This is a genomic window from Sulfitobacter sp. SK025 (assembly GCF_003352105.1).
GTDB lineage: Bacteria > Pseudomonadota > Alphaproteobacteria > Rhodobacterales > Rhodobacteraceae > Sulfitobacter > Sulfitobacter pontiacus.
On the sequence record NZ_CP025808.1, the window covers coordinates 2465775 to 2522795 of the forward strand.

The following is a 57021-nucleotide window of genomic DNA, read 5'->3' on the forward strand; positions in this document are numbered from 1 at the left end:
GGCAGCCCCAGCTCTACCGCAGCCCCCAGTTCCTGCACCGTGTACTGAAAGCCATAATCCCCGATGATCGCCATGGTCGGCAGCCCGGGGCGGCCAATGGCCCCACCAATCGCAGCAGGTGTTGCGTAGCCAAGCGTGCCGAACCCGTAGGGATGATGCCAATACCCGGGGCGGTCCATCTCCCAGACCTCGGTTGCGGCATAGGCGAATTGGGTCATGTCCGAGTAGATCATCGCGCCTTCGGGCGTCGCAGCCTTCACCGCCTCCACCACGGCAAGGATGCCCGGACGCTCCATATCCACTTCTGACCGCCAGCGTTTGCGCCAGCCTGCCACCTCGGCCGCATTCCAACCCGCTGCTGTGCGTTCGTCCGGCAAGGCAGCGTCAAGCGCGGCCATTACCTGTACCGCATCACCAAGGATGGCAAAGGGTGCCGCTTGCGGGTCCGCCAGAACCGACGGATCAATATCAACGCGCACCAGCTCGCCTGAATGGCCCAGATGATCGCGCCAGAGGTCCACCTCTGCCAGCTCGGTCCCGACGGAGATCACAAGATCCGCCTGCGCGATCACATCCACGCTGCTTTCCCGCGCGAGATAGGCCCCGAAATGCAGCGGCGCTCCGGGCGAGACGATGCCGCGTCCGGCATAGGTCGTCAGGCTCGCCGCCTGCCAGCGGGCCAGCAGGGCGTCAACGTTTTGAACGCCAACGGCACCGCCGCCAAAGATGAACAGCGGCTTTTGCGCTGCGGCCAGCTTTTCCGCCAGAAGGTCGATCTGCGCAGAAGGCACCGCCGGCAAGGTCGCGCTGACGGCAAGGGCGTGCGCGGGGGCGGCCTCCGCCTCTAGCAGGTGAATGGGAACAGAAATATGCTTGGACCGCGGGCGGCTGGTGGCAAATTCGGCCAGTGCACGGTCAATCAACTGGTAGGCCGCCGGTGCCGTCAGCGCCATTTCGGACCAATCGCACACGGTTTCCGCCGCCGCGCGCTGATCGTTCATCTGGTGCAGCTGCCCCTTCCGCGCCGCCGTTTCATCCAGACAGGAGGACAACACCAGCACCGGCACGGAATCGCTGTAGGCCTGCCCCATTGGCGTCATCACATTGCACAGCCCCGGACCGGTGATCACATAGGCGACCCCCGGCTTGCCTGTGGCCCGGGCATAGCCATCTGCCATAAAGCCCGCCCCCTGTTCGTGCCGCGCCAGCACATGGGTCAGCCCTGCTTCCTCGATCCCGCGGTACATCTCTTGGTTATGCACGCCGGGGATGCCAAAGATCACCTCTACCCCGCGAGACTTGAGCATATGAGAAATCTGTGCCCCCAAAGGACGGGTTTGTACTGCGCTCATTATGCTCTCCAGAATTTGAATGTCAGAATGACGTATACCGCCATAAGCTCCAGTCGCCCGACCAGCATCGCGGCGGTCAGGATCCATTTTGCTGTGTCGTTAAGGGTGCTGAAATTACCTGCCGGCCCGATGATCTTGCCCAAACCCGGCCCGATGTTCCCCAAGGCCGCCCCCGCCCCCGAGATCGAGGTCACGAAATCCAGCCCTGTCATGCTGAGCGCCACGGCCACCAGCCCTAGTGTCAGCGTGAAGAACATGAAAAACGACATGACCGAGATCATGACATCGCCGCTGATCGGGCGACCGTCATAGCGCGGGGTAAAGATGCCGTGGGGTGACCGGATTCGCTGCAACTGCGCACGGATGGATGCGAACAACAGCTGATAGCGGAAGATCTTGATCGAACAGGCGGTGGACCCCGCGCAGCCGCCAATCAGCCCCGTAAAGAAAAACAGCGCCACGGGAAACGGCCCCCAGGTCATATAATCGACCGAGGCAAAGCCCGTGCCCGAAATGATTGAAGTGATATTGAACAGCGCCTCGCGCAGGGATTGCTCCCAATGATGCGGAAAGACCGACTGAATAGAGATAAAGATCAGCCCCACCAGCACCGCAATCGTCAGCAAGAAACCCTTTACCTGCGGATCACGATGCAGGGCCAAAGGGTTGCCGTTCAGCAGCTGCACGTAGCGCACGAAAGGCAGCGCCGCGAGCACCATGAAGATCGACGCTGCATATTCCGCATTGCCGCTAAAGGTACCGAAAGAGGCGTCATAATTTGAAAACCCGCCCGTAGACACGGTGGTCAGCGCGTGGACCGTCGCGTCAAAGACGTTCATCCCCAAGGTCAGATAGGTCAGCGCGCAGGCGAAGGTCAGCCAGACATAAATGACCGAGATCTGGCTGGCGATCTGCCCGGCCCGCGGGAGGATTTTACCAAAGGTATCAAAGGCTTCCGACTTGAAGATCTGCATACCACCGACGCGCAGTTCGGGCAGGAACACCATCGCCACAACAATGATACCGATGCCGCCCAGCCACTGCAGGATCGCGCGCCACAACAACAGCCCCTTGGGTAGATCATCAAGCCCGGAAAACACCGTAGATCCGGTGGTGGTCATGCCCGACATGGCCTCGAACACCGCATCGACGAAACGCGCCTCTGTCGCGCCCAGCATGAACGGCAGCGCGCCGAAGAGCGGCAGCATCAGCCACACGGCCGTCGTCAACAAAAAGGTCTGCTGGATCGTCAGCCCTTCCCTGACCCCGTTGGCACAGGCCAGCGCGATCATGCTGCCCCCCAGCATGGTGATCAGCCCGGCCTCGACGAAGACGGGCCAATGGCCGCGCCCTTCGGCAATATCGACCAACATTGGCACAATCATCGCGATGCCAAGCACCGACACCAACAGGCCGATGACATATCCAACTGGGCGCAAATCCAACATCTGCGCAGCGTTGGCGCGGCGGCGCGCCGGTGTCAAGGACACGCCCTGCGGTAAAACGCAAAACGGCCCGGGCAAGACACACCCGGGCCGTCAATACTCAACCTGTAAACCGATCAGACGTAATATGTGTCGCGGAAAACATGGTGCACGATGTCATCACGCTTGATACCCATCGCGGCCAGCTCTTCGTCGGTCTTGGATTGCAGGAATGTCACCTGACGCATCCGGCCCGAATTCGCACCCGCTGCGATCAAACCGTTCCAGATGGCAGCAAAAAACCCGCCGATGACGGCGAAGGGGGCTTTGATGGTGGGGACGTTGCTTTGCGAAATTGTGCTGTTGTAAGCCATAATAAACTCTCGATTTATCTTGGCATTTCTGCCGGTTACCTTGTTCTGCCTCTTAATATAACGAAGCAATCCGCAATGAGAACCGACGTTTCTGCATAGCAGCATCCCGAAGATGCCGCATCGCAGCATGGCTTTGTGCATGTTTCAAGCAAGCACCACAAACCTCCGCGCAATAAATGCGCAGAATGAAAACATGTCAGAGTAACTGCCCTAAAACCGTGCGAACATCAGCCGACGTGAAACAGCGTGCTGAACAGTCTGGGATCGATGCTTTGAGCCGCAAAGGTATCGCCCTGCGTCAGAACAGAGATCGCATCATGACTGTGCAGGCTTTCTTGGTGGCTGGCCACAACGCGAAAATCACCCACCCGCGGTTCGGCTTGCAACTGCTCGCAGAACAACCGCGCCGCGTCTTCGACAAAGATCGGGTTAGCGGCGTTCAGCTCGGCAAACGCCTGTTCGTCCTCGCGTTTGACCATCACCTGCGTCTCTGTTGGCACCGCACGGCGCGCCGCGTCGATCAGGTCTTCGAACCACAGGCAGCTTTCCTCGCAGTTCACCTCGACCGAGATCCGCGCGACAGAGCGTTGCGAATGCGGCGTGGCGAGCTGCCCCCGTGTCGCACGGGCATGTTCGGACAGCTCCAGCGAACAGGGACAGGTAGAGGAATAGACGTAATCAAGGTGGATGATCTTCTTGCGCGCGCCTGCGGCCTCGACCAGCTCAAGCGCGATGTCGTAATACTGGTAGCCCGACAGGCCCGACCGCAGGCTATCGATCCGTACCGGAAAGGAAAACCGCATCTGGATGCGGGCATCATAGCTTTCGAGGTCGGACTTATAATCATCCAGCGCAGCTTCCATCACCTCGAAGCTGAACACCTCATCCGCATGTTTATAGAAACTGCGCATGATGCGGGACATGTTGATGCCCTTTTTATCCGCCTCAAGGCTGACCGATCCGGTGACCGATGTCTCGAGCGTCAGATCGCTGCCCTCGCGGGTGTGAAACCGCATGGGCAACCGAAAGTTCGATATCCCCACATGCTGGATCTGCTGTTTCGCACCACGGATCAGGCTCGACGGGCCGTTTTGCAGATCGGGCAGCGTGGCCTTGTAGTTATCTCCCACAGCAAAATCACTGGGGTAATCGCGGCTGAACTGCGGGTAGCTTTCGGCGCTTTGCAGCAGACGGGCCAGCGACGGGTCCAGCGTCTCCATCTCGGCGGCGCTGGCCTTGCGCGCCCAGGCCCGCAACGTATCAAGTGCCGCAACCGCGTCATCACGGTCTGGTATCACTGTCGCGGCGATATTCATAGCAAGGCCCTTTCGCAAGTTGCCCCCTATATAGGCGATATCGGGGGCTTTACCAATGCTCCGTCCAGCCAAGCAGGCAAAGCCCCCAAGTGATCACTTCAATGTGTCCAGCGCCTGACGGATGTCGGCAATCAGATCATCCACGTCTTCAAGCCCCGCAGACAAGCGCACAAGGCCGGGGCTGATCCCCAGCGTGGCTTTCTGGTCATCCGGCAAACGCTGGTGCGTGGTGGTCGCCGGATGGGTCGCGATGGATTTCGCATCGGCAAAGTTGTTCGAGATGGTGATAATCTCGAGCGCATTAAGGAATGCAAAACACGCGTCCTTGCCGCCCTTGACCTCTACCGCCAAGACAGTCCCCGCCGACGGCGCATGAGACGTGGCGAGCGCGTGCTGCGGATGGCTGGTGTGTGTGGGATAGCGCACAGCGCTCAGCTTGGGGTGCCCGTTCAGCGCATCTGCGATCTTATAGGCGGCATCCGCTTGGGCACGGACACGCAGGTCGATGGTTTCAAGCGCCTTGAGGTGGGTCCAGGCGGTAAACGGGTTCATCGCGCCGCCGGTGTGTTTCATATAGGCTTCGACGGGTCCGCGGATCAGCTCTTTGGGGCCGCAAATCGCGCCCCCCAGCATACGCCCCTGCCCGTCCACATGTTTCGTGGTCGAGATAATGGCGATATCCGCACCACATTCCTTGGCATAGGAAAATACCGGCGTCGCCATCGCGTCATCCGCTAGCACCAGCGCGCCGACGGCATGGGCCGCTTTCACCACATGGCGCATGTCAACGACTTCCAGGGTGGGGTTCGAAATGCTCTCGAAGAAGACCATGGTCGTGTCAGGGCGAATGGCAGCATCCCAGGCCGCGTTATCCGTGCCGTCGATCAAGGTCACCTCGACCCCGAAACGCGCCAGGATATCCTCCAGCACATACAGGCACGACCCGAAAAGCGCGCGCGCGGCGACCACATGATCGCCTGCTTTCAGCAGCGATGTCAGCGCGCCGCTGACCGCCGCCATACCAGAGGTACAGGCGAAACAATCCTCATACCCCAAAAGCCCCGAGATCCGGTCCTCGAACATGCGCACCGTGGGGTTGCCGTAGCGGGCATAGATAAACTCGTCATCCCCCAGCGACTGGAACCGCGCCTCGGCCTGTTCGGCGCTGTCATAGACAAAACCCTGTGTCAGGAACACGGCCTCGGACACTTCGTTATACTGGCTGCGGCGGGTGCCACTGTGAACAGCCTTGGTCCGCGGTTTCCAATCAACGCTCATTCTCTCATCCTTCCTGTCCCGCCGTGCAGCGGGCGTAAAAAAACCCCAGACGCGGTCAAGCGAAAGGGGGCTTTCATCCTGACCTTTTAGCGGAATTTGGCAGGTTTCTCTGCCCGTGGCCCGCAATCCGGTATCAAATCGCCACGTGTCATCTGCTACGCCCCTCGCCCGCTCGCGTCAACTATAACAGCAAGCCGCCTTCCAAATGGCCGTAAATCCCGGGGGTGCTGCCCCATACGGGGCAGCGGGGGCTGGCCCCCGTCCTAGCTTTCGTCTTTTTCCAAACCATAGGTCTGGAACAGCCGCCCTTGCGTCATGAAAAACACAAACACCGCCGCCGTCAGCCCGAATGTCTTGAAATACACCCAAGTCTCGGTGCTGGCAAAGCGCCAGATCAGCTCGTTCGCGAGCGCCAGACCGAAAAAGCACAGCATCAGCCGTTTGGTCAGGATCATCCAGCCGGCGTCATTCAGAGGCATCATCTCTTCCATCACGAACTTGAGATAGGATTGCCCCCGCGCCAGACCGATCGCCAGCAGCACTGCAAACAAAAGGTAGATGGCGGTCGGCTTCATTTTAAAGAACCTCTCGTCATTCAGCCAAACCGACAGGCCCCCGAACAGCGTTACCAGAATGACTGTGGCAACCTGCATGCGGCTGATCTTGCCCGTCAGCGCCCACAGCGCGCCCGTCGACAGGATCAACAGCGGCACAAAGGCCGCCGTCACCACGATAAAGCCGCTGTAGTCAGTGCCCCACAGGGTGAAGGTCTCGTCCTTGAAGCGCAGATAGGCGACAAAGAATATCAGCACCGGCCCGTATTCCAGCGCCGATTTGACGAAAGGGTTTATCTCGCGTGTCGTGCTCATCTTGCTCTCCAGTTATCCGCCCATTTCGACGATCACCGCGCCAAGCGCGATCAGCGCCATCAGGGCAATACGGCGCGGGCCTACGGTTTCTTTCAGCACCAACCATCCGATCAGCGCCGCAAACACGGTCGAGGTTTCACGCAGCACGGCGGCCTCGCCCACTTTGTCCAGTCGGGTCGCCAGCATGATCGAGCCAAAGCTGAAAAAGGCGACAAAACCACCCGCCACGCCGCGGGTCATCAACGGGCCAAGGTCGGGGCGATCCTCCATCCGCAGCCAGCGGCGCGCGGCAATCACGGGCATGACCAGCCCGTCGATCATGAAAAACCACGCCAGAAAGGTAAACGGGTTCTCCGTCGCGCGGATCCCATAGGCGTCGAACGTGGTATAAAGCGCCACGAAAAGCCCCGTCAGCACCGCCAGCCCGAGGGCCGCGTTCAGCGTATCGCGTTCGGACACGAGGTAGACAAAGTTATACAGCGCCAGCCCGAAGATGCCGGCCACCAGCACCGCAACGCCCAACCATTGCACGCCCGAAAAGCTCTCTCCAAAAATGAGGTAGGCACCGATCACGGTGAACAAGGGCCCCGTGCCGCGCACCACAGGGTAGACGACCGTATAGGCCCCCTTGGTGTAGGCCCAGGCCTGTAACAGCTTGTACACAATATGGATCGCCCAAGCCCCGGCAAAAATGACCCACATATGGGGCTCGGGCCACGGCACGACAAACAGTGCAAAGGGGGCTGCCATCAGGCAATAGGAAAAGTCGATCGCCCCGCGGGTCAACCACGGATCATGGCGCCCTTTCTGAAGCGCGCCAAAAACGGCGTGCAGAAAAGCCGCGGCCAGCGCAAGCCAAAGCGCCGCTTGGTGCCCCGCTGCGGTGCCTTCAATCTGGCTGATCCATTCGGTCATGTCGCCGAACCTTTATGCTGCGTCACTGCGGGTCCAGCCCCATCAAGGCATCCGCAAACTCCTGCGGGTCAAAGGGCTGCAGATCGTCGATCTGCTCGCCCACGCCGATGGCATGGATCGGCAGCCCGAACTTATCCGCAAGCGCCACCAGCACACCGCCCTTGGCCGTGCCATCCAGCTTGGTCATGACCAGACCGGAAACATCTGAAATTTCCTGAAAAACCTTCACTTGGTTGAGCGCATTCTGCCCTGTCGTCGCATCCAGCACCAACAGTGTGTTATGCGGCGCGCTTGGGTCTTTCTTGCGAATGACCCGCACGATCTTGGCCAGTTCTTCCATCAGGTCGCCGCGGTTCTGCAACCGTCCGGCCGTGTCAATCAGCAGCAGGTCAGCGCCGTCACGCTCCGCCTGTGTCATCGCGTCAAACGCAAGGCTCGCCGGGTCCGACCCCTGCCCTGCGGTCAATACCGGCACGTCGGCACGGTCGCCCCAGACCTGCAATTGTTCGACGGCGGCGGCGCGAAATGTGTCACCGGCGGCGATCACGACGTTCTTACCCGCGGCTTTAAACTGGCTGGCCAGCTTGCCGATTGTGGTCGTCTTGCCCGACCCGTTTACCCCCACCACAAGCACCACCTGCGGTGTCTTGGCATAGATCGGCAAGGGCTTGGCAATCGGGTCCATGATCCGCGCGACCTCTGTCGCCATGAGGCGCTTGATCTCGTCCACAGACAGACGCTTGCCAAAGCGCCCCTCGGCCATATTCGCGGTGACGCGCAGGGCCGTATCCACGCCCATATCGGTCGAGATCAGCAGCTCTTCGAGCTGTTCGAGCATCTCGTCATCCAGCACGCGCCGCACAACAGGTGCCGCGGCGCTGCGTCCCATCAAGCGGCCCATCAGACCGGGTTTGGCAGGTGCAGGCTCAGGGGTTGCGGGTGCCAGATCGGGAGCCACGGGGGTCATCGTCTCGCGCAGCGGCACGGGCGCGGGCGTATCCTCTTCATCCGCTGGCATCGGTGCGGGTTCATCATCCACCGCTTCGGGCAATGCTTGGGCCGCGGCCTGCGGCGCATCCATCACCTGATCGACAGGAACCTCATCCACCGTTTCAGGGGTATCCGTCGCCCCGCCATCTTCGACAATCGCCTCAAGCCCCTCGTCGATCTTGGACGAGGATTTGAACATTTTGGATTTCAGCTTTTGAAAAAAGGCCAAGCGCGCTCTCCGAATTGTCAGGCGTTTTCTATGATCTATAGGCTCGACCGGCGGGATGGAAGGGCGACAAGAGCAATTGACAGCAAGGGGCCCGTCGCGCACCAAGTCTGCATGCGGTTTTTATGGGTGCTCTGGGTGATACTGATGGCAGGGGCGGCGCAGGCCGAGCCGGACCGGCGCTACTGTTCCAGCACCAAATGGGGCCATGCCCACTGCATCCGCCCTGCGCATTTCGTGTATGACACGTGCAACGCGATCAAGGTCTTTTCCGAGCGGCACGGGCTGGATAGCGGGTTTTTCGCGCGGCTCATCTGGCAAGAAAGCCGGTTTGACCAAAACGCCTTGAGCCATGCCAATGCGCGCGGCATTGCGCAGTTTATCCCCTCCACTGCAGCGCTGCGCGGGCTGAAAGACCCGTATAATCCTGCTGACGCACTGGAACACTCTGCCCAGTATCTGGCTGAAATGACGCAGAAATACGGGAACGAAGGACTGGCTGCGATCGGCTACAATGGCGGCGAACGACGTGCAGAGGGGTTTCTGATCGGCAAAGGGCTCGCCCCCGAGACGGTCGCCTATGTCCCCATCATCACAGGTCTGGACGCCGAACAATGGCGCGATGCCCCGCCCAAGACGCCCGATTTCCGGCTATCAAAAACGCAAGCTTTCCTGCCCGCCTGCTACGAGATGGCGCGCAATCGCCGGGTGACCGCCCTAAAGGTGACACCCCCTGCCCCGGTGATCAAACCCTGGGGGGTTCAGGTATCCTTCGGGACCAGCAAGGACCGCGCGCGGGATAAAGCCAATGCCCAGACAGCAAGCTGTCGCAGCGCGGTAAAAGGGCGGCGTCTGGATTTCCTGTTCAAGAAAAACCGCGTGTCGCGCCGCAAGGGATTCTACTTTGGGCAATACGGCAGCAACACCCGCACCGACGCCCAGCGCCTGTGCGACAGGATGCGCGCGACCGGGTGCACCTGCTTGGTCGTGCAGAACTAATTCCCACTTTGAAGAGACGTCTATCCCGTTCTAAACCTCGTCCGCGAAGTGTTTGATCACCAGGCGGATCGGGTTCGGCGCTGCCTGCCCCAACCCGCAGATAGAGGCATCGACCATAGCGGTCGATAGTTCTTCCAGCAGTGGTTTATCCCAGCGGTCCGCCTGCATCAGCTTGACGGCTTTTTCGCAGCCCACGCGACAGGGGGTGCATTGCCCGCAGCTTTCATCCTCAAAAAAACGCAGCATATTCAACGCTGCGGCCTTGGCGCTGTCTTGGTCCGACAGCACCACCACAGCTGCAGAGCCGATGAAAGACCCGTGCGGCTGCAATGTATCAAAGTCCAGCGGTATATCATCCATCGCGGCGGGCAGCAGCCCCGAGGATGGCCCACCCGGTTGATAGGCTTTGAACCGGTGCCCGTTGGCCATGCCACCCGCAGCCTCGATGACATCGGTGATCGTGGATCCCGCAGGCAGTTCATACATCCCGGGTTTGGCAACGCGCCCTGATACCGAATAGCTGCGCAGGCCCTTACGCCCGTTCTTTTCCGTGCTGTTCAGCACCTCGGGCCCTTCGCGGCAGATGCGCGCCACCCAATGCAGGGTTTCAACGTTATGCACCAAGGTGGGCCGACCAAAGATACCCACCTGCGCCACATAGGGGGGACGGTGCCGTGGCAACCCACGCTTACCCTCGATGCTTTCAATCATCGCGGATTCTTCACCGCAGATATAAGCCCCCGCACCGCGCCGCAGATCAATGTATCCTGCGGGAACAATGCCTGCAGCCTCGAGCGCCGCAATCTCTGTCCGAAGGAGCGCGAGCACCTGCGGGTATTCGTCCCGCATGTAGAGGAACACTTTCTCTGCCTCTACGGCCCATGCGGCGATCAGCATCCCCTCCAGGAAAAGATGTGGTACGCGTTCCAGGTACCAGCGATCCTTGAAGGTGCCGGGCTCCCCCTCATCGCCGTTGACCGCCATATAGCGCGGGCCCGCATTATCCCGCACGAACCCCCATTTCTTGCCCGACGGGAAACCAGCGCCGCCAAGACCGCGCAAACCAGCGTCGAGCAGGTTTTGCTGCACGTCCTCCCAATCGCCGTCACGGCGCAGTTTCTTGAGCGCCTCATACCCCCCGCCAGCGACATAGGCGTCGAACGCTTCATAGTCGGGCATATGCACATGGGTATCGCCTGCCGCGATGACCTGCTTCACCTGTTCCAAGGTTGCGTGGTCGACAAAGTTATGCCCGATCTCAAGCGCCGGTGCCGTATCACAACGCCCCATACAAGGCGCACGCACGACACGCACCTCTGACGCGTCCAACCCATCTTCCAGTGCGGTTTTCAACGCCTGCGCACCGGCCAATTCGCAGGACAGAGAATCGCAAATCCGTATGGTCAGCGCGGGCGGTGGTGTTTCCCCCTCTTTCACCACGTTAAAATGGGCATAGAACGTTGCGACTTCGTAAACTTCGGCCATGCTCATGCGCATTTCTTCAGCCAAAGCGCGCAGGTGCGCCGCAGAAAGATGCCCGAATTTATCTTGAATAAGATGCAAATGCTCAATCAGCAGATCGGCGCGTCGCGGTTTATCCGCCAATAGGGCGCGCACGTCATCCCACGCGTCCTCTTGCAGCTGGCGACCCTTGGTATGGCTGCGCCCCTTACCCTTGCCGGATTTCCACACACCTTTGCGCGGTGCGTTTGCATCTGGGGTATCATGATTATCCAACGCCATCGGGCTGCCCTCTCTTATCGCTTGTGCATCACGCTATCAAAGCCGCATCAGCTTGCGCAGAGTAAAAGCGACCAATCCGAAGCAGTTTACGCGGTAGCTGCGGCGACCTAGGCCCTTTTTCGCGCGCCATTTCGCGTATAAGAAACACGCATCCCCAGCGGAGCCGCCCTATGTTCTGGTACAGCATCGCCAGCCTGACCCCAGCGATATTTCTGTTTCTCGCCTGTCTGCGCGGCGGCCCCTGGCCCGTGATCGCGCTGCTGTCGATCACTGTGGTCGTGTTTTTCCTTGATAGGCTATCTCGCCGGCTGCCAGTGCGAAACACTTCGGGTCGCGTTCTAAGCCTGACGCTAGCCGTTGTGCATTTCGCGCTTTTACCCCTTGGGGTCTGGGCGCTAGGCGCAAGCGACACGTTGAACGTGACCGACAAGCTGTTGATTTATATCGGGCTTGGTTTGTTTCTTGGCCAGATCTCGAATTCCAACGCGCATGAGCTGATCCATGCCGCATTGAAATGGCCCCGACGGATCGGCACCGCGATTTATTGCAGCCTTTTGCACGGGCATCACGTGTCGGCTCACCTGCGCGTGCATCACATCTACGTCGCAACGGAGCATGATCCGAATTCGGCCAGATTGGGCGAAGGCTTCTATACCTATGCCCTACGCGCCCTAAAAGGCGAGTTTATGGCCGGGCTGCGCGCTGATACGCGGCAGCGGCGTGGGAAACGGCACCTCTTGTCGCACCCATATATCACCTATGTCACCGGTGCGTTGATCAGCCTCGCCGCCAGCTTTGCAGTGGCCGGAGCGCGCGGGGTCGTTGCGATGCTGGCGCTGGCGGCCTATGCGCAAATACAGCTGTTGCTGTCCGACTATGTGCAACACTATGGCCTGCGCCGCAAAACATCCGAAAATGGCAAGCCCGAGCCCGTGGGCCCGCAGCATAGTTGGAATGCGCCTGCGTGGTATTCCTCGGCGATGATGCTGAATGCGCCGCGCCATTCGGACCATCACATGCACCCCTCGCGCGCCTTTCCGGCGCTGGAGCTGACACCGGGCACCATGCCGATGCTGCCGCGGTCCCTGCCGGTGATGGCAGTGCTGGCGCTGGTCCCACCACTGTGGCACCGGGTGATGGACCGCCGTGTTGCGCGTTGGCAGCCGGTTCGCGATCAAGACTAGATCACGCCTCGGGTTTCTGGCACGCTGCGGCTATGAAACAGCTTGCCCTGATCCTCGCCCTGACACAGGCCTCCCCTCTGGCCGCGCAATCCATGATGTCCGCGGCAGAATTTGACGCCTATACACGGGGCAAAACCCTATTCTACGCCCAAAACGGAGAGACCTACGGTGCGGAGCGGTATCTGAGCGACCGGCGCGTCGAATGGTCCTTTCTGGACGGTGAATGCAAGTCAGGCAGCTGGTACGAAGATGCGGGCAAGATTTGCTTTACCTATGACGAGAACCCGACACCCCAGTGTTGGCGCTTTCGTGAAGGGGCGGCCGGGTTGATCGCGCAGTTCGAAAACGACCCGACGACCACCGAGCTTTACGAGGCGCAAAACAGCGGTCAGGATTTCACCTGCCTCGGCCCGAAGGTAGGGGTCTAAGACCTAGAAGAGACTGCCTTGTTCGGGCGCTTTCTTAGGGGTCTTTTTAGGGGCCGCCCCGCCGCTGATCTTCATCTTGCCGTCGATAAATTCAATCTCGAGCGCCGAGGCATCCAGCGCCGCCTGCTTGGTTGTCACCACGCCCCCGTCGCCGCGCACCACGGCGTAGCCCCGTGCCAGCGTCGATTTATAGCTCAGCATCTCATGCAGACGATCAAGACCTGCAATCTGTTTGTGCCAGCCTTGGGTCTGCCGTTGCCCGGCATCTGAAAGGCGCCGCGCAAGCGATTGAAAGGCTTCCTCTTTCCGCTTGCGGTCCTGCACTAACGCGTCGGGGCGGAAGCGATCGGCCAAGGCGGCCAGCCTGCGTTGCTCTGCCTGAAGGCTGCGGCGCAGGGTGGCAGGGCGCAACGCGCCAGAGATGTCAGAGAGATGCACCTTGCGTTTTTGCACACCCGCGGTCAGCGCCGGACCCAGACGGGCGCCGCGCATATCAAGCCGCTGGCGCGGACCATCAAGCAGGCTGTCGGGCCGAGGCAAAGCGCGCGCCATGTCGCGCAACCGCTGGTCACGGCGCGCAAGGCCCTGGCTGAGCGCTTGGGTCATCCGTGCCTCCTGCCCATCAAGCAGGGCTACGAGTTCATGGCGCACAGGCACCGCAAGCTCGGCTGCCGCCGTCGGCGTGGGCGCGCGCTTGTCAGAGACATAGTCGATCAGCGTGGTATCGGTTTCATGCCCCACCGCCGAAATCAGCGGAATCTCGGATGCTGCGGCTGCCCGAGCGACGATCTCTTCGTTGAACCCCCATAGATCCTCGACCGAACCGCCGCCCCGCGCCACAATCAACAGATCAGGCCGCGGCAAGGCCCCGCCGGGGGTCAGCGCGTTGAAGCCCGCAATGGCGCGCGCGACTTCTGGTGCGCATTTCGCCCCCTGCACGGCGACGGGCCAGATCAGCACCTTGCGCGGAAACCGGTCGCGCAGACGATGCAGGATATCGCGGATCACCGCCCCCGAGGGCGAAGTCACGACGCCGATCACCTCTGGCAGGTAGGGCAGCGGGCGTTTGCGTTCAGGGGCGAACAGCCCCTCGGCCGCCAGCACTGCCTTGCGTTTTTCCAGCAACGCCATCAGCGCGCCCATGCCCGCGGGTTTGATATCCTCGATCACGATCTGGTATTTCGATTGCCCGCCAAAGGTGGTGATGCGCCCGGTGGCAATCACCTCCATCCCCTCTTCGGGTTGGGTTTCAAGCCGTGCTGACACCCCTTTCCAGATCACACCGGAAATAACCGAACTGTCGTCCTTGAGGTCCAGATAGATATGCCCCGACCGTGGCCGGCTGACACGCCCCACCTCGCCGCGAATCCGCACATGGCCGAATTCGCCCTCGATCACCCGTTTGATCGCGCCCGAAAGCTCGGTCACGGTGAATTCGGGGCTGTTCTGCCCCTCGCGCGGGTCGTCGATCAGATCCATCAGCGGTGTCTTTTCCTGTTTATCTTGTGTCGGGCTCAGTCCCAGCTTAGAACGCGCAGCAACCAAGGCCAAGGGAGTGCAACCATGAACATCCTCATTCTGGGCAGCGGCGGGCGTGAACACAGCCTGGCCTGGGCCGTATTGCAAAATCCTAAATGCGACAAGCTGATCGTGGCACCGGGCAATGCCGGAATCGCCGCCATCGCGGATTGCGCTAGTTTCGACATCAACGACGGGGCGGCGGTGGTCGGTTTTGTCGACGAAAACAACATCGATTTCGTCATCATCGGGCCAGAAGCCCCCCTTGCCGCAGGCGTTGGCGATGATTTGCGCGCTGCCGGCGTATTGGTGTTTGGCCCGTCAAAAGCGGCCGCGGCGCTGGAAGCCTCCAAAGCCTTTACGAAAGAGATCTGCGACGCCGCAAACGCCCCCACTGCCGCCTATGGGCATTTCACCGACGCAGAGGCTGCGCGGGCCTATCTGGCCGACCACCCTGCCCCGATCGTGATCAAGGCCGACGGCCTTGCAGCGGGCAAAGGCGTGATCATCGCCGAAACCGATACCCAGGCGCTGGCCGCCGTCGATACGATGTTCGACGGCACCTTCGGCGACGCGGGCGCAGAGGTGGTAATCGAGGAGTTTATGGACGGCGAAGAAGCGTCCTTCTTTGTTTTGTGTGACGGCGACACCGTGCTGCCGATCGGCACAGCCCAAGACCACAAACGCGTCGGCGACGGCGATACCGGCCCCAACACCGGCGGCATGGGGGCCTATTCGCCCGCGCCGGTGCTGACCGACGAGATCGCCGAACGTGCGTTGGCAGAAATCATCCGCCCGACGATGGCCGAAATGGCCAAGCGCGGCACGCCTTACCAAGGGGTGCTTTATGCCGGTTTGATGATCAAGGACGGTGCCCCCCGTTTGGTCGAATACAACGCCCGCTTTGGCGACCCTGAGTGTCAGGTCCTGATGATGCGTCTTGGCGCGCAGGCTTTTGACCTGATGCATGCCGCCGCCGAAGGGCGCCTGAACGAGGCCCGCGTGAACTGGGCCGACGATCACGCTGTCACCATCGTTATGGCCGCGCAAGGCTACCCCGGAAGCTATGACAAGGGCAGCGTTATCAAAGGGTTGAATGCCCTCCCCGAAGACAGCCGCAACATGGTGTTCCATGCGGGCACCGCCAAGAAAGACGGGGCGATAACGGCCATCGGCGGGCGGGTTCTGAACGTCACGGCGCGCGGCGACACCCTGGCCGAGGCACAGGCACGCGCCTATGAGATGGTCGAGGCGATTGACTGGCCGGGCGGGTTCTACCGCCGCGATATCGGCTGGCGTGCGCTGTCCTGAGGGCGCGGCCTGCTGGTCTGACGCGATGAACCGGGGGCTCGCCCCCGGACCCCCAGGATTTTAACCATTTGGAAGCAGGTCTGTGCTTAGTTTGGACTGAGCGTACACGCTTGGGCGGCGGCGGTATTGCTGGCGGTGAAGGGCACGTCGAAGCTTCGCGGGCTTAGTGTTTTACCGTCAAGCTGAAGGGCCACCATTTGCGATGGCGCACTGCGCTGCCACGGCATCTGCGCAAGGATCAATTTCGGGGTGTGGGCCGCATGTGCGGATACCCCCCGCGATTTCCGGATCACCGATGCGGTGATTGGTGAACCCCTCTGCCGTAGCAATGACGGTGAGGCCGCTGTTATCGTAAGCGAGCAGCTGCACCGAACCGGACAGATGCGGGGTGACGACGATCGCGATCTCGAGCCGCCCATTGCCGGTGAAGTCCGCAGCACCAATCGGGGCAAGCCAGCGGTTTTTCCGCCCGATAAATGGCGTCTGCGCGATGCGCCCGGACGCGCCATAGACCGCAAGCCGCGCACCTTTGGACTGATGGCTTTCAACCGCGATCACTTCGGGTCGGCCATCACCATCCAGATCCGCAATCCGAGGCGATGTGTCTTCGAATACAAGGGCTTGGGGCAAGATTATGCGGCGGCTGGTGCCGTCAGCCAACCCCAGCGTCAGGCTGCCCCATTCGACCGCATCGCCCAATACGCCGTGATCATAGCGTGTGGTCGGATCACCAAAGCTGGCGCGGGCGATGCCTTGGGCAGAAGCGGGCAGCGCATTGATCACGCATGCCGCAACGATCGGCAAAAGGCGCGACGACATATGTCGCGCTAGCCGTCGCATCAGATTTGCTTTTCGGGCATTTTCACGCGCAGGCCGTCCAGCGCATCTGTGACCTTGATCTGGCAGGTCAGACGGGACGTGGCGGGATCGGGCTCGAACGCGAAGTCGAGCATATCTTCTTCCATGTCGTCCTTGGCGGGCACTTTTTCGACCCAGTCGGGATCCACATAGACGTGGCAGGTGGAGCAGGCGCAGGCACCGCCGCAGTCGGCCTCGATCCCGGGGATGTTATTGTCACGGGCCCCTTCCATGACGGTCAGGCCATTGGCCACATCGACGACATGTTCGGTGCCATTGTGTTCTACATAAGTGATCTTGGCCATCTGAATGCCCCTTCGAATTTAGAATTTCGACATATGTAAACAGCAGCCCGCGGCTTCGCCAGCCCCTTTTCACGGCTCATGCAAGGCGATGGCATTATTCACATCCCTATGGGCCTATCATCTAGGCATTGCTGCGAAAAGCCGCTAGCCTGCGACGGACCCTTTGACCCGCAAGGCCCGGCTGTGCAGTATTTCTCCCGATCACATTTAGTTCAATTTGCCTGCGTATTCACGGTTCTCGTCTCGCTAGGAGCGTGTAACGCCCCCTCCCAAGACGCAGAGGTACCCGAGCCTGGCGTTCGCGAGGCGACAACCAAGGGCCCGGCAGGGGCTGCACCGGGCAGCTGTTGGGGCCGGACCGTATCACCTGCAGTGATCGAAACGGTGACGGAGCAGGTACAGGTGCAGCCGGCGCAGATTAGCTCTACCGGCGAGATCCAGTCGCTGCCGATCTACCGCACGGAAACACGGCAAAAGATCGTCTCTCCCCGTGTGGACAACTGGTTCGAGACGCCCTGCACCAGCGCACTTACGCCCGACGTGATCGCAACGCTGCAACGTGCGTTAGAGGCGCGAGGGTTCTATGGCGGGGCCATTAATTCGGAGCTCGACGACGCGACACGGCGGGCAATGCGGGCGTATCAGATCAGCACTGGCGGGCCCGACAGCCCCGTTCTTGCACTGGCCACGGCGCGATCATTGGGTGTCATCGCCGTGGACATCCCCGGCGTTTCTCAAGACAGCAGCGGTTAAGAAACGACCTCAAGCGGTTGAAAAACAAACCCTTTGTCGGTGACTTTACTGAACGCAGTAATGCCAAAGACGGCTTTGACAATCTCTGTCGTCAGCGCCACCTGTGGCACGTCGTCTGCGACAACTGCTCCGTTGTGCAACACGATCAACCGTGTGCAATGCCGCGCTGCCAATCCCAGATCATGAAGCGAGACGAGCACCCCACGCCCTTGGCCCGCTGCTTTGGAAAAGCTTTCCATCGCGGCGATTTGATGGGCGGGGTCTAGCCCGGCGGTGGGCTCGTCTGCGATCAGCAAGGGTGCCTCTTGCGCGAGGCTACGGGCGATCAGCACGCGCGCCTGCTCCCCCCCCGATAGCTGCGTGGCGGGACGATTGCGGAAGGTGTCCAAACCCATCTGCGCAATGGCACGATCTACGGCAGCCTGATCTTCTGCCTGTATTTTCTGCCCGCCCCGTAGATGGGGTGTGCGGCCCAGTCGAATGATCGTTTCAACCGTGACCGGCCATGCAATCTCGCGCGATTGGGGCATCCACGCGGCGGCACGCCCGCGCATGCGCGGGGCAAGTGCGGCGATTGAACTTTGGCCATCAGCGGGGATCAGACCCAGGGCCGCGCGCATCAAGGTGGTCTTGCCGGCACCATTCGGCCCGACCAGGCCTACGACCTCTCCTTCACGTAAGGTCAGGTTGATGTCGGATAAAACGGTTTTCCGCCCCCGATGAACTGAGAGGTTTTGCAGTGATAGCAGGGTCATAGCCCTTCCCTCCGCGTGCGATAGATCAGGTGGAGAAACAGCGGCGCGCCGACCAATGCCGTCACAACCCCAAGCTTGAGATCACGGTTGGGCACCACAAGGCGCACAAGGATATCCGACGCGAGGATCATCGCCGCGCCGCCAAGTGTCGCGGCCCATAGCAGCGCCCCCGGTCGCGCGCCAACAAAGCCACGTAGCAGGTGCGGCATGACCAGCCCCACAAACCCGATCGCCCCCGCCACGGCGGTAGAGGCACCAACGACCGCCGCCGTACCGATAATGACCGTGAGGCGAATCCGGAATAGGTTGATCCCCATCGCCTCTGCCGCGTCTTCGCCCAAGGTCAGCGCGTCAAGCCCGCGCCCGAGGGTCGCCAACAGGACACCGCCCCCAAGCAGAAAGGGCATCGCGATCCAGACATGGGTCATGGACCTGTCCGCCAGAGAGCCCATCATCCAGAATACGATCTCATTCGCCGCATAGGGGTTCGGCGACAGGTTCAGCACCAGCGAGGTCAATGCCGCAGCGAAGGCCGATATTGCGATACCAGCGAGGATCAGCGCTAGTGACGTGCCTCGAGGGCCTGCCAATAGCAGCACTAGCAGCACCCCTAGCAGGGCACCGCCAAGCGCCATGGCGGGGAGCGCGAGCGCTGCAAGCGCGGCCAATCCGGTCTGTATCGCCAGCACAGCCCCCAACGCCGCAGAGCCCGATACCCCGATCAGCCCCGGATCCGCCAACGGGTTGCGCAGATAGCCCTGCATCGCAGCCCCGGAAAGCCCCAAAGCACCGCCGATCATCACGCCCAATAGCGCACGCGGGAGCCGTATCTCGCGCATGACGGTGGCCAGCGGGCCGCCCTGCCCGGTGACCAACGCGTTCAAACTGTCGCCCACGGATGCGCTGGACGGGCCAATCAACAGCGACCCTATAAATAGCACGCACACAAGGCTGCCGAGACCAAGCGCCAGGACCGCTGACCGCCCCATCAGCAAGCGCCCCGGGCACTTAGGCACTTCATTTGCCCCGCTGCATAGGGCGCAACACTTAACATTGGGTGAATGGATATGCTCATCGTTCCGCTCATAATTTCTTCGCGACCCTCCTAGTTTCATCACAGTTGCGCGCAACCTTCGAGGGGCGTTTGGTCACTGCCGCAATATAAGCACACACACCCGTGAACTTTTCCACGCGCTAAGGCGTTGAGGTTTAAATCCTTCAACTGCTGGAGCCATATTTGGAACATCTGCCCTCAATCCGGCGCTCACTTCAGTTGCTGGTCCTGATTTCCCTTTTCGTCACCGCGTATTTCGCCAAGGACTTGATATTGCCCATTGTTCTGGGCTTTTTGCTTGCCCTGACCCTGTCGCCCGTGGGCCGTGCGCTTTATCGCATCGGCGTGCCGCATCCTGTGTCGGCCTTTTTGCTGGTGACCGCGACGAGCTTGGTGATTGCTGCCGTGGTTTTACTGTCCGCGGGCACGGTGGCGATCTGGAGCGACGAGATCCCGGAAATGGGCCGCGAGATCCAGATAAAGCTGAGCGGCGTGAGCAATGCGGTCGAAACGATGCGATCTGCCTCGGAAGAGGTAGAGAAACTGGGCACCGAAACCGGTGGCAAACCGCAAGAGGTTGTCGTGCGCCAACCTGGCTTGCTCGACACCGCCATGGATACGGTGAGCAAAACAGGGGCGTCGCTGGCGGTGATCCTGATTTTGGCGCTGTTCCTACTTGGCTCTGGCGAGCTATTTTACTTAAAACTTGTGCAATCCATGCCGACGTTAACGGAAAAGAAACGTGCGTTGCATACGGTCTATGACGTGGAGAAGCGGGTGTCGCGCTACCTGCTGACGATTGCCACGATCAATGCCGTGCTCGGCATATTAGTCGGGACCTATCTGACAGTGCTGGGCTTGCCGTCGGCCTATATCTGGGGGATCGCGGCGTTCATGCTGAACTTCCTGCCTTATATCGGCGGGTTTGCGGGGGTGCTTTTGGTCGCGGGATTCTCTCTCGTGACGTTTGATACCATCGGCTATGCGATGCTGGCCCCGACCGGTTACCTAACGCTGACCCTCTTAGAGGGGCAGATTATTACCCCGTGGCTGGTCGGCCGCCGGTTAGAGATGAATACCGTCGCGGTATTTCTAACGGTGGTGTTTTGGGGGTGGCTATGGGGCATCCCCGGCGCATTGGTCGCGGTGCCCTTTCTTGTGGTGTTCAAAGTCGTTTGCGAGAACTTTGAACCGCTTCATACCATCGGGAATTTCCTGTCCGCAGAGCAGGTTAAACCCGATGATATGAAGGATCAGGAAGTCATGTCAGCCAGCGAGTGAGGGCAGCCACAACACGATGGACGGGAAGGCCACCAACAGCGCGATTGTCACGGCATCCGCGATAAAGAACGGTGTCACGCCCTTGAACACGTCCTGAACGCTCAGGTCAGGGCGTACCCCTGCAACCACAAAGCAGTTGAGGCCAATGGGAGGCGTGATCAGACAGAACTCTGCCATCTTCACCACCAAGATACCGAACCAGATCGCACACATCGGCCCCGACATGCCAAAGGCGCTATCCGCGGCAGAGACGAACTCGCCCCCGTTCAGCGCCATGACGGCAGGATAGACCACCGGAAGTGTCAGAAGCAGCATGCCAATCGCATCCATGAACATCCCCAGAACCGCATAGGCCAGCAGGATGCACACGAGGATCAGGATTGGCGAGGCCTCAAGCCCCGAAATCCAGTCGGCGAACGCGCCCGGCAGATCGGCAAAGCCCAGGAACCGAACATAAATCAGCACGCCCCAGATGATGGTAAAGATCATCACCGTCAGCTTCGCGGTTTCAAGCAGCGCGTCCTTAAGTTCGGCCCACCGCATGCCGCGATAAAGCGCCATCAGGAAAACGATAAACGCGCCCACGGCCCCGCCCTCTGTTGGGGTGCCCCATGCGTCGCCGAAGGGATTGTAAACAAAGAAAATAATGATGATCACAACCGCAAAAATCGGCATGGCGGCAGGGAGAGACGCGAACCGTTGCTTCCAGGTAAAGCCGCTTACAGGGGGGCCGACGCTTTTCCATATGGTCGCAATGCCCACGATCAGGACGGCGTAGACGATGGCCGAAAACGCACCGGGGACAAAGCCCGCCAGAAGCAGCTTGCCCACGTCTTGTTCAACGATGATCGCATAGATGACGAGGATCGCCGAAGGCGGGATCAACGAGGCCAAAGTGCCCCCGGCCGCCACGACGCCCGCCGCGAACTTCTTGTTGTAGCCAATCGCCAGCATCTCGGGGATAGCGATGCGGGCAAACACCGCTGCCGTCGCGACCGAAGCACCGGAAACCGCCGCAAAGCCCGCGGTTGCAAAGACAGTCGACACAGCAAGACCACCGGGCAGCCAAGCAATCCAGCGTTTTGCGGCCTCGAACAAGGCGCGGGTCAGACCGGCGTAATAGGCAAGAAAGCCGATCAGAATGAAGGTGGGAATCAAGCTTAGCGTTTGGCTCGACACTTTGGAGTGTGGCACCTGCCCCGCGGTCTTGATCGCGACCGTCAGCGCCCAGTCCAGCTCGGACCACTGCATGCCTTTCTTGGACCAAAAGATCCAGATCAGGCCAACCAGACCCGCCATGGCCGCGGCGAAAGCCACGCGCATACCGAGCACCACCATAAGCAGCAGCCCGCCCGAGACCCATAGGCCAATTTCAATAGGATCCATAATCAGTCCCGCCCGTCTAGATGTTCAGCTTCCGCCATCGCCTGTTCGGCTGCGGATTGTACCAAGGGTACGGCAACGGGGTTTTCCAACCCCAATACAAAGGCCCGCCCATAGCCCCAGATCTGCAGCAGCAACCGCAGAGCCAGCACCGTAAAGGCCATTGGCACGATCAGTTTCGCGGGCCAGATCGGCAGACCGATATCGATGGAGCTGTCACGGCTCCACATCGGTGCGGCGAAGTCAAAGCTGCGCTGGAAATGCGCCCAAGAGCCCCAGATCAGCGCCAGCATAAGGATAAAGATCAGCACGACCGAGAAAGTCTCGGCGGCCCATAGCGCGCGGCCTTTGAGCTGGCCGATCAGGATGTCCATGCGCACATGGCCGCCGTTCCGCTGAGTATAGGAAATCCCCATGATCGCGATCAACGGCATGGCGAATTCAATCCAGTCCACATACCCCGCCAGCGGCGTGCCAAAGAACTTGCGGCCGCCAACGGACCAAACGGCAAGCACCATCAGCATGAAAACGGCAATACCAGAGACCAGAGCAAACACGGTTTCAAGGCGTAAAAGCCCTTTGTCGATACGGCTAAGCAGACTGCCGTCTTCGAGCACGGCGGAGGAACCGGCCATGATGCTTTCCTTTCAAATGAGTGGGAGGGAGATCGTACAAACAAAGGGGGCCTGCATCGGCAAGCCCCCTCCTCGCGCCAATTAGTTGGACGCGCGTTTTTCTTCAAGCGTTTTGACGACCAGGTCATAAAGCTCTTGGCCAGGGATGCCTTGGGCTTCCATGTCCTTGATCCAGGCTTCACGCGCAGGGTCAGCTGCCTTGGATTTGAACTCGGCCAGAACCTCGGGCGTGAACATCACTTTTTCAACGCCTTTTTCTTCCAGCACGGCGTCCCAGCGGTTCAGCAGCTCGCCATAGTTCGCCAGATAGTGATCCAGCGCCTCATCGACAGAACCGTCCAGCGCTTCTTTTTCCGCGTCCGACAGGGCCTCATAGGCATCGATGTTCACCACAACAGGGCAGTTCACCGTGCCGGGGTTGAGGTTCGCGGTCCACCAATCGGCCTTGTTGATCGTACCAAAGCTCAAGTGTGCGTGCTGTGCGAACGCCACGGTATCCACAACACCGGATTCCATTGCGTTATATGCCTCGGAGGAGGTCACGGAGGTCGGCACAGCGCCCACGGTTTCAAAGGCTTTGCCCAGACCACCTGTCGCGCGCACGCGCATGCCGTCAAAGGATTCCAGCGTATCGCGAGGCTCGCCCGTGCCAACAAGATTGTACTGCGGCATTGGCGAGGTCATCAGCATCTTGGCGTTCCACTGTGCCATCTCTTTGGCCACGGCGGGGTGTGCGTAAACAGCGCGGGATACGGCGACTTCTTCTTCAAGGTTCTGAACCCCGAGGAAGGGCAGTTCTAGCACGGTGATCGCGCGGTTCTTGTCGGCGTGGTAACCAGCACAGAATTGCGCCATCTCGAAGGCACCGATTGAAATACCATCGAGGTTGTCAGAGTTCTTGGACAGACCGCCATAGCTGACATTGATGGTGAATTCGCCATTGGTCTTTTCGGACACAAGCTCGGCAATCTTTTCGACATGCTCGGTGAAGGCACGACGTTTACCCCAGACAGAGGCATTCCATTCCGTCGCGGCCGCTTGCGAGGCAAAAGCGAAAGTCAAAGCGCAGACAGCTGCGCCGTTCAGTAGATTGTTCATTGATATCTCCCTTATGCGGGCTGTTTGGGGCCCGCTTGGGCGAAATACTATCCTTAGGGCAACTTGCTGCCAACCCCCGAACATATCTCTTGATTGCCCCTGTGGGAGCCTTCGGCGAGGATTTTTCACCATTTGGAACCATGCCCCGCGCGCGATCGGCCCCCTTAACAGGCAATCGGTGCTGTTTCCTAGGGTTTTGGCAGGGTTGTCAGCGAAATTTACTAGTCCGCGCAGCAGACGGAAAAATATTTACAGACAAACCGCGTGTTTCCATATGCTTATTTCCTTCTTTTCACTTCCCGTTATGATCTGCCAAGGGAGAGCCGCCACGCCCATGCGTCCGAGCGGCAGAAAACGAACAGAGTTCTGAGGGAGGAACCATGTCCAACGTCGCCACACAGACCTATCCGCCATCCGACGACATGGCGGCCAATGCCCATGTGAACGCCGCGAAATACGACGCGATGTATCATGCCTCTATCGCGGACCCCGAGGGGTTCTGGCTGGAGCAGGCGCAGCGCATCGACTGGATGAAGCCGTTTACCAAGGTCAAAGACGTCGACTTCACTTTCGGTCAGGTCAAGATCAACTGGTTTGCCGACGGTGCGCTGAACGTCAGCGCCAATTGCATCGACCGTCATCTTGAAACGCGCGGCGACCAGACCGCGATCATCTGGGAGCCGGACAGCCCGGACGAAGAGGCGCAGCACATCAGCTATCGTGCCCTGCATGCCCAGACTTGTAAAATGGCCAATATCCTGCGCGATATCGGCGTCGGCAAAGGCGACCGGGTTATCATCTACATGCCGATGATCCCTGAAGCCGCCTATGCCATGCTGGCCTGCGCACGCATCGGTGCGATCCATTCGATCGTCTTCGCCGGGTTCTCTCCGGATGCGCTGGCGGCACGGGTACAGGGGTCTGACGCCAAGGTTGTAATCACCGCAGATTATGCGCCCCGCGGAGGCAAAGCGACACCGTTGAAGGCCAACGCGGACAAGGCTTTGGCAGGCTGCGATCCATCGGTCAAATGTCTGGTGGTGCGGCGCACTGGCGGTGATATGGCATGGAATGATGCGCGCGACGTGGATTATACCGCGCTTGAAAAAGAGGCTTCTGACACTTGCGCGCCGGAAGAGATGAACGCCGAAGATCCGCTGTTCATCCTTTATACTTCTGGCTCGACCGGTCAGCCCAAAGGGGTCGTGCATACGACGGGTGGCTATCTGGTCTATGCCGCGCTGACCCACGAGGTCACGTTTGATTACCACGATGGCGATGTCTATTGGTGCACGGCCGATGTGGGCTGGGTGACCGGCCACAGCTATATCGTCTACGGTCCGCTTGCCAACGGGGCCACAACGCTCATGTTCGAAGGCGTGCCCACCTACCCCGACGCCAGCCGCTTTTGGCAGATCTGTGAAAAACACAAGGTAAATCAGTTCTACACCGCCCCGACCGCCATTCGCGCGCTGATGGGCAAGGGGCGCGCCTTTGTTGACGGTTGCGATCTGAGCAGCCTGAAACTGCTTGGCACCGTGGGCGAGCCGATCAACCCCGAAGCCTGGAATTGGTACAATGACGTTGTGGGCAAAGGGAACTGCCCCATCGTTGACACATGGTGGCAGACGGAAACCGGCGGTCACCTGATGACGCCGCTGCCCGGTGCCCACGCCACCAAACCCGGCGCCGCGATGAAGCCCTTCTTTGGGATCAAACCGGTCGTACTTGAACCCACCACCGGTGCCGAGATCGAGGGCAATGACGTCGAGGGGGTTCTGTGTATCGCTGACAGCTGGCCAGGCCAGATGCGCACGGTCTGGGGCGATCACGAGCGGTTCGAGCAGACCTATTTCAGCGACTACAAGGGCTATTACTTCACCGGGGACGGGTGCCGCCGGGACGCGGATGGCGATTACTGGATCACGGGCCGCGTGGATGACGTGATCAACGTCTCCGGTCACCGGATGGGCACGGCCGAAGTCGAAAGCGCATTGGTCGCGCACCCTAAGGTGGCAGAGGCCGCGGTCGTCGGGTTCCCCCATGACATCAAGGGACAGGGCATCTATTGCTATGTCTCTCTGATGAGCGGCGAAAGCCCGAGCGAGGACCTTCGGGCCGAGCTGCGCAACTGGGTCCGCTCGGAGATTGGCCCGATCGCCTCGCCCGATATGATCCAATGGGCCCCCGGCTTGCCCAAAACCCGTTCAGGCAAGATCATGCGCCGCATCCTGCGCAAGATCGCAGAGAATGACTATGGCACGCTTGGCGATACATCTACCCTGGCAGAGCCCGAGGTTGTCGACGATCTGATCGCGAACCGGATGAACCGCTAGGACCATATAACGCGAAAGGGGCACCAAATGGTGCCCCTTCTGCATATCGACCTATTGGCCTGAATTAGCCTTCAACGCGTTGCAGTGTAATTTCACCCACGCCGATGGCAAAGTTTACGCCGTTCTGCGTGTTGACGCTCACCGGTTGCAGCGCCAGCGTGTCTTCGGAACCGCCGACCATGACATTGGCCCCAAGGCCCACACCAACAGTGGCTTCAGCAGAAACACCCTGATAGTCGCCGTTCAAGCCGCCTTCGTAGTATTCAGCTTCCGTCGGTGCCAACACCAACCAAGACATCTGACCATTCTGGGTCTTGCCGATATCAATGCCGTAGCGCTTGATGTCGCCGATATATGTCTCGTCAGCCAGACCCTCTTGCACGGGATTGAAGGTGCAGGTCAGTTCACGCGTAGACCCGAAGATAAAGCCTGTGCCATCACCAACGTCACAGCTCAGCGAGCCGACCTCGGTGTGGTCCACAGTCTCGCCGTCGTCGGCCAGTGCAGGCGTGGACAAAGCAGCACCGGTGACAAGGGCTGCGACAGTCAGCTTGATGGGGGCAAAACGATTCAGTGTCATAGTTAATCCTTCCGGCGGGAAACCCGCCAATAACAGTCGTGAGCGTCGGCATTCGGGTGCCTGTTGGCGGTAGCTGGAACCTCATATCCCAACACCCCTTCTCCGACAGGCAGTCCGAAATTTCGCGGTCATGCCTCTCAGTGGGGGAACAACACGGCAGGCGCTATTCGGTTCCACACAGCATTATTTAGCGACCACCATCGCCACCCGCAGAGGGCGTGCCGCAACGGGCCGGGGTTTGCTGTCTGGACAAATCCGGCTCCCCGTGGCACCGCTGCGGCATGGCTGATCCTTTGCACCACTTCATCCCCCTGCCCGATGCCACAGTCGAGCTTCGCCGCGCCTTTGGTCGTTTTGGCACAGGGGTCACGATTGTGACGGTGCAGACCGCGAATGGCCCATTGGGGATGACCGCGAACTCCTTTTCCTCGGTTTCGCTGGACCCGCCCTTGGTGCAGTGGTCCCCCGCGCTCAGCTCCAAACGTCATGACGCATTTACCAACGCGGCGCAGTTCGCTGTGCATATTCTTGGTAGCGGTCAGCGGGCGCTGGCAGATGCCTTTGCTGTCTCTGGCGACGCGTTTGACCAATTCGACTGGACGATTGGCCCCAATGGCACGCCGACACTGGCAGGCTGCCTCGCCAGTTTCCACTGTGACACCTACGGCGTGCATCCGGCGGGTGACCATTCCATTGTCCTCGGGCAGGTCACGCACGCCGCTTATGACCCAGATGACAGCGTCGCGGGCCTGATGTATGACCAAGGCCGCTATGGCCGCTTTACACCGCTGTCGGAATAACGCGTAAGCCTTTCCAGATGGTTAAAATCCCGGGGGAGTCCCGGCATCGCCGGGACGGGGGCTGGCCCCCATCCTAGCTGACCCGCAGAACAAAGCGTTTAATGGCGGATCAATAATCTTTCTCAAAGAAGATACCAATCCCGGTGTTCCCATCGGACCCGACCGTCCCCTTCGCCGTCAGGTTCTTGGTCAGATCAAGGTTGATAGACACATCCGCTGTCCCGTCAGAGGCGGCGGTCACATCGGTGTAGACATTCTCGGAAATGTATTTACCCGCGCGGACAGCCGTGGCACCGCTGTCGGTGGTGGTCACATCCAGATCGTCCAGCCCGAACCCCGTGCGCAGGTTAGAGATCACCCCCGCGCCACCGCGTCCGGCAAGTGTCGCCACCGCGCTGGCAAGTTGCAGCGCCTGAAACGCCGAGATTTCAGAGATGTTTCGCCCAAACAGAAGCTGCGCCAGCACCTCGTCTTGCGGTGCATCGGGTGTCGATTCAAAGGAAACCTCGGGCGATGTGGCTTTGCCCTCGATCACGATACGAACCTCGCCTGTGTTGGTGGTCGTCGAGGTTACAAACCTCAGATAGGGCACCAGATCGCCTTGGAAGCGCACGGCGCCTTCGTCCAGCTCGAACCGTTTGCCAAGAATATCCAGACGACCACGGATCAGGTCGAAGCGACCGGCAGAGATGATGCGATTGGTCGATCCCGTCAGCAAAAGGCTACCGCCCAGTTCCGCATCCAGACCACGGCCGCGCACGAAAATCCGCCGTGGCGCATTGATGCGGACGTTTAGGCCAAACCCCGGCCCGCTGTCGCTACTTGCCGCGGGATCCGTGCCCGCGTCGGCACCGGTCAAACCGGCCTTGCGACGGGTCGCAACTACGTCTGCTGGCGCGCCGATGAAATCGATCTGTGGAATATCACCGATGCTGGTCATACCGGTTGACGGCACGCTCACCTCGGTCTCGCCCACGTCGATCTGACCGCTGATATTCGCCCCCCCCGAAAGCGGTCCCGCAAGACGCAGGTTGCCATCAAGCGATGTGCGATACAGCGATGGATCGATCAGCACGAGGTTGTTCAATCCGATCTGGATATCGGCGGGCAGTGATCCGGTCAGGGTCACCGCCCCGCCCGCCTTGATCTGCCCGCCATCAGCGCTGCGCGCAGAAAGGTCGATTTGCGCGCGATTATTGGCCAGCCGGATATCCGCTGCGATGTCCTGAAGTGTCACCCGAAGGTTGGGGGCGGACAGCGACGCGTTGGAGGTTTGAATGCTCCCGTTGACCGACCCAAGTGCCGGCGGGCCGTTCACCGTCAAATCGAACCTTGCCTGACCTTGCAAGCTCCGCGGCGCAATGAACGGGGCGGACAGCCCCAATGGCGCGTTCCCGTTAACGTCAAGGTTCAGATTGCCATCGCTGCCAACAAGCCCCGCGATCGTGGCACGGGTGCCCGCTGGACCGGTGGCGTTCGTATTGACCCGCCAGCCAGCGCTTTCCTGCTGTGCGGTACCGGATACATTCAGCGGGCCGGACAGTTTTGGCACCACGGCCCCCAGATTGGGGATCGTGACATCATAATTCAGCGCGGGCGCATCCCCCGTGACAACCCCCTGCACAGACGCCCGGGCCGCATAGGGGCCCGTCGCGTTTGTATCTACGGCGATGCCGGCGGGCGTTTGCCGCACCGATCCTTTTGCCGCCAGCGGGCCGGACACGCCCGGCACCAGCGGCTGCACATTTGGTACCGACACGTCAAACGTCAGCGACATATCGGGGCCTGTGGCCAAGCCTTCCACCATCGCGCGCGCGCCATATGGGCCCGTCGCGTTGGTATCGACGAAGAACCCCTTTTCCGTCTGACGCACGGTCCCTGTCGCCGCAAGTGGCCCGTTCACCTGTGGCGCCACCGCCTGAAGATTCGGGACCGATGCGTCAAAAGAGATATCGACCATAGGTGTTAACATCCCCTGAACGGCAACCTGTGCGGCGTAGGGGCCACTGGCTTTCGCGTCGATCTGGAACCCTTCTTCCAATTGCTTGAGGTTGCCCGACGCCTCTACCGCGCCAGTCACCTGCGGTGCAAAAGCCTCTACCCGCGGGATCGAGGCGCTAAAGTCCAGATCCAGCGGCGTCAGCAGCCCCTGGACCGAGGCAGTAACATTTTCGGGGGCGGAGGCTTTGGTGTCGACCCGCCACCCGTCCGGCGTCTGGCGGAGCACACCATCCAACGCGATAGGGCCCTCGACAGGCGCGTCGGGCACAAAGTCACGCAGTTCGGGCACATCGGCCGTGAAGTTGAGCACCGCATTCTCGCCCGTTGCCAGCCCTTTGGCGGTCAGCGCGGCTCCGTAGGGGCCGTCCGTCACGGCATCAACAGTCCAGCCACGGGTGTCCTGATCGGCCTCGGCCTTGATCGTGATGGGACCGGAATATTGCGGCAGCACGGTCGCGATATCATTCAGTTTTGCATCAAATCGCGCTTGCGAATTATTGCTGCGCAGCTCGACGCCACCGCTAGCGGTCAATGCGTCGTTTTCCAGCAGCAGGTCACGCACGAAGGTCCCCGTCTCGTCACGCGATGCGCCAAGGCTTAGCGTCGTGTCGCCAGCCAGCAATGCGTCCGCCTGCTCGATCCCCACTTTCAAATCCTGCGTCAGGCCAGAGATATTCAGGTCGAACGTCCCGTCCAGTGGCGTGATCTGCCCCGCGATCTCAACATTCGCGGCCCCGTCCATCTCGCGTCCGGCAAGAGCGGAAAAGCGGCTGATGTCAGTGGCTTCAAGGCGGGCTTTCAACTGGGTAAGAAAGCTATCGGCTGGCCCGCTAATCGTGACATCACCGGTCAGACCATAATCCGCGCCAGAAAGATCAAGCCCCGTGATCTGAACCGGTGTGCCTTCGGTATAGGCGATGGTTGTACGCCCCTTGATGGACTGGCCGACCGCTTCGGAAACCGCGGCGTTGGTCAGCGTCAGCCCGTCAGCCGAGAATGCCAGATCGCCCATGAATTCGCCGACGGTCCCTGCCGCACCTTGCAACGTCCCGTTCAACTTCAGTTGCGTCGCGTCAATCGCCAGCGCGTCTGTGGCCAGTTCGGTCACGTCGAAGGTGGCATCAATCGCGTCGCCGTCTTGCGCGTTATAATTCACATCAAGCCCGACGCGCCGCACGTAGGTATCGCCCCCAGCCACTGGCAGCAAAACGCGACTGCCATCGGCGCTGGCGACAGTGCCCGTGATGTCGATCAGGCTGGGCCAGTTGTCGCTGTTCACCGTGACCTTGCCCTGTAGTTCCGCGGATTGCGCCTTGAGGCCGAAATCGCTGACCTCGACACCGCCTCCAGCCTGCACCAAAGCATCCACGGTCAGTGCGACATCCGGGCCAAAAAATTCGCGGTATTGCGACAGGATCAGCGCGGTCACGTCGCCGTTCAGGTCGGCCTGAATACGGCGGTCGGGTGCGGCGCTATCGCCTTGGGCGGCAACGATAACCTGACCGGCAAGCCGTTGTTCGCCGTCGGTCGAAAGGTTGATATCTGTCGCAAAATCCGAAAGCGGCCCCTGCCCCGCAATCACCAGATCGACAGAGGGCTCATCAGGCAGTTTCAACGTACGCGAGATGATGCCTTTGGCTTCCTCGGAAAGGGTCACGGCCATGTCCAGCAGGCTGTCATTGCGATCCAGATCAGCGGTGATTTTGAACTCGCCCTTCTTGCCATCGGTGCGCGCGGCCAGAATATCGACCGTCGCCGTGTCGTCATTCAACAGCGCCGTGGCTTGAACGGTCAGTGTGGCCGCTTCGCCCAGAATTGGCGCACCCAGATTGATCTCGTCGACCGAAAAGTCAGCCACATCAATGGCGACGGGCAGATCGGGGATCGCCGGAAAGGTAAACGGTTCCGCCTCCGGATCGGGGAGCGTTTCTTGCTGCGCCACGGGCAATCGCGGCACGCTCAGGCGTTTTGCGGTCAGGGCCTGCACCTCCAGCCGACCGCGCAACAGTGCGGATCGGTTCCAGTCCAACTCCACCTCTTCCAGCGTCAGCCAGACCCCTTGGTCGTCGGCGATGGTCATCCGGTCGAACCGCGCGCGCGAGCTGAGCGCACCCGCGAAACCGTCAATACTGACCGTGCGGCCCGCGCCGCTGAGGGCGTCTTGGATCGTGCGGGTCAGGAAGCCTTTGTCATCCTCTTGGGCCGAAACGACAGAGCCGACAAAGATCAGGGCGAAAACCAGAAAGCTGCGCATGAAGTGGATCAAAACGATTGTCCAATACCGATATAAACTTGAAAATTCTCACCTGTTTCGGGGCCCGACACAGGCACCGCGAGGTCCACGCGGATGGGGCCGATGCCCGTGGCATAGCGCAGACCAAGACCCGCGCCTGACTGCCAAGTGCCTGACCCGTCGTAAAATTCCTCGGCACCGATGTAGCCCGCGTCGGCAAAGGCCACGACGCCGATCTTGTCGCGTACCTGCCAACGTGCCTCTGCGGACAGGCCAGCAAAGCTGCGACCGCCCACCGTATCGCCACTGGCCAGATCAACGCCAAGCGATTGGTAGGGTTGCCCGCGCACGGTGCCGCCGCCGCCGGAATAGAACAGATAGTCCGCGGGCGATTCAGCCAGCGTCGGGCCATAGACCGACCCAAGCTGTCCCCGCAGGGCAAAGGTGACGGGCCGCGTGGTGCCAAAGGTTTTATAGCCGCGCACGTCGATATAGGTGCGCACGCCGTTATCCGACCCCGACAGCGCCACAAAAGGCGTCACGCTGGCCTTGGCATAATAGCCGTCTTTCGCATCAAGCCGATTGTCGCGGTAATCATGTTCCGCGCTTAGGGGCAGCGTCAGCAAGGTATATTTGTTCTCGCCAAAAGCGTCGCGGGTTTCAGCCGTCCGCAAACCGACACCAAGCGTATAGGTCCGTTCCTCACTGGCGATGCGTTCGATCCCGGCCTCAAGGTCGAGCTGACGCGAGAAATAGTTCACCTCGTCAAGCTGTTCGATCTCGGCCAGCGCGTAGAAATTCGTGTCGGCGTTAAAGGTCGCAGGGCGCTCAAAACGTGTGCCAAGACGATAATCCGTGCCGCCGGAATTGCCGCCGATCCCCGACACCTCGCCCTCGATACGTAGGCTTTCGGCCCCGCCCAGCAGGTTACGGTGCAGCCAGTAGGTGCTGACGCTGAGCCCTTCAAGCGACGACAGTTCCCCGCCGAAACCAAAGCGTCGCTTGGGCGCGTCAGTGATCTGCGCTGTAATTGGCAGAACATCGGGCGCGGTGATCTGTTCGGCCTCGATCATCGCGACAGAGCTGAACGCGCCCGTGCGCCGCAACCGTGTGGCGGCCAGATCAAGTTGCTCTTGTGAATAGACCTCTCCGGTGGGCAGTCCGGCGATTTTGACGATCCGGCGCAGGCGCACATCGCTTTTTCCCTTTACCGTCAACTCTCCGAAACGCAGGCGCGGTCCTGGACGCAGACGCAGGGTTGCTGCCAGCGTGGCATCGGGCACACGGGCGGTCAGCTGCTGGTCGGCCAGCTCGGCTTTGGCGTGGCCCTGATCGCGCCAGCCTTCGATACCGGCGGCGACGGTCTCTTTCATGACGCCGAGACTTGCGGTTTCACCTGCGGCGAATTGTTCGGGCAGCTTGGTTTCGGGGGCGACTGGGGCGATTTCGGCCTTGTTAAAGCTGAACTTGCGACCGGTTTCGATGTTGATCACAGCGCGGTTGATCTGGCGCGGCGGGGCGACCGGCGCGATGGCAGAGGCGTCTACACCGTCGATGGTAATCTTGATGACCGCAGCAAAATACCCTTCGTCATAGAGCACGGCCAGAAGGCGGGCATAATCGGCCTGCGCGGCGGCCAAAAGCTCTTGCGTGGTGGGGTCTGCATCTTCGTCCGTTTGCTCGCGCAGAAGCGATCCGCCGAGCACCGTCTCGTATAGATCGGAGTCCTTATCGATGCCGGTGATGTCGAGCGTCGCCGCAAAACCCGCCGTGCATCCTCCCCAGACCAAAGCTGCCGCGGCCGTAGACGCCCGCAAGAACTTTGCAAAACTGTCTGATTGAAAATGCCCCATGCGGTGCTCCCTGTACTCATAGAACGACGTGCCGTTGGGTGAGACATAGAGCGCGCGACCGCAACGTCAGCAAACTTGTTTATTATTCCCTTGTGCATAGCGGAAACCGCCTGCCATCGGCAAACAGTCTGTTGGCCAAAATCGCGATTGTGAACCGCAAAACACATCCGGTTATGTCATTTTACGCAAGCAAGCGGAAGTTTGCCGTGAAAATGGGGGCGCGTATGCAAAACGCCCGCCAGGGGGAACCTGACGGGCGTTCTTTTCAAGGCCGTGCGAAACGGCCAGTGGCCGGTGGTTAGGCCGATTTCGCGAGGTTGCGCAGCACGTAGTGCAGAACGCCACCGTGTTCGATGTATTCAATCTCGATCGCGGTATCGATCCGGCATTTGATCATGATCTCTTTGACCGAGCCGTCTGCCATTGTGATCGTGCAGGGCACTTCTTGCAGCGGCTTGATGGTGTCCAGACCGCTGATCGAAACGGTTTCGTCACCGGTCAGGCCCAGGCTCTTGCGGGTGTCGCCATTGGTGAATTCGAACGGGATAACACCCATGCCAACCAGGTTGGAGCGGTGGATACGTTCAAAGTTCTCGGCGATGACCGCCTTGACGCCCAGCAACGCCGTGCCTTTGGCCGCCCAGTCACGGGACGAACCCGCGCCGTATTGTTCACCACCGAAGATGACCAGCGGCGTGCCGTTTTCCTGATGCGCCATAGCCGCGTCAAAGATCGAGGTCTGTTCGCCATCGGGGCCTTTGGTATAGCCGCCCTCAACACCGTCCAGCATTTCGTTCTTGATACGGATGTTGGCGAAAGTGCCGCGCATCATGACTTCGTGGTTACCACGACGGCTACCGTACGAGTTGAATTCACGCACAGGCACCTGACGTTCCACCAGATACTGACCCGCTGGCGTGGTTTCCTTGAAGGAACCGGCAGGCGAGATGTGGTCGGTTGTGATCATGTCACCCAGAACGGCAAGCACTTTGGCGTTCTCGATGTTGGTGATCACACCCGGCTCTGGCGACATGCCCTGGAAGTAGGGCGGGTTCTGCACATAGGTCGAGGTTGGTGGCCAGTCATAGGTCTTGGCGTCGGTGGTTTCGACGGACTGCCACTTTTCATCGCCCTTGAAGACGTCGGCATATTTTTCCTGGAAGGCTTCGCGGGTCACGGTCTGCTCGACCAGATCAGCGACTTCCTTGGATGTTGGCCAGATGTCTTTCAGATAGACGTCGTTGCCGTCCTTGTCCTGACCCAGCGGGCTGTTGGCCAGATCGACGTTCATGTCACCGACCAGCGCGTATGCCACGACCAGGGGAGGCGACGCCAGATAGTTGGCGCGCACATCAGGCGAAATCCGCCCTTCAAAGTTCCGGTTACCCGAGAGGATTGATGTCCCGATCAGGTCGTAGTCGTTGATCGCCTTGCTGATCGGTGCTTCGAGCGGGCCGGAGTTACCGATACAGGTGGTGCAGCCATAACCGACGAGGTTGAAGCCGATGGCGTCCAGATCCTCTTGCAGGTTTGCGGCCTCAAGATAGGCGGACACAACCTGGCTACCGGGCGCGAGCGACGTCTTGACCCAAGGCTTGCGTGTCAAGCCCAAGGCACGGGCTTTACGCGCCACAAGCCCCGCACCGATCATCACGTAGGGGTTGGATGTGTTGGTGCACGATGTGATCGACGCAATGACAATGGACCCGTCATGCAGCTGGTAATTGCCATCTTCGGTCTGGACGTAGCCACGCTTGTGGTTGCCCTCGTCGCCGGGGATGTCTTGAGGCTCGGGCTGGCCGCCCTCACCTTCCCAACGGACTTCGGCGTTGGCTGTGGTGTCTTTACCTTCGCGCACGCCTTTGACGTATTCAGCAAATGCAGTGTGTGCCGAGGTCAGTGCGATGTAGTCTTGTGGACGCTTCGGACCCGAGATCGCAGGTACGATGGTGCCCATGTCGAGCGACAGCGTGTCGGTGTAAACCGGCGCATAATCATCGCCGCGCCACATGCCGTTTTCCTTGGCATAGGCCTCGACCAGCGCGATGCGGTCTTCATCACGGCCGGTGGTGCGCATGTAACGCAGGGTTTCGGCGTCGATCGGGAAGAAGCCACAGGTCGCACCGTATTCGGGGGCCATGTTGGCGATTGTCGCGCGGTCCGCCAGAGGCAGGCTATCAAGGCCGGCACCGTAGAATTCAACGAATTTGCCAACCACGCCCTTCTCGCGCAGCATTTCGACCACTTTCAGAACCAGATCGGTCCCGGTGGTGCCTTCCATCATGGCACCGGTCAGTTCAAAGCCGATCACCTCGGGGATCAACATCGAAATCGGCTGACCCAGCATCGCGGCTTCGGCCTCGATCCCGCCAACGCCCCAGCCCAGAACGGCCATGCCGTTTACCATTGTAGTGTGGCTGTCGGTCCCGACGAGCGTGTCAGGATATGCGACTTCGACGCCGTCCTGATCCTTGTCGGTCCAGACGGTCTGCGCCAGATATTCAAGGTTCACCTGGTGGCAGATGCCGGTGCCGGGGGGCACAACGCGGAAGTTGTTAAACGCCTTCTGGCCCCATTTCAGGAAGGTGTAGCGTTCGATGTTGCGCTCGTATTCGCGGTCAACGTTCATCTGGAACGCGCGCGGGTTGCCAAATTCGTCGATCATGACAGAGTGGTCGATGACAAGATCAACAGGGTTCAGCGGGTTAATCTTGTCGGCATCGCCACCCAAGGCAACCAGCCCGTCGCGCATCGCCGCAAGGTCGACAACTGCGGGAACGCCGGTGAAATCCTGCATCAACACGCGTGCGGGACGGTAAGCGATCTCGCGCGGGTTCTGGCCGCCCTTGGCACCCCATTCGGCGAAGGCCTTGATGTCATCGACGGTGACAGTTTTGCCATCTTCGAAACGCAGCATGTTCTCGAGCACCACCTTAAGCGCGGCTGGCAAGTTGGAGAAATCACCCAGACCGGCTTCCTGCGCTGCAGGAATCGAATAATAAGCGATGGATTGGCTGCCCGAAGATAGAGTTTTGCGGGTTTTGGCGGTGTCCTGGCCAACGAAGATGGTCATGGATGGCTCCCTTTATGGGTTAAAAAAGGTCGGTGACTTGGGGCCTAAATGCCTTATTGCGCGGGTCGTTTCAACTGCAAACACGCGCTTCCGGCGCTTTTGTATACCGTTGTGTACTGGATTGAGGCATTTCATACGCAATCCCGTGACGTTACAGCGCCTCAACAAAGGTTGAGTGGTAATTACAACGGGTGCAGTCTACGAATTGTGCATCCAAACCGAAAGTACCCTGCGATGCCCCGCCTGTTTACGTCCCTGATCGCCGCTGGCCTGCTGTCCATAGCGCCCGCCTTTGCTCAGGATCGCCCCGTTGTCGTCGAACTCTATACCTCGCAAGGGTGCTCTTCCTGCCCTCCGGCTGACGAGATGTTTGCCGAGCTGTCCAAACGGGACGACGTGATCGCGCTGGCGCTGCATGTGGATTATTGGGACTATATCGGCTGGCAAGACCCCTTTGGTGCGCCTGCGCACGCCAAACGCCAGCGCGCCTATGCGCTGACTGGTGGGCGGACGTCGATTTACACGCCCGAGATGATCGTCAACGGCCAGTCCGATGTGGTCGGTGCCAAACCCATGAAGCTGATGGAGGCGATCAACAAGCACAAAGAAGACGCCCCGCAGGTCGACCTATCTATCGCGCGCGACGGGGAGACCCTGCGCATCAACGCGCATACCGTATCGGGTGCCGCCGGACCGTTTGACGTGCACATGTTGCGCTATCATCCGATGGCGGTCACGCAGGTCAAACGCGGAGAAAACGCGGGCCACACGTTCGAAAATTATAACATCGTCGAAGGCTGGCAGACGGTTGACCAGTGGGACGGGCAAGCGCCGCTATCGCTCTCTGCCGCCATCACCGGCGATATGCCGGTGGTTGTGCTGGTGCAGCGCAGCAACGCGGGGCCGATCGTGGCAGCGGCGCGGATCAAGTAGTCGCTCAAAACACCTAGATGTTTAGGCATTAATTGTCGTGGATACGCCAGCGACGATGGACCCAGAACCATTGCTCGGGATCCGTTTTGACCCGTGCGGTAAGACTGTCATTCAACGCCTGCGTCATCGTGACAGCATCGCTGTGTGGCACAGGTGCCTCCAGCACCGTGTCGAATGACACCCCATCAGCTTGTCGAATGCCGTAGAACGGGATCAACAGCGCGTCATAGCGCAATGCCAGCTCGGCGGCAGAAAGCGCTGTATTGGCAGGTTGCCCCAAGAAATCGAGCGCCGGCGCGCCAAAGACGTGTTGATCAAACAGCAATACCAGCTGCCCGCCCTCTTTTAGATGCCGTACGAAACCCGCCGTGCCGCGTCGGCCTTGCGGGAAGACAGGGCCGCCGAAAGCCTCCATCGTTTGGACATAATGCGCGTTGAAATAGGGGTTCTTCATGTTGCGGTAGAGCCCGCCAATGTCATAGCCCCGCGCCACAAGGCAGGCACGCATCGCTTCGTAGTTGCCATAGTGGCCCGTCACCAGAATGACCGGCTTGCCTTGTTCTGCCGCTTTTTCCAGCGCCGCGACGCCTGCGCCGGTCGGCGTATTCTTTGCCATACGCTTGGGGAAGTCGCGCGCCGAATAGTTTTCTATAAAGCTGCGCCCCACGTTGTTAAGGCACTTTGAAGCAATTTCTGCGCGCCGTTCTTGCGGCATCTGCGGCCAGATCATCGCGAGATTTTCAAGCGCCCGCGCCCGATATCCCGCGACCGGACCGATCACATGTTGAACAACCCAGCCGACGAAGGCTATGCGCGCTTTATACGGCAGCAACAAAGCCAGCCGAATAAGGCCAACGATAAAGGCATTGGTCAGGTAGTGCCCTGCACGTCGGCTAAATCGAACGTTCTTGGGATATTTGGGACTGGCCATGCGCATCTGCCTGCAAGGAAAAGCGCCCCTAAGGGGCGGGGCCTGCCGTTCATACCGCGCAGGGCCCCGCGCAACAAGCGTGTTTCACCCAGGCGGCAATACGCCACCGAATGGTTAATAGCTAAACGTCTGACCGGTTGCGATCGCTGTCCGCAAGGAGGTTTCGGCCCATGTCCCTGCCCCGCCATGCGCACGAATGGCACGAAGTTCGGCCAAAGCTTCGGGGATGTCGCCCTGTTCTACCAGAGCTTGCCCGCGATAGGACCGCGCGAGAACATTCGCAGGGTTGGCTGCCAGCGCACGCGCATAGAACGCCATTCCGCCAGCTTGGTCGCCCATTTTGCGCGTCGTGAACCCCATGTAGGTCAAGCGACGATCGTCGTGCTCAGGCATAGCGGCAAGTACGATCTGCGCAGCCGAATATTCCCCAGCATAGGCCAGTTCACGAACAGCTTGATAAAGGTCATCCGGTGTTAGCCGGCTATCCTTTGCATCGATACAGGTCTTTGACTTCTTGTCATACACCTGCCCGCCTTCGCATTTCACAACGGGCTTCGGTGGGGACGTATCATTGGAGCCAGCGGCAAAGGCCGCGAAAGGCATAGCCAATGACAGGATGGACGCAAACACAACACGCATACTCAAACACTCCTGAACTAAATACACGGCTGATGTTAGACGATCCGCGCCATAGATAAAGCATTAGGTTCCAGCCTAACGTCACGATATGGCGCGAGATAGGGCATTAATACGCAGCTTTTGAATCAAAAAGGCTGCACCGCCGTCAAGCGATGCAGCCCTGAATGCCTGCGCGTGTATCAGTCCTTGAAGACGCGCTTAAAGATCGTATCAACATGTTTGGTATGGTAACCTAGATCGAATTTTTCTTCGATCTCTTCTGCACTTAGTGCGGCCAGAACCTCTTCGTCAGCCAGCAGCTCGGTCTTGAAATCCTTGCCGTCTTCCCAGACCTTCATGGCGTTGCGCTGAACCAGCTTGTAGCTGTCTTCGCGGCTCACGCCGGCCTGCGTGAGCGCGAGCAAAACACGTTGCGACATCACAAGACCGCTAAACTTGTTCATATTTGCCAGCATGTTGTCAGGATAAATTAGCATATTGTCGATGACGCCGGTCAAACGGTGCAGCGCGAAGTCAAGGGTGATGGTGGTGTCGGGGCCGATCGCACGCTCCACGCTCGAGTGGGAGATATCGCGTTCATGCCACATGGTGACGTTTTCCATCGCTGGAATCACAGCCATGCGAATTGTACGGGCCAGCCCGGTCAGGTTCTCGGTCAGCACAGGGTTTTTTTTGTGCGGCATCGCCGAAGACCCCTTCTGACCCGCCGAGAAAAACTCAGCCCCTTCCAAGACTTCGGTCCGTTGCATGTGCCGCACTTCGGTCGCAACGTTCTCGATAGAGCTGGCGATCACACCAAGCGCTGCGAAGAATGCAGCATGACGGTCACGGGGGATGATCTGCGTGCTCACGGGTTCGGGCGACAGGCCCAGCTTTTCGCAGACATGTTCCTCGACCCGCGGATCGATATTCGCAAATGTCCCCACAGCGCCGGAAATCGCACCCGTAGCAATCTCGGAGCGTGCTGTTTTCAGCCGCGTCAGGTTGCGGTCCATCTCTGCATAAAAGCGCGCAAAGGTAAGGCCCATCGTTGTGGGTTCAGCGTGGATCCCGTGGCTGCGCCCGACGCGTACAGTATTTTTATGTTCCATGGCACGGCGTTTCAGCGCGGCCAGCAGCAAACCCATGTCTTCGATCAGAATATCAGCTGCGCGGGTTAATTGCACGTTAAAGCAGGTGTCCAATACGTCAGAAGAGGTCATCCCCTGGTGCACAAAGCGCGCCTCGTCGCTGCCCACATGTTCGGCCAAATGGGTCAAAAAAGCGATAACGTCATGTTTTGTAACGGCTTCAATCTCGTCAATTCGCGCGACATCGAACTCGACATCTTTGGCCTTCCAAACCGCCTCCGCATTCTCGCGCGGGATCACCCCAAGGTCGGCCATGGCGTCACAGGCATGCGCCTCGATCTCGTACCAGATGCGGAACTTGGTTTCGGGGGACCAGATCGCAACCATCTCGGGGCGGGAATAACGGGGAATCATGTGGTGATACCTTTGTTTTGGGGTGTTTTGATGTACGCGCGGGATAGACCGCGGGGGGGTAAAGAACAAGTCTGAACCCTTGTGCCACCAAGGCAGGGATGTTTGCTGCCTCGCCCATAGGCGCCTCCGGCGGGAGTTTATGGGGCAAAATGAAGGAGAGCTGGGTTTGTCCCATTCTGGTCTGGCAGTTTACCTTCGGACAGGCAAAGGTGCCGCAAACTGAATATATTACGCCATTAGGGAATCGCTAAGAAATGTCTGATACGTCTCGCTTAAGCCCCGCTACGATTGCTGCCCAAGCAGCGGGAGCGGTTGATGCGCAAACCGGCGGGGTGGTCCCGGCTCTGCCTATGGCCACGACCTATCTGCGGGATGAAGCATACCAACCGCTGCGTGCAGACAACATCTATGTGCGCGATCAGAGCGATATTGTACGTGTTGCAGAAAAAGTGCTCTCTCAACTGGAGGGGGCGAAAGAATCGCTGCTGTTCCCGTCAGGCATGGCAGCGCTTGCCGCCGTCTTCCGTACCGTCCCAAATGGCGGGCGCGTGCTGGTGCAAAGCCAGATTTACTGGGGCACCACCAAGTGGATCCGGGATTTCTGCACCCGGCGTGACATTGAGCTGCGAGAGGTCGAAGCCTCTGACAAGGCGGCGTTTGCCGCCGCCTGCGAGAGCTTTAGACCAACCTTGGCGCTCATCGAAACGCCATCAAACCCGTGGCTTCGCGTGGCCGATATCCAAGCTGCGGCTGATGCGGTGCATAGCGCGGGTGGGTTGCTCGTGGTGGATAGCACGGCCGCGACGCCGATTCTGCAACAGCCGCTTAAACACGGTGCCGACGTTGTAATGCATTCTGCCACAAAGGGCATTAATGGACATTCGGACGTATTGGCGGGCGTTCTGGCGACCAATGACGTCACGGGCCGCGTGTGGGAAGATATCAAAGCGGACCGGCATGATGCAGGCGCGGTTGTCGGCCCGTTTGAAGCATGGTTGCTGGTCCGCGGGATGCGCACCCTGCCCCTGCGCGCCAAGCAAATGTCGTGCAACGCCATGGAATTGGCAGAGTTTTTGCAAAATCACCCGAAAATCGAAGAGGTTCTCTATCCGGGCCTTGCCTCACATACAGGCCACCAATTGGCGACGCGGCAAATGTCAGGAGGATTTGGATCGCTTTTGTCGTGCATTGTAAAGGGTGGCGGCGCAGCGGCGCTGGAGGTTGTCGGCAAGCTGGAAGTTTTTCATCGCGCAACGTCTTTGGGCGGGGTCGAAAGCCTTGTCGAACACCGCCACACTATCGAACCCCACACCGGGATTCCCGAAGGGTTGCTGCGTTTATCGGTGGGGATTGAAGATATCGAAGATCTAAAACGCGACTTGAGCCAAGCGCTTGATGCATAAAGATACTTCGGGGCGCTCGCGCCCCGGGACCCCATGTCTTTCGAAGATGATTTGAAGGATACAACCAGTGGTGCGGTCGGAGAGACTCGAACTCTCACGGGTGTTACCCCACAGCGACCTCAACGCTGCGCGTCTACCATTCCGCCACGACCGCACGCCATGGTTGGTGAGGGTCGTTTAGACAAACTCTTTCACAAAGTGAAGAGCAAAATTGCGCCAGATTAAGTCCTTGTTCAGATTCGTGTGATTTATCATTCAATCGGGCGGGGTGGCTTGAAAAACAGTGCGAAGACGTAAACTTAAAGGAGGATATGAATCGAGGAACAATATGACCCAAGCGCCCATAGATCCCCCTGCCCTGCAGATCGACATCGTTTCTGACGTAATGTGCCCATGGTGTATTGTCGGGTACCGCCAGCTAGAGCAGGCGTTAGCCGCCTTGAACATCGGCGCGTTCATCCGATGGCACCCTTTCGAGCTTAACCCCCAAATGGGCCCCGAAGGACAGAACCTGACCGAACATATTGCCGAAAAATATGGTGCATCGCCTGAGCAATCGGCGCAAAACCGTGCGCATCTTGTGCAGCTTGGCACCGAACTTGGAATCGACTTCAATTTCAACGCCGAAAGCCGCATCGTCAACAGCTTTGCTGCGCACCAACTGCTAGATTGGGCTCAGGATCAGAACCTGCAGCACCCTCTTAAGCTTGCTTTGTTTGAGGCACATTTTACGAAGGGATTGGATGTTTCAGACCAAAGTGTTCTTGTTGATGTCGCTGCAGATGTCGGATTGGATCGTAGTTCTGCGCAGGACGTTCTCGACAGCGGCAGCCATGTAGAACGTGTTCGCGAACGCCAGTCGGTTTGGACATCGCAGGGAATTTCTGGCGTGCCTTCAATGATCTTTGCGGGAAAATACCTTGTGACCGGTGCGCAGGGTGTCGATAATTATGTGCAAATTATCCAAAAAGTAATTCAAGAGGTAAGCGCCGCGGAATGATCGTCTTGTTATCCTCGGCTCAATGGTGCGCACAGAATGGTTGAATGGATCACCTCCAAGGGCCTTGTCGATTACCGGGAAGCCGAAGCATGGATGGAGGAACGCGCGTCCCTTATCGCCGCGGGGAATGCCGATGAATGCGTCTGGCTTGTAGAGCATGCTCCGCTATATTCTGCCGGCACCTCAGCAAAATCGGAAGATTTGACTGACCCCAAGCGGTTTCCGGTATATGAAACGCGCCGCGGCGGACAATACACATACCATGGGCCGGGGCAGCGGGTTGTTTATGTGATGCTGGACGTCGGTAAACGGGGCCGGGACGTCAGACGTTTTGTTCAAGACCTTGAACATTGGGTGATCGGGACCCTTGCAAGCTTTACCATCAAAGGCGAGATCAAGGAGGGGCGCGTCGGCGTCTGGGTGGAACGTCCCGAGAAACCGCTCGCGGCAGATGGCGGTATTCGCGAAGATAAAATCGCGGCGATCGGTATCCGGCTTCGAAAATGGGTCAGCTTTCACGGAATCAGCATAAATGTTGATCCAAATCTTGAGCATTTTTCCGGGATCGTCCCCTGTGGGATCCAAGAACATGGCGTTACGTCTTTAGTAGACCTTGGCCTGCCAGTTACGATGGAAGACGTTGATATCGCCCTGAAAGCGCAGTTCGACACGGTTTTCCCTCCGCTGTCTTAGTACGCGCCCAAAGACGGATAATGTACCTCGCCGCTCAAACGTTTCACTGCGCTCGTGCTATTTCCGCCGCGGCTTTACGGTTTCTTCATCGCTAGAGGCGTATGTCATCCAGCATGATGAGCACTTCTGACACCTCCTACCCCCGTCACTACAAGGCTGTGCGCCTCCGACACAGTTTGATAAATGATCTGTCTTTTTTCGTGCCCTGCGTCAAAGGCGGCCATTGCCCATATTGGCAAGCCGCACTAGAACGAACCTTAATTCAATGCGCGCCCCCTGTCGGGGTGTGAGTTGACAACCCAATCTCAGGAGGCACCGCATGGCAGACGCAGCCATTCACGGGCAAGACCATCACGACGAGCGCGGATTTTTCACGCGCTGGTTCATGTCCACAAACCACAAAGACATCGGGCTATTGTACCTGATTGTTTCGGCCCTCGTTGGCTTCATCTCTGTATGTTTCACCATATATATGCGTTTGGAGCTTATGCACCCAGGCGTGCAATATATGTGTATGGAAGGCGCGCGGTTTATCGCTGATAGCGCAGCGACCTGTACGCCAAACGGCCACCTTTGGAACGTTCTGATCACCGCGCACGGCATCTTGATGATGTTCTTCGTGGTTATTCCCGCTTTGTTCGGTGGTTTCGGTAACTATTTGATGCCATTGCAAATTGGCGCGCCTGACATGGCGTTCCCGCGGATGAACAACCTCTCTTTCTGGCTATATGTCGGCGGCACAACGCTTGCAGTCTGCTCCGTGCTGACACCCGGCGGCAGCGGCCAGCTTGGGTCAGGTGTGGGCTGGGTTCTCTATCCGCCGCTCTCTGTTCGTGAAGGCGGCATGTCGATGGATTTCGCGATTTTCGCTGTGCACGTATCCGGCGCGTCGTCGATCCTGGGTGCGATCAACATGATCACAACATTCCTCAACATGCGCGCCCCTGGCATGACGTTGTTCAAAGTGCCGCTGTTCAGCTGGTCCATCTTTGTTACAAGCTGGTTGATCCTTCTGTCCCTGCCCGTTTTGGCCGGTGCCATCACCATGCTTTTGATGGATCGCAACTTCGGATTCGCATTCTTTGACCCAGCAGGCGGTGGTGATCCGGTTCTGTATCAGCACATTCTGTGGTTTTTTGGTCACCCCGAAGTGTATATCATTATTCTTCCAGGCTTCGGCATCATCAGCCACGTCATCGCGACCTTCAGCCGCAAACCTATCTTCGGGTATCTTCCGATGGTTTGGGCGATCATCGCGATTGGCGCATTGGGCTTCGTCGTTTGGGCGCACCACATGTACACCGTTGGTATGTCTCTGAACCAACAAGCTTACTTCATGTTGGCCACCATGGTTATCGCGGTGCCGACGGGCGTTAAGGTATTCAGCTGGATTGCGACCATGTGGGGTGGTTCGGTTGAATTCAAAACACCTATGCTGTGGGCCTTCGGCTTCCTGTTTCTTTTCACCGTTGGCGGTGTGACAGGTATCGTTCTCTCGCAGGCAGCTGTGGACCGCTACTACCACGACACATACTATGTGGTTGCGCACTTCCACTATGTGATGAGCCTTGGTGCCGTCTTCGCGATCTTCGCCGGTATCTATTTCTACCTGCCGAAGTTCACGGGCCGCATGTATCCTGAATGGGCTGGCAAGCTGCACTTCTGGGCGATGTTCATTGGCGCGAACCTGACGTTCTTCCCACAGCACTTCCTGGGCCGTCAGGGCATGCCACGTCGCTATATCGATTACCCTGATGCTTTTGCATATTGGAACCTGTGGTCGTCGATCGGCGCGTTCCTCAGCTTTGCTTCCTTTATCTTCTTCTTCGGTGTTATGTTCTACACGTTGACACGTGGAGCCCGCAGCCCAGCTGCGAACCCTTGGAACGAATATGCGGACACTCTGGAATGGACGCTGGCAAGCCCCCCACCAGAGCATACGTTCGAAATTCTTCCCAAGCAGGAAGAATGGGACAAACAGCCTAGCCACTAAGCTAGCACAACATTGAAATGAGAGGCTCCAACGGCGGTTGGGGCCTTTTTTCGTTCTACACCGACACTCGGTACAGTTTCATAAAGACGAATGTTTATCGGCGGTTAGCCGAAATTTTACCAAGTCCCCCAGTAAAATAAGGGCTTCCCAAAATTGTCTGAAATTAATTTCGAAAAATGTTATTTTTCCTCTTGCGGCTCACCGCTGCTATGGGTATTCCACGCCCTACCAGAGGATGCGGGCGTAGCTCAGGGGTAGAGCATAACCTTGCCAAGGTTAGGGTCGGGCGTTCGAATCGCCTCGCCCGCTCCAACTGGTTCTCTGCTTACCCAGCAGGACAGCAAGGCCACCTTCGGGTGGCCTTTTGCTGTTCTGGGCCCCTAAAACTTTGAAGCTGATCACAGGCCTACAAAGAGCCAGCACACTTACCAGTTCGGACAACGGTCCGTTCATTGATGCCCAGTCTAGCACTATGATCAGGGATGAAGCAGGCACGGCTACGGCGCATAATATACTGTCGCCACAATGATACGCCCAAGCGGCACGTGACAATGCTTTGAATCGCCCCGAGTTTGTCGGAGACCATCAACTTAAGTAAGGATGATGGTTATGATAAAAAGCAAAATGGCAAATCGCTACTCGCCAGAAGTCCGCGCGCGTGCGGTCCGGATGGTCTTCGAGCATCAAGGCTCATACGAAACGCAGGCGGGCGCGATTGCGGCCATTGCATCCCGTTGACCGGCAGTGGTTTGCCCGCAAACCACGAGAGGGGAAGATCGGCTGTATTCCCCAGACCTTGAGCGGATGGGTCAAGCAGGCCGAGAAGGACAGCGGCATGCGTGATGGCGTGACAACCGAGGAACGCGACCGGATCAAGACTCTCGAACGAGAGAACAAGGAATTGCGTCAGGCCAACGAGATACTGCGTAAGGCGTCAGCTTATTTTGCGCCCCCCCCCTCGCGCATGTTTACATGCGCTGCCGGGCAGCGGGACGGAACTCGACCGCCCACTGAAGCGATGATCGCCTTCATTGAGGATCAGCGCATTGTTTACGGCGTCGAGTCGATCTGCAGGGTGCTGCCGATCGCACCGTCCATTGCCCGGCAGGCGATTGCAAAGCAATCTGCCGAGAGGGAACTTACTATCACCAACTTGCGTGCCGAGCGGACCCTTCCAAAGCTTCTGCACGGCATCAGCGTGACACAGAGCTATGCCCCGAGATCAAACGGGTCTGGGACGAAAACTATCAGGTCTACGGAGTTCGCAAGGCGCGGCACCAGCTGAAGCGCGAGGGCTTTTCGCTGGCGCGCTGCACGGTGGAGCGTCTGATGAAGCAGATCGGCATACGTGGGGCCGTGCGTGGAAAGGCAATGAAGACAACGATTCCTGACACATCAGCACCCTGTCCGCGTGACAAGGTGAACCGCACCTTTCGGGCACCAGCGCCGAACCTGCTGTGGGTCAGCGATTTTACCTACGTGTCGACCACTGCCCGGCAGTGCATTGCGGAGCAATGTCACGAGAGGGGTGGCAGGGCTTTGTCTATGTGGCCTTCGTCATCGATACGTTCGCTGATCGCATCGTGGGCCCCCTCTCGGCAGATTTGGCGATGCCAAATCGCCTGCCGGTCAACGGGACGGGTCTCGCGGTCCGCCAAAACGGACTTTGTTCTCCCCTATCGTGCATTGCTGCGCAATACCCTGCCGGGCAATGGATGCCTTGGAGCAAGCCCTGCACGATCGACGGCCCGTCCAGAAAAGTGGACTGGTTCACCATTCGGATCGCCCCTCTCGGGAAATTGTTGCACAATGCCCTGCCGGGCAGTGGGCGGTCAATATTTGTCCATTCGTTACACCGAGCGTTTGGCTGAGGCTGGCATCGAACCGTCGGTCGGCAGTGTCGGGGATTCCTATGATAACGCCCTCGCTGAGACAATTAACGGTCTCTACAAAACCGAACTGGTCCATCGCCAAGGACCGTGGCGCAACATGCAGGACCTGGAAATGGCGACACTCGGCTGGGTCGATTGGTTTAATCACCGGCGCTTGCTCGGCCCTATCGGAAACATACCGCCAGCAGAGGCTGAACAGAACTTCTATGCACAGCGCGACGTGCTCGATATGGTCGCGTAAAATGAAGCTACAGGTCTCCGGTAAAACCGGGGCGATTCACCTGTCACCGCTGAATGCCCTCACTCTGTGGCGTACAAGGGTTCCCTAGGCCTCTCTCTGAGGGCGGCAGCACAACAGGCCCGATACCCCTCCCCCGTTGCTACGAGAGCACCTGAGGCGTCTCAGGCCAGTACCAACGAAGCTGGGACAAGTGGATATTCGCGAGGCGCTACGCGCTCTGCCTGTCCTTGTGGATCATCGCTGAGGAGTTGGATCATACGCCCCAGGCGCGTGCCTCAGAGCCAAACACAGAGCATGTTTCAATATGGCACCCAATGCGTGATTACCGACGCCTGGCGTCAGTCAAATACTGCCGGGATCAAAAGAAAAAAGCGGGCGCTGAAAGCACCCGCCTGCCTCGGCATATACCCGTTCGAATGATGGCACTATGAACACGGCCCTCATACGGCAAACGCCGGTGACGCAATTATTGTCTGCTTAGAGAAGAGATATCGTCGATCGTGCTGATAGTGTTTCACGTTCCATCTGTTCGATGGCGCGAATGTGCCACTCCAAACCGGTTTGACCTTGATCGGCTGCTTCGGCCAAGTTGTTCTGCGCCAGCTTCGCCTGGTCGGCCGACAGAACCAACGCCTCGGCGACCTCTGCGCGGCTGGTGCGTATATCGGCAAGCTGCGCGTCATAAGCATGCTCCGAAATCGCCCCTGAGGCCTTGAGCTGATTCAACGTCGCCACATCTTCTTGCTGCTGTGCGAGCATCTGGGGAAGATGTGTCGTGATATCATCCAGCTGGTCATTGGACTTGCGGATACTGCGCACAAGATTGTTGGCGGAAACCAGCTCCATCCGTTGGGCGACTTCTCGTTTTCCAGCGAGATTCCCGCTCACCGCACCAACAACGCCACCGGCCGCAGCGGCTCGCAGGCAGCCCGAGGCATCGGATGCGGCAAGCACCGAGATACCGCAGCCCACCGCGGCACCAACCGCGGCATGCTTGATTGTGGAGTTGCGGACAATATCGCGCATCAACGCGTCAAGCGCGGCGGTTTGCTCCACCATACCGGCGTCGTTCTCACGGTTTTCCTTGAAGCTTAGCGTGCCGGACGAAGGGCCGAATTGCGCAGCGCGATCGGCAGTGGGCGCAGCACATCCTGAAACAAGAACGGCAGCGGCGAGGGAAATCGTTAGAACAGTGGTTTTCATTACATGGATCCGTTGAGCTAGGCGTATTCGCGACTAATAGACGCAAATTATGCCGATTTTACGGCATCTGCGCCATGAAGTTTTCCGACGTTAACGTTTATCTATTCACCTTCGTGCCACAAATGCCCATAGTTCCCGCACAGGGTGAATTTTTTAAAAAGTCATATTGTTGCCGGTTTTGTTCACTATCGTTTAGGGAGTTCGACATAGGTTGCCTCGGAGCCCCGAAGCAAATCTTGGAAGGAGACCACATTGAAAATTCTAGCAGTCGACGATGATCCATTCATTCTAGAACTCCTTCCCGCGATGTTTGAACAGGCAGACCTGAACGATCTGCACACGGCCCCTTCGGGTCCGGCTGCTCTCGACATGATCAAAGCTCAGAAGGTGCCATTCGATTGCTTGCTGCTGGACGTCGATATGCCGGAAATGGACGGGATCGAGCTTTGCCGAAGAATTCGCACTGTCCCCGGGTATGAGGACAAACCGGTTTTGATGCTGACGGCGAAGACAGATTCGATCTCTATCGAGAAAGCGTTTGCCGCCGGTGCGAATGACTACATCGCCAAGCCATTTAACCTGAAGGACATCTACAACCGCATTCGCGTGGCCGAACGTCTTTTGGTGTCATCCAAGACCATCAAACGCATCGACGCGAGCGACCTGTCCAAAGAAGGCACACAGGTAGCTGAAGATATCACACTGGCCGACAAGGTCTTTTTGGCGAATGTCGGCAGGCTGATCCTGTCATTCTCCCTTGGGAACTACATTACGCAGCTCGATCGGAGCGAACTGGACAACTATCAGGTTTTCGGCGTGTCGATTGATGATGCGGAACGTATTTTCGAGGAAACGTCACAACAGGGGTTCCTTCATATCCTCACCAGCGTGGCAGAAACCCTGACCGACCTTATCACCTGCCCCCATCTTCTTATGTCCTACGAAGGCAACGGTGCCTTCCTGTGTATTACGCGCGACCCGAACCTGCCCGAATGGGACCGGATGGAGGCTGGGCTACAGGCCAAGCTGGATGCGCTGAACTTGCTAAGCGATGATCTGAAGCAAGAGAGCATCAGCCTGTCAGTCGGCACGCCCATAGCACCGAATGCGAACCGGACCCAACGGGTGAAAAAGACCTTCGAACGGGCGCTATCGCGCGCTGAAATGCGCTATGCGAGCAAATGCGCCGCCGCCTGATCCTAGTTGATCGGGAATTGCACCAGACACTGCGCCGCATGTTTGCGGTAATCCTCTAGCGTCTGATCGATCGAGCGGCGGTCGCGCATTTTGCCCATGGCCGATTTTTTTTGCGCCCGCGTGCCACTCACATGGCGTTCTAGGATCAGGACCGTCACGCCCAGCATGATGGTCTTTTCATCCTCACCGATCATGTCCGCACGCGCCAAGGTCACCGCCGTATAGGCGATCATATTGGCGCAGCGCAGCGCCGCGGCCTCTTCCCCTTCATAGGTTAGCGCATGCGCTGGCCCCCAAAGAACTGATCCGCAAAGAAGCGCAGAAAGCAGGAGCCTCAAAACGCTTTGAACGTCATCGTTGTAAGCGAACGTTCAATCCCTTCGATGTCCAGAAGGTTATCGTTGATGTAAACGCCAATATCTTTTCCCGAAGGAATATAAAGCTTCATCAAAAGATCGTAATCACCAGAGGTTGAATACAACTCGGAGTGTATTTCCCGCAGCGCGACCTCTTCGGCAACGCGATACGTACTGCCGGGCCGGCACCGGATCTGGATAAAAACGCAGGTAGACATGGACAGGCCTTAGGCTGGTTACAACACGTCCAAGCTGACATAAGGGGGCAACAGCCGCAATCGCTGATTGGGACCGATTGGCATCGAAACGCTTTGTCTTGGCGCGACGGCCTGCCCTGCTATAAGAGCCCGAAAGACGGAGATATTCACATGCGCCAGACCACCATCAATCGCTCGACCGCAGAGACCGAGATCAGCGTCGAAATCAACCTCGACGGGACAGGGTCCTACGCCAACCACACGGGTATCGGGTTCTTCGATCACATGCTGGATCAACTGGCGCGTCATTCGCTGATCGATATGAAAATCAGCGCAAACGGCGATCTTCACATTGATGACCACCACACTGTCGAGGACGTAGGCATCACACTTGGCCAAGCGCTAAGCACGGCATTGGGCGACAAACGCGGCATTCGCCGCTACGGCGCGTGCCTGCTCCCAATGGACGATGCCTTGGTGCGTACCGCGCTTGATCTGTCGGCGCGGCCCTTCTTGATCTGGAATGTGGACCTGCCGACCGCAAAAATCGGGAACTTCGATTGCGAATTGGTACGGGAGTTTTTCCAGGCGCTTAGCACGCATGGCGGGATCACCTTGCACATTGATATGCTGCATGGCCTGAACAGCCACCACATCGCCGAGGCCGTCTTTAAATCTGTCGCCCGCGCCCTGCGCGAAGCTGTAGAAACCGACCCTCGGAAATCTTCTGATATCCCCTCGACCAAGGGTGCGCTGTAACGATGTTAACTGCGATTATCGATTACGAATCGGGCAACCTTCATTCGGCGCATAAGGCGTTCGAACGGATGGCGCGTGAGTGTAATGCTGGTGAAGTAGTGGTCACCGCTGACGCCGATGTCGTGGCGCGCGCCGACCGCCTTGTCCTGCCCGGCGACGGCGCATTCCCCTCCTGCATGGCCGCGCTGAAAGGCCAAAGCGGCATCTATGCCGCAATGGTTGAATCCGCCGTCGACAAGGGCCGCCCCTTCCTCGGGATCTGTGTGGGCATGCAGTTGATGGCATCCATGGGGCGCGAGTATGAATACACAGCAGGCCTGGGCTGGATCAGTGGCGAAGTGACCAAGATCACGCCACGCGACCCATCCCTAAAAGTACCGCATATGGGATGGAACGACCTTGTCATAGACCACCCTCACCCCGTTTTCGACGGAATCGAAACCGGGGATCACACGTATTTTGTCCATAGTTACCATATGGATGTACAGGACGATGCCGAGCGGTTGGCGCATGTCGATTATGCTGGTGACGTCACCGCTGTTATCGGCCGTGACACCATGATCGGCATGCAATTCCACCCGGAAAAAAGCCAGACAACCGGCCTTCGTATGATTGCGAACTTTCTGAACTGGCGCCCCTGAACCGGGCACCGCCTTCTACCGAAGGCGGGTCCAGATCATTTCGTCGCAAGCATTTCCTGTGCAGGTCTGTAACCGCATCGCATTGCCGTCGACCAACATCTTCGCCTTATGTTTTTTTGACGCAGAAGGCTCCAGCAACGTGCCGACATAGCTCCCGTCAGGTTGCGGCTTCATATCCCAGAAGACCCGTTTGCCAACCGCTGTAGAGCGCTTGTCATATCCACGCCGATCCTTGGCACGCTCGACGGTGCCGCATAGCGCAGGCCCGCAGGGTTTCGCGCGTACGTGAACAACCAATCCGTTAACATCCGGCGCAGATTTCCAGATACCTTCAACTACATCAGCAAATACAGTCGTCGAAGAAGCTGCAAAAATAGCAGCATAGAAAATATATTTTGTTAAAAACATCGTATCACTCCCCCAAGCGACACATGCCTTACAGCTTTTTAGCAACGCACCAAAAAACCAAGGCGCGGGCATAGTCTACACCCGCGTCCCGATTCGCGCAAATCCCACTCATTTGGGATGGAAATGAAGGTTACTGGACCCGCTGCCAGTCCTGCTTTGAACACAGCAACCCGCCCGCGACACAGCCCGACAGTTTCAGGCTGTTACCGGCGACGCTCATCTTGCCGATGTAGATTTTGTTGTTTGAAGGTCGCCAAACCTTACCTGCATATTTTCCGCTCCCGTCAGGTTTCATGTCGATGACCAACTGCTTTCCGATATTTTCGGACTTATATTCGCCCGACGCGTTGAACGTCCGCTGAATCGTACCGCAGATCGCCCCACCACAGGGGGTCATTTTGACATGCGCATAAGCCCCGTCATCCGGTTGCGTTTTCCAAACGCCAACCGCCGGGTCAGCAGCCATAGCTGTTCCTGCAAAACCAATGCCAACGATGGCCGCAATAATCGTTCTTTTCATGATATATCCTCCCGATATGCCCTCAAATTGAAGCCAATACGACGATTCAGGCAAGCTTGACGTAGGGGACACCTCTGCCGCGTTGCAAAAACCCGCCCGCCGTGGCAATTGAAACCAACTCCCCCAATGCCAAGGGCAACACTATGATCCTCTACCCCGCTATTGACCTTAAAGACGGCCAAGCCGTTCGTCTTGTGCACGGCGACATGGAAAAATCCACTGTTTTCAACGATGACCCCGCGGCGCAGGCCCGTGAGTTTGTGGATGCGGGCTGCACTTGGCTTCATTTGGTGGACTTGAACGGTGCCTTCGCAGGGACGCCGGTCAATGCCGCCCCGGTGGAAGCGATTTTGAAGTCTTGCGACGTCCCCGCCCAGTTGGGAGGCGGCATTCGCGATATGGCGACGATCGAAGCTTGGCTGGACAAGGGTCTGGCACGCGTCATTCTGGGCACTGTCGCGGTCGAAAATCCCGCTTTGGTGCGTGAAGCAGCGCGTGCTTTTCCTGGCAAGGTCGCGGTCGGCATTGACGCCAGAAATGGTCGCGTGGCAACCAAGGGATGGGCTGAGGAAACCGACGTAATGGTTACAGATCTCGCTAAATCTTTCGAAGATGCAGGTGTCGCGGCGCTGATCTACACCGATATCATGCGAGATGGGGCCATGGGCGGTCCAAACATTGAAGCCACCGCCGCTTTGGCGCGTGCCGTGAATATTCCTGTCATCGCCTCCGGGGGCGTCAGCTCCCTTGCTGACCTTGAGGCGCTGAAAAAAACTGGCGTGATATCCGGTGCCATTTCCGGCCGGGCGCTTTATGATGGCGCGATCGACCTGAGCGAAGCTTTGAAGGCCCTCGCCTGAGTTTCCAAATGGTTTCAAATCCTCGGGTGGTTTGGAGGGCAGACAGCCCTCCAACGGTTTTTTCCGCTGCCCCGTCGCGAGAAAGAAGACATGCTTAAGACCCGTATTATTCCTTGCCTCGATGTCGCCGATGGTCGCGTTGTCAAAGGCGTTAATTTTGTTGGCTTGCGCGATGCCGGTGACCCGGTTGACGCAGCGATCGCATATGACGCTGCAGGGGCGGACGAGCTTTGTTTTCTTGATATCCACGCCACACACGAAAACCGTGGTACCATGTTCGACCTGGTCACACGCACAGCCGAACACTGCTATATCCCGCTTACTGTTGGTGGCGGTGTACGCACTGTTGCAGATGTTCGCGCCCTGCTTTTGGCTGGCGCCGACAAGGTCAGCTTTAACTCTGCCGCGGTAGCTAATCCGGACATTATTGCGCAGGCAGCAGACCAATTCGGCAGCCAGTGCATCGTCTGTGCCATCGATGCGAAAACCGTCGCCCCCGGAAGGTGGGAGATTTTTACCCATGGTGGCCGCAAACCTACGGGCATTGATGCAGTCGAATTCGCAAAGACGGTCACAGAGAAAGGCGCAGGAGAGATTCTGCTTACCTCCATGGATCGTGACGGTACCAAACAAGGGTTTAACATTCCGCTAACGCGCGCGATTTCCGACGCGGTTTCTGTGCCTGTCATCGCCTCTGGCGGTGTCGGAACGCTGGATCATCTTGTCGATGGCGTCGTTCAGGGCGGCGCTTCAGCGGTGCTCGCAGCCTCGATCTTTCACTTCGGCGAATTTACGGTCGCTCAGGCGAAACAACACATGGCTGATGCCGGTATCCCAATGAGGCTCTCATGACGCTCGACGATCTATTTGTAACAATCCAATCAAGAAAAACTGCCGATCCATCAAGCAGTTGGACGGCGCAGCTTTTGGCAAAAGGCCCCGAGAAATGCGCCGAAAAATTCGGTGAAGAAGCGGTCGAAGCGATCATCGAGGCCGTGAAGGACGATAAAGCTGGTCTGACATCGGAAGCCGCAGATGTGCTGTACCACCTGCTTGTCATGCTCGCGTCCCGCGACGTCGCGCTGTCAGATGTACTGGATGAACTGAGCCGCCGACAGGCGCAAAGCGGCCTCGCTGAAAAAGCCGCCCGCTAACACGGGGCACGTTTACCACAATATTTTTTGTAACGCGTAGAAAACTGGGGTCAAAGCTTGCTGGAGATTATTCCCGTTGCAAAGCCTCCCATGCGCAATTCGCCGAAAAGGCGCTGATATTCAATCTTCGGGCATCTGTTTTGAATAACGGTCAAGCCCTTTGCTTCCGCTTTTGCGGCAGCTTCAGGATGCTGCACCCCGATTTGCATCCAGATCGTCGCCAGATCAGGAAACACCTGTAGTGCCTCGTCAACGATTTCTGGCACAGTCTCTGACCGTCTAAAAATATCGACCATGTCAACGCCACCTTCGATGTCTGACAGCTGCGAAACCACCGTTACCCCCAATAGTGTCTTCCCCGCATGCGCCGGATTTACCGGAACAATATCGTACCCCTTGGCCTTCAAATATCGCGCGACATAATAGCTTGGCCGAACCGGGTTCAACGAAGCCCCCACGACCGCGATACGCTTCGTCTGCGTCAGAATATTTTTCAATTGGGTATCGGTGTAGGTCATGCTTCTTACTAAACCTCTAACGGTTTAAAAAAAAGCGCCCTCGACGATAAACGTGAGGGCGCAAAGGTATGGAACGAGGGACAGTTAGGTGATCGGCGAGAGTTCCAAACTCGCCGTCATACACTGAAGGTAGGAACGATTTGCTCCATTCAAAGAGCATGTGACAAATCCGTGAAGAAACGATGAATGCGCCAGCCATTTTCCGCCGAATCTCGCTTTTGGCAGCGTAAACTAGTCAAATATATCGTCGATCACATCCGCGACTTCACGCGCGATCTTCGTCATCCAGGTTTTCTTTTTCTTCACTTTTCGATGCTTAGGCTTGCGAATAGCAGCTGCCGCTTGGGCATGTGGAAATTTCCGCAGCCCCGCCGCAGGCTTGCCGCCGGTATTGGGCTTTTCAGAATCGCGAGGGAGCGGAATTTGTTTCAGATCATGCAATGGTGCGCCGCATTGTGCGCAAGCCAGCTCGTGCCGCCCTGCCCCCAATGTCAGCGCTGCCTTGCTGCCGCAAAAACAGCATGTCGCGATTTTTGTCGGGTAACTCATGCAATTATGCTCAGCTGTGATCCCGCGACGCATATAGCGCGATTGCCGCTGCATTTGACACGTTTAGCGAACCGAACCCGCCGCCTGCGTCGATTCGGACCAGCGCATCGACGGTTTCTTTGGTTTTTTCACGCAGACCTGGCCCTTCGGCCCCCAGCACAAGCGCCACCGGACGGTCGCGCTTCCCCTCCAGCGCAGATTCGACGGTCATATCGGCTTCGCCGTCCAGACCAAGAACAAGATACCCCATCGATTGAAGCTCCTTGATCGCATCGGCTAGGTTCCGGACACGCAAATACGGCTGCCGCTCCAGCGCGCCACTCGCTGTTTTCGCAAGCGCCCCGGTCTCGGGCGCAGCGTGATGACGCATGCCCACAACCGCCGATGCACCTAAAACCTCTGCGGACCGCAGAATTGCACCAACGTTATGCGGGTCTGTCACCCGATCCAGCAGCAACACGCGCGGTGCTTCAGCCCCGATGCAGACATCCTTGAGCGTCCCCCAGCTCAGCGGTTTGACCTCTA

General features: G+C 58.7%; 51 protein-coding genes, 2 tRNA genes, 1 pseudogene and 1 other annotated feature (2 of these 55 running past the window's edge). Of the genes and pseudogenes, 21 read left to right on the forward strand and 33 right to left on the reverse strand.

Going from position 1 to position 57021, the window contains the following annotated elements:
• The 8 genes from C1J04_RS11935 to ftsY all read right to left on the reverse strand — a co-directional run.
• A protein-coding gene (locus C1J04_RS11935) for a 5-guanidino-2-oxopentanoate decarboxylase (protein WP_009824966.1) crosses the window boundary here: on the reverse strand, window positions 1-1307 show its 5' portion. Its footprint begins 241 nt before the window's first position; the window shows 1307 of its 1548 coding nt (coding positions 1-1307); it begins with the start codon at window positions 1305-1307; its stop codon lies off the left edge, out of view.
• A 44-nt stretch (window positions 1308-1351) separates the two neighbouring features.
• Window positions 1352-2800, reverse strand: a complete 1449-nt coding sequence (locus C1J04_RS11940; RefSeq protein WP_037945061.1) for a TrkH family potassium uptake protein — start codon at window positions 2798-2800, stop codon at window positions 1352-1354.
• Window positions 2801-2913: 113 nt separating this feature from the next.
• Window positions 2914-3150: a hypothetical protein gene (locus C1J04_RS11945; RefSeq protein WP_005854202.1), complete on the reverse strand. Its 237-nt coding sequence runs from the start codon at window positions 3148-3150 to the stop codon at window positions 2914-2916.
• Between the two features lie 227 nt (window positions 3151-3377).
• Window positions 3378-4466, reverse strand: coding sequence for a GTP cyclohydrolase FolE2 (folE2, locus tag C1J04_RS11950; RefSeq protein WP_009824968.1), 1089 nt, complete (start codon window positions 4464-4466; stop codon window positions 3378-3380).
• 93 nt (window positions 4467-4559) lie between these two features.
• Window positions 4560-5744, reverse strand: coding sequence for an aminotransferase class V-fold PLP-dependent enzyme (locus C1J04_RS11955; RefSeq protein WP_009824969.1), 1185 nt, complete (start codon window positions 5742-5744; stop codon window positions 4560-4562).
• Window positions 5745-6007: 263 nt separating this feature from the next.
• Window positions 6008-6613, reverse strand: coding sequence for an inner membrane-spanning protein YciB (locus C1J04_RS11960; RefSeq protein WP_005854205.1), 606 nt, complete (start codon window positions 6611-6613; stop codon window positions 6008-6010).
• Window positions 6614-6625: 12 nt separating this feature from the next.
• The gene (locus C1J04_RS11965; protein ID WP_009824970.1) at window positions 6626-7528 is read right to left on the reverse strand and encodes a DMT family transporter; all 903 of its coding nucleotides are present in this window, start codon (window positions 7526-7528) and stop codon (window positions 6626-6628) included.
• Window positions 7529-7550: 22 nt separating this feature from the next.
• Entirely contained in the window at window positions 7551-8747 is a 1197-nt protein-coding gene (gene ftsY, locus C1J04_RS11970) for a signal recognition particle-docking protein FtsY (protein ID WP_037953788.1), read from the reverse strand.
• Window positions 8748-8858: 111 nt separating this feature from the next.
• On the opposite strand from ftsY, the gene C1J04_RS11975 reads away from it, so the two are divergent.
• Window positions 8859-9743 (forward strand): lytic transglycosylase domain-containing protein, encoded by an 885-nt coding sequence (locus tag C1J04_RS11975; protein WP_037953790.1) that lies wholly within the window; start codon window positions 8859-8861, stop codon window positions 9741-9743.
• Between the two features lie 30 nt (window positions 9744-9773).
• Here the strand turns inward: C1J04_RS11975 and C1J04_RS11980 are convergent, their stop codons facing one another.
• Complete coding sequence (locus C1J04_RS11980; RefSeq protein WP_009824973.1) at window positions 9774-11486, reverse strand: NAD(P)H-dependent oxidoreductase subunit E; 1713 nt, start codon at window positions 11484-11486, stop codon at window positions 9774-9776.
• Window positions 11487-11656: 170 nt separating this feature from the next.
• On the opposite strand from C1J04_RS11980, the gene C1J04_RS11985 reads away from it, so the two are divergent.
• Together C1J04_RS11985 and C1J04_RS11990 are read left to right on the forward strand one after the other, a co-directional pair.
• Window positions 11657-12670, forward strand: a complete 1014-nt coding sequence (locus C1J04_RS11985) for an alkane 1-monooxygenase (protein WP_009824974.1) — start codon at window positions 11657-11659, stop codon at window positions 12668-12670.
• Window positions 12671-12702: 32 nt separating this feature from the next.
• On the forward strand, window positions 12703-13098 hold the full coding sequence (locus C1J04_RS11990; RefSeq protein WP_009824975.1) for a hypothetical protein: 396 nt from the start codon (window positions 12703-12705) through the stop codon (window positions 13096-13098).
• A 3-nt stretch (window positions 13099-13101) separates the two neighbouring features.
• Here the strand turns inward: C1J04_RS11990 and xseA are convergent, their stop codons facing one another.
• Window positions 13102-14577: an exodeoxyribonuclease VII large subunit gene (xseA, locus tag C1J04_RS11995; RefSeq protein WP_037953793.1), complete on the reverse strand. Its 1476-nt coding sequence runs from the start codon at window positions 14575-14577 to the stop codon at window positions 13102-13104.
• Window positions 14578-14661: 84 nt separating this feature from the next.
• Here xseA and purD point away from each other — a divergent pair, with 84 nt between their 5' ends.
• A complete protein-coding gene (purD, locus tag C1J04_RS12000; RefSeq protein WP_009824977.1) occupies window positions 14662-15927 on the forward strand; it encodes a phosphoribosylamine--glycine ligase in 1266 nt (421 codons plus the stop codon).
• A gap of 177 nt (window positions 15928-16104) precedes the next feature.
• Here purD and C1J04_RS12005 read toward each other — a convergent pair whose 3' ends face one another.
• Window positions 16105-16746 (reverse strand): FG-GAP repeat domain-containing protein, encoded by a 642-nt coding sequence (locus C1J04_RS12005; protein WP_009824978.1) that lies wholly within the window; start codon window positions 16744-16746, stop codon window positions 16105-16107.
• Window positions 16747-16766: 20 nt separating this feature from the next.
• Window positions 16767-17090, reverse strand: a complete 324-nt coding sequence (locus C1J04_RS12010) for a 2Fe-2S iron-sulfur cluster-binding protein (RefSeq protein ID WP_005854231.1) — start codon at window positions 17088-17090, stop codon at window positions 16767-16769.
• Window positions 17091-17462: 372 nt separating this feature from the next.
• Here C1J04_RS12010 and C1J04_RS12015 point away from each other — a divergent pair, with 372 nt between their 5' ends.
• Window positions 17463-17843, forward strand: a complete 381-nt coding sequence (locus C1J04_RS12015) for a peptidoglycan-binding domain-containing protein (RefSeq protein WP_009824979.1) — start codon at window positions 17463-17465, stop codon at window positions 17841-17843.
• Here C1J04_RS12015 and C1J04_RS12020 read toward each other — a convergent pair.
• Together C1J04_RS12020 and C1J04_RS12025 are read right to left on the reverse strand one after the other, a co-directional pair.
• Complete coding sequence (locus C1J04_RS12020; protein WP_009824980.1) at window positions 17840-18598, reverse strand: ABC transporter ATP-binding protein; 759 nt, start codon at window positions 18596-18598, stop codon at window positions 17840-17842. The two genes, C1J04_RS12015 and C1J04_RS12020, sit on opposite strands and share 4 nt — an antisense overlap.
• The gene (locus C1J04_RS12025) at window positions 18595-19587 is read right to left on the reverse strand and encodes a FecCD family ABC transporter permease (protein WP_009824981.1); all 993 of its coding nucleotides are present in this window, start codon (window positions 19585-19587) and stop codon (window positions 18595-18597) included. The genes C1J04_RS12020 and C1J04_RS12025 overlap by 4 nt, the downstream gene beginning before the upstream one ends.
• Before the next feature lie 248 nt (window positions 19588-19835).
• Here C1J04_RS12025 and C1J04_RS12030 point away from each other — a divergent pair, with 248 nt between their 5' ends.
• Entirely contained in the window at window positions 19836-20933 is a 1098-nt protein-coding gene (locus C1J04_RS12030; RefSeq protein ID WP_037953796.1) for an AI-2E family transporter, read from the forward strand.
• Here the strand turns inward: C1J04_RS12030 and C1J04_RS12035 are convergent.
• From C1J04_RS12035 to dctP, 3 genes are all read right to left on the reverse strand, one after another.
• Complete coding sequence (locus tag C1J04_RS12035) at window positions 20919-22319, reverse strand: TRAP transporter large permease (protein WP_009824983.1); 1401 nt, start codon at window positions 22317-22319, stop codon at window positions 20919-20921. The genes C1J04_RS12030 and C1J04_RS12035 overlap by 15 nt on opposite strands.
• Before the next feature lie 2 nt (window positions 22320-22321).
• Entirely contained in the window at window positions 22322-22951 is a 630-nt protein-coding gene (locus C1J04_RS12040) for a TRAP transporter small permease subunit (protein WP_005854247.1), read from the reverse strand.
• Between the two features lie 81 nt (window positions 22952-23032).
• Complete coding sequence (gene dctP / locus C1J04_RS12045) at window positions 23033-24049, reverse strand: TRAP transporter substrate-binding protein DctP (RefSeq protein WP_005854249.1); 1017 nt, start codon at window positions 24047-24049, stop codon at window positions 23033-23035.
• 380 nt (window positions 24050-24429) lie between these two features.
• On the opposite strand from dctP, the gene acs reads away from it, so the two are divergent.
• The gene (gene acs, locus C1J04_RS12050; RefSeq protein ID WP_009824984.1) at window positions 24430-26385 is read left to right on the forward strand and encodes an acetate--CoA ligase; all 1956 of its coding nucleotides are present in this window, start codon (window positions 24430-24432) and stop codon (window positions 26383-26385) included.
• A gap of 64 nt (window positions 26386-26449) precedes the next feature.
• Here the strand turns inward: acs and C1J04_RS12055 are convergent, their stop codons facing one another.
• On the reverse strand, window positions 26450-26965 hold the full coding sequence (locus C1J04_RS12055) for a DUF992 domain-containing protein (protein ID WP_009824985.1): 516 nt from the start codon (window positions 26963-26965) through the stop codon (window positions 26450-26452).
• Between the two features lie 281 nt (window positions 26966-27246).
• Between C1J04_RS12055 and C1J04_RS12060 the strand changes: the two genes are divergently transcribed.
• Complete coding sequence (locus C1J04_RS12060) at window positions 27247-27765, forward strand: flavin reductase family protein (RefSeq protein ID WP_009824986.1); 519 nt, start codon at window positions 27247-27249, stop codon at window positions 27763-27765.
• A 109-nt stretch (window positions 27766-27874) separates the two neighbouring features.
• On the opposite strand, the gene C1J04_RS12065 is transcribed toward C1J04_RS12060, so the two are convergent.
• From C1J04_RS12065 to acnA, 3 genes are all read right to left on the reverse strand, one after another.
• Window positions 27875-32020 carry a translocation/assembly module TamB domain-containing protein gene (locus C1J04_RS12065; RefSeq protein ID WP_009824987.1) on the reverse strand — a complete coding sequence of 1382 codons (4146 nt, stop codon included), beginning with the start codon at window positions 32018-32020 and terminating at the stop codon, window positions 27875-27877.
• 8 nt (window positions 32021-32028) lie between these two features.
• Window positions 32029-33852, reverse strand: a complete 1824-nt coding sequence (locus C1J04_RS12070) for an autotransporter assembly complex protein TamA (RefSeq protein WP_009824988.1) — start codon at window positions 33850-33852, stop codon at window positions 32029-32031.
• 298 nt (window positions 33853-34150) lie between these two features.
• Window positions 34151-36925 carry an aconitate hydratase AcnA gene (gene acnA / locus C1J04_RS12075; RefSeq protein ID WP_005854263.1) on the reverse strand — a complete coding sequence of 925 codons (2775 nt, stop codon included), beginning with the start codon at window positions 36923-36925 and terminating at the stop codon, window positions 34151-34153.
• A 234-nt stretch (window positions 36926-37159) separates the two neighbouring features.
• Here acnA and C1J04_RS12080 point away from each other — a divergent pair, with 234 nt between their 5' ends.
• Window positions 37160-37858, forward strand: coding sequence for a DUF1223 domain-containing protein (locus C1J04_RS12080; RefSeq protein ID WP_005854265.1), 699 nt, complete (start codon window positions 37160-37162; stop codon window positions 37856-37858).
• A gap of 28 nt (window positions 37859-37886) precedes the next feature.
• Here C1J04_RS12080 and C1J04_RS12085 read toward each other — a convergent pair whose 3' ends face one another.
• The 3 genes from C1J04_RS12085 to purB form a co-directional block, all read right to left on the reverse strand.
• Window positions 37887-38789, reverse strand: coding sequence for a lysophospholipid acyltransferase family protein (locus C1J04_RS12085; protein WP_009824990.1), 903 nt, complete (start codon window positions 38787-38789; stop codon window positions 37887-37889).
• Between the two features lie 114 nt (window positions 38790-38903).
• Window positions 38904-39428, reverse strand: a complete 525-nt coding sequence (locus C1J04_RS12090) for a tetratricopeptide repeat protein (RefSeq protein WP_009824991.1) — start codon at window positions 39426-39428, stop codon at window positions 38904-38906.
• Between the two features lie 179 nt (window positions 39429-39607).
• The gene (gene purB, locus C1J04_RS12095) at window positions 39608-40912 is read right to left on the reverse strand and encodes an adenylosuccinate lyase (protein WP_005854277.1); all 1305 of its coding nucleotides are present in this window, start codon (window positions 40910-40912) and stop codon (window positions 39608-39610) included.
• Window positions 40913-41166: 254 nt separating this feature from the next.
• Between purB and C1J04_RS12100 the strand changes: the two genes are divergently transcribed.
• Window positions 41167-42315 (forward strand): trans-sulfuration enzyme family protein, encoded by a 1149-nt coding sequence (locus C1J04_RS12100; protein ID WP_037953799.1) that lies wholly within the window; start codon window positions 41167-41169, stop codon window positions 42313-42315.
• A 68-nt stretch (window positions 42316-42383) separates the two neighbouring features.
• On the opposite strand, the gene C1J04_RS12105 is transcribed toward C1J04_RS12100, so the two are convergent.
• Window positions 42384-42469: transfer RNA gene (locus C1J04_RS12105), tRNA-Leu, on the reverse strand.
• 174 nt (window positions 42470-42643) lie between these two features.
• Here C1J04_RS12105 and C1J04_RS12110 point away from each other — a divergent pair.
• The 5 genes and pseudogenes from C1J04_RS12110 (at window position 42644) to C1J04_RS12130 (ending at window position 48134) form a co-directional block, all read left to right on the forward strand.
• Window positions 42644-43315 carry a DsbA family oxidoreductase gene (locus tag C1J04_RS12110; RefSeq protein WP_037953807.1) on the forward strand — a complete coding sequence of 224 codons (672 nt, stop codon included), beginning with the start codon at window positions 42644-42646 and terminating at the stop codon, window positions 43313-43315.
• Between the two features lie 36 nt (window positions 43316-43351).
• Window positions 43352-44008: a lipoyl(octanoyl) transferase LipB gene (gene lipB / locus C1J04_RS12115; protein ID WP_009825000.1), complete on the forward strand. Its 657-nt coding sequence runs from the start codon at window positions 43352-43354 to the stop codon at window positions 44006-44008.
• A gap of 319 nt (window positions 44009-44327) precedes the next feature.
• Window positions 44328-46001, forward strand: a complete 1674-nt coding sequence (gene ctaD, locus C1J04_RS12120) for a cytochrome c oxidase subunit I (protein WP_005854284.1) — start codon at window positions 44328-44330, stop codon at window positions 45999-46001.
• Between the two features lie 237 nt (window positions 46002-46238).
• Window positions 46239-46313 (forward strand) — tRNA-Gly (locus C1J04_RS12125).
• 297 nt (window positions 46314-46610) lie between these two features.
• Window positions 46611-48134: pseudogene (locus C1J04_RS12130) on the forward strand (IS3 family transposase).
• Window positions 46988-47094, forward strand: a sequence feature (AL1L pseudoknot). Its footprint overlaps the pseudogene before it by 107 nt.
• Window positions 48135-48611: 477 nt before the next feature.
• On the opposite strand, the gene C1J04_RS12140 reads toward C1J04_RS12130, so the two are convergent.
• Window positions 48612-49337 carry a hypothetical protein gene (locus C1J04_RS12140; protein ID WP_009825005.1) on the reverse strand — a complete coding sequence of 242 codons (726 nt, stop codon included), beginning with the start codon at window positions 49335-49337 and terminating at the stop codon, window positions 48612-48614.
• A 252-nt stretch (window positions 49338-49589) separates the two neighbouring features.
• Between C1J04_RS12140 and C1J04_RS12145 the strand changes: the two genes are divergently transcribed.
• The gene (locus C1J04_RS12145; RefSeq protein WP_037953811.1) at window positions 49590-50534 is read left to right on the forward strand and encodes a response regulator; all 945 of its coding nucleotides are present in this window, start codon (window positions 49590-49592) and stop codon (window positions 50532-50534) included.
• 2 nt (window positions 50535-50536) lie between these two features.
• Here C1J04_RS12145 and C1J04_RS12150 read toward each other — a convergent pair whose 3' ends face one another.
• On the reverse strand, window positions 50537-50872 hold the full coding sequence (locus tag C1J04_RS12150; RefSeq protein ID WP_005854292.1) for a hypothetical protein: 336 nt from the start codon (window positions 50870-50872) through the stop codon (window positions 50537-50539).
• Complete coding sequence (locus C1J04_RS12155; protein ID WP_005854294.1) at window positions 50869-51108, reverse strand: Lrp/AsnC ligand binding domain-containing protein; 240 nt, start codon at window positions 51106-51108, stop codon at window positions 50869-50871. Before C1J04_RS12155 ends, C1J04_RS12150 begins: the two co-directional genes overlap by 4 nt.
• Before the next feature lie 150 nt (window positions 51109-51258).
• Between C1J04_RS12155 and hisB the strand changes: the two genes are divergently transcribed.
• Window positions 51259-51846 (forward strand): imidazoleglycerol-phosphate dehydratase HisB, encoded by a 588-nt coding sequence (gene hisB / locus C1J04_RS12160; RefSeq protein WP_009825008.1) that lies wholly within the window; start codon window positions 51259-51261, stop codon window positions 51844-51846.
• A 2-nt stretch (window positions 51847-51848) separates the two neighbouring features.
• Window positions 51849-52487: an imidazole glycerol phosphate synthase subunit HisH gene (gene hisH, locus C1J04_RS12165; protein ID WP_009825009.1), complete on the forward strand. Its 639-nt coding sequence runs from the start codon at window positions 51849-51851 to the stop codon at window positions 52485-52487.
• A 15-nt stretch (window positions 52488-52502) separates the two neighbouring features.
• Here the strand turns inward: hisH and C1J04_RS12170 are convergent, their stop codons facing one another.
• On the reverse strand, window positions 52503-52895 hold the full coding sequence (locus C1J04_RS12170) for a DUF2147 domain-containing protein (RefSeq protein ID WP_114865373.1): 393 nt from the start codon (window positions 52893-52895) through the stop codon (window positions 52503-52505).
• Between the two features lie 130 nt (window positions 52896-53025).
• The gene (locus C1J04_RS12175) at window positions 53026-53415 is read right to left on the reverse strand and encodes a DUF2147 domain-containing protein (RefSeq protein ID WP_074634550.1); all 390 of its coding nucleotides are present in this window, start codon (window positions 53413-53415) and stop codon (window positions 53026-53028) included.
• Window positions 53416-53558: 143 nt separating this feature from the next.
• On the opposite strand from C1J04_RS12175, the gene hisA reads away from it, so the two are divergent.
• From hisA to C1J04_RS12190, 3 genes are all read left to right on the forward strand, one after another.
• Entirely contained in the window at window positions 53559-54275 is a 717-nt protein-coding gene (gene hisA / locus C1J04_RS12180) for a 1-(5-phosphoribosyl)-5-[(5-phosphoribosylamino)methylideneamino]imidazole-4-carboxamide isomerase (RefSeq protein WP_009825011.1), read from the forward strand.
• A 90-nt stretch (window positions 54276-54365) separates the two neighbouring features.
• On the forward strand, window positions 54366-55127 hold the full coding sequence (hisF, locus tag C1J04_RS12185; protein WP_005854304.1) for an imidazole glycerol phosphate synthase subunit HisF: 762 nt from the start codon (window positions 54366-54368) through the stop codon (window positions 55125-55127).
• The gene (locus C1J04_RS12190) at window positions 55124-55429 is read left to right on the forward strand and encodes a phosphoribosyl-ATP diphosphatase (protein ID WP_009825012.1); all 306 of its coding nucleotides are present in this window, start codon (window positions 55124-55126) and stop codon (window positions 55427-55429) included. Before hisF ends, C1J04_RS12190 begins: the two co-directional genes overlap by 4 nt.
• A 50-nt stretch (window positions 55430-55479) precedes the next feature.
• Here C1J04_RS12190 and C1J04_RS12195 read toward each other — a convergent pair whose 3' ends face one another.
• The 3 genes from C1J04_RS12195 to rlmB form a co-directional block, all read right to left on the reverse strand.
• On the reverse strand, window positions 55480-55947 hold the full coding sequence (locus tag C1J04_RS12195) for a CoA-binding protein (RefSeq protein WP_114865374.1): 468 nt from the start codon (window positions 55945-55947) through the stop codon (window positions 55480-55482).
• 231 nt (window positions 55948-56178) lie between these two features.
• Window positions 56179-56496: a hypothetical protein gene (locus C1J04_RS12200; RefSeq protein ID WP_037953814.1), complete on the reverse strand. Its 318-nt coding sequence runs from the start codon at window positions 56494-56496 to the stop codon at window positions 56179-56181.
• Between the two features lie 10 nt (window positions 56497-56506).
• On the reverse strand, window positions 56507-57021 hold the 3' portion of the coding sequence (rlmB, locus tag C1J04_RS12205) for a 23S rRNA (guanosine(2251)-2'-O)-methyltransferase RlmB (protein WP_009825015.1). Its footprint extends 262 nt past the window's final position; the window shows 515 of its 777 coding nt (coding positions 263-777); its start codon lies beyond the right edge, outside the window — the gene reads right to left on this strand; the stop codon is at window positions 56507-56509.

Coding starts and splice junctions, on each gene's coding strand:
- C1J04_RS12025 (WP_009824981.1), bottom strand. CDS start 19,587: ATGGGGCGGTCAGCGGTCCTGGCGCTTGGTCTCGGCAGCCTTGTGTGC.
- acs (WP_009824984.1), top strand. CDS start 24,430: ATGTCCAACGTCGCCACACAGACCTATCCGCCATCCGACGACATGGCG.
- hisF (WP_005854304.1), top strand. CDS start 54,366: ATGCTTAAGACCCGTATTATTCCTTGCCTCGATGTCGCCGATGGTCGC.
- C1J04_RS11975 (WP_037953790.1), top strand. CDS start 8,859: ATGCGGTTTTTATGGGTGCTCTGGGTGATACTGATGGCAGGGGCGGCG.
- C1J04_RS12085 (WP_009824990.1), bottom strand. CDS start 38,789: ATGGCCAGTCCCAAATATCCCAAGAACGTTCGATTTAGCCGACGTGCA.
- folE2 (WP_009824968.1), bottom strand. CDS start 4,466: ATGAATATCGCCGCGACAGTGATACCAGACCGTGATGACGCGGTTGCG.
- hisH (WP_009825009.1), top strand. CDS start 51,849: ATGTTAACTGCGATTATCGATTACGAATCGGGCAACCTTCATTCGGCG.
- acnA (WP_005854263.1), bottom strand. CDS start 36,925: ATGACCATCTTCGTTGGCCAGGACACCGCCAAAACCCGCAAAACTCTA.
- C1J04_RS12100 (WP_037953799.1), top strand. CDS start 41,167: ATGTCTGATACGTCTCGCTTAAGCCCCGCTACGATTGCTGCCCAAGCA.
- dctP (WP_005854249.1), bottom strand. CDS start 24,049: ATGAACAATCTACTGAACGGCGCAGCTGTCTGCGCTTTGACTTTCGCT.
- C1J04_RS11980 (WP_009824973.1), bottom strand. CDS start 11,486: ATGGCGTTGGATAATCATGATACCCCAGATGCAAACGCACCGCGCAAA.
- ctaD (WP_005854284.1), top strand. CDS start 44,328: ATGGCAGACGCAGCCATTCACGGGCAAGACCATCACGACGAGCGCGGA.
- xseA (WP_037953793.1), bottom strand. CDS start 14,577: ATGGATCTGATCGACGACCCGCGCGAGGGGCAGAACAGCCCCGAATTC.
- C1J04_RS11945 (WP_005854202.1), bottom strand. CDS start 3,150: ATGGCTTACAACAGCACAATTTCGCAAAGCAACGTCCCCACCATCAAA.
- C1J04_RS11990 (WP_009824975.1), top strand. CDS start 12,703: ATGAAACAGCTTGCCCTGATCCTCGCCCTGACACAGGCCTCCCCTCTG.
- C1J04_RS12055 (WP_009824985.1), bottom strand. CDS start 26,965: ATGACACTGAATCGTTTTGCCCCCATCAAGCTGACTGTCGCAGCCCTT.
- C1J04_RS12040 (WP_005854247.1), bottom strand. CDS start 22,951: ATGGCCGGTTCCTCCGCCGTGCTCGAAGACGGCAGTCTGCTTAGCCGT.
- C1J04_RS12195 (WP_114865374.1), bottom strand. CDS start 55,947: ATGACCTACACCGATACCCAATTGAAAAATATTCTGACGCAGACGAAG.
- purB (WP_005854277.1), bottom strand. CDS start 40,912: ATGATTCCCCGTTATTCCCGCCCCGAGATGGTTGCGATCTGGTCCCCC.
- C1J04_RS12110 (WP_037953807.1), top strand. CDS start 42,644: ATGACCCAAGCGCCCATAGATCCCCCTGCCCTGCAGATCGACATCGTT.
- lipB (WP_009825000.1), top strand. CDS start 43,352: ATGGTTGAATGGATCACCTCCAAGGGCCTTGTCGATTACCGGGAAGCC.
- C1J04_RS12005 (WP_009824978.1), bottom strand. CDS start 16,746: ATGTCGTCGCGCCTTTTGCCGATCGTTGCGGCATGCGTGATCAATGCG.
- purD (WP_009824977.1), top strand. CDS start 14,662: ATGAACATCCTCATTCTGGGCAGCGGCGGGCGTGAACACAGCCTGGCC.
- C1J04_RS11940 (WP_037945061.1), bottom strand. CDS start 2,800: ATGTTGGATTTGCGCCCAGTTGGATATGTCATCGGCCTGTTGGTGTCG.
- C1J04_RS12190 (WP_009825012.1), top strand. CDS start 55,124: ATGACGCTCGACGATCTATTTGTAACAATCCAATCAAGAAAAACTGCC.
- C1J04_RS11985 (WP_009824974.1), top strand. CDS start 11,657: ATGTTCTGGTACAGCATCGCCAGCCTGACCCCAGCGATATTTCTGTTT.
- C1J04_RS11960 (WP_005854205.1), bottom strand. CDS start 6,613: ATGAGCACGACACGCGAGATAAACCCTTTCGTCAAATCGGCGCTGGAA.
- C1J04_RS12065 (WP_009824987.1), bottom strand. CDS start 32,020: ATGCGCAGCTTTCTGGTTTTCGCCCTGATCTTTGTCGGCTCTGTCGTT.
- hisA (WP_009825011.1), top strand. CDS start 53,559: ATGATCCTCTACCCCGCTATTGACCTTAAAGACGGCCAAGCCGTTCGT.
- C1J04_RS12020 (WP_009824980.1), bottom strand. CDS start 18,598: ATGACCCTGCTATCACTGCAAAACCTCTCAGTTCATCGGGGGCGGAAA.
- C1J04_RS12155 (WP_005854294.1), bottom strand. CDS start 51,108: ATGTCTACCTGCGTTTTTATCCAGATCCGGTGCCGGCCCGGCAGTACG.
- C1J04_RS12200 (WP_037953814.1), bottom strand. CDS start 56,496: ATGAGTTACCCGACAAAAATCGCGACATGCTGTTTTTGCGGCAGCAAG.
- hisB (WP_009825008.1), top strand. CDS start 51,259: ATGCGCCAGACCACCATCAATCGCTCGACCGCAGAGACCGAGATCAGC.
- C1J04_RS12060 (WP_009824986.1), top strand. CDS start 27,247: ATGGCTGATCCTTTGCACCACTTCATCCCCCTGCCCGATGCCACAGTC.
- C1J04_RS12080 (WP_005854265.1), top strand. CDS start 37,160: ATGCCCCGCCTGTTTACGTCCCTGATCGCCGCTGGCCTGCTGTCCATA.
- C1J04_RS12170 (WP_114865373.1), bottom strand. CDS start 52,895: ATGTTTTTAACAAAATATATTTTCTATGCTGCTATTTTTGCAGCTTCT.
- C1J04_RS11955 (WP_009824969.1), bottom strand. CDS start 5,744: ATGAGCGTTGATTGGAAACCGCGGACCAAGGCTGTTCACAGTGGCACC.
- C1J04_RS12090 (WP_009824991.1), bottom strand. CDS start 39,428: ATGCGTGTTGTGTTTGCGTCCATCCTGTCATTGGCTATGCCTTTCGCG.
- C1J04_RS12175 (WP_074634550.1), bottom strand. CDS start 53,415: ATGAAAAGAACGATTATTGCGGCCATCGTTGGCATTGGTTTTGCAGGA.
- C1J04_RS12010 (WP_005854231.1), bottom strand. CDS start 17,090: ATGGCCAAGATCACTTATGTAGAACACAATGGCACCGAACATGTCGTC.
- C1J04_RS12035 (WP_009824983.1), bottom strand. CDS start 22,319: ATGGATCCTATTGAAATTGGCCTATGGGTCTCGGGCGGGCTGCTGCTT.
- C1J04_RS11965 (WP_009824970.1), bottom strand. CDS start 7,528: ATGACCGAATGGATCAGCCAGATTGAAGGCACCGCAGCGGGGCACCAA.
- C1J04_RS12140 (WP_009825005.1), bottom strand. CDS start 49,337: ATGAAAACCACTGTTCTAACGATTTCCCTCGCCGCTGCCGTTCTTGTT.
- C1J04_RS12070 (WP_009824988.1), bottom strand. CDS start 33,852: ATGGGGCATTTTCAATCAGACAGTTTTGCAAAGTTCTTGCGGGCGTCT.